This is a genomic window from Streptomyces sp. NPDC045846, from assembly GCF_056431605.1.
Genome location: NZ_JBWKKJ010000002.1, coordinates 854920 through 911977 on the forward strand (window position 1 = coordinate 854920; position 57058 = coordinate 911977).

At 71.9% G+C, this 57058-nt stretch carries 51 protein-coding genes and 1 riboswitch (2 of these 52 running past the window's edge); of the genes, 20 read left to right on the forward strand and 31 right to left on the reverse strand.

Features of this window, described 5'->3' with window-relative positions; translation table 11 throughout:
• The 5 genes from AC07F3_RS08740 to AC07F3_RS08760 form a co-directional block, all read left to right on the forward strand.
• Positions 1-644 carry the 3' portion of an extracellular solute-binding protein gene (locus AC07F3_RS08740; RefSeq protein ID WP_479111784.1) on the forward strand. The gene continues 631 nt to the left of window position 1, outside the view, so only the last 644 of its 1275 coding nucleotides appear in the window; the start codon falls outside the window, past its left edge; the stop codon is at positions 642-644.
• Between the two features lie 79 nt (positions 645-723).
• Positions 724-1716 (forward strand): carbohydrate ABC transporter permease, encoded by a 993-nt coding sequence (locus tag AC07F3_RS08745; protein WP_479111786.1) that lies wholly within the window; start codon positions 724-726, stop codon positions 1714-1716.
• A gap of 7 nt (positions 1717-1723) precedes the next feature.
• A complete protein-coding gene (locus tag AC07F3_RS08750) occupies positions 1724-2575 on the forward strand; it encodes a sugar ABC transporter permease (RefSeq protein ID WP_479111788.1) in 852 nt (283 codons plus the stop codon).
• Between the two features lie 71 nt (positions 2576-2646).
• Positions 2647-4296: a glycoside hydrolase family 13 protein gene (locus tag AC07F3_RS08755; protein WP_479111790.1), complete on the forward strand. Its 1650-nt coding sequence runs from the start codon at positions 2647-2649 to the stop codon at positions 4294-4296.
• Positions 4293-5339: a LacI family DNA-binding transcriptional regulator gene (locus AC07F3_RS08760; RefSeq protein ID WP_479111792.1), complete on the forward strand. Its 1047-nt coding sequence runs from the start codon at positions 4293-4295 to the stop codon at positions 5337-5339. Before AC07F3_RS08755 ends, AC07F3_RS08760 begins: the two co-directional genes overlap by 4 nt.
• Before the next feature lie 44 nt (positions 5340-5383).
• On the opposite strand, the gene cynS is transcribed toward AC07F3_RS08760, so the two are convergent.
• Positions 5384-5854: a cyanase gene (gene cynS / locus AC07F3_RS08765; protein ID WP_479111794.1), complete on the reverse strand. Its 471-nt coding sequence runs from the start codon at positions 5852-5854 to the stop codon at positions 5384-5386.
• A 46-nt stretch (positions 5855-5900) separates the two neighbouring features.
• Positions 5901-6494 (reverse strand): carbonic anhydrase, encoded by a 594-nt coding sequence (locus AC07F3_RS08770; RefSeq protein WP_479111954.1) that lies wholly within the window; start codon positions 6492-6494, stop codon positions 5901-5903.
• A 123-nt stretch (positions 6495-6617) separates the two neighbouring features.
• On the opposite strand from AC07F3_RS08770, the gene cynR reads away from it, so the two are divergent.
• From cynR to AC07F3_RS08790, 4 genes are all read left to right on the forward strand, one after another.
• Positions 6618-7514 carry a transcriptional regulator CynR gene (gene cynR / locus AC07F3_RS08775; RefSeq protein WP_479111796.1) on the forward strand — a complete coding sequence of 299 codons (897 nt, stop codon included), beginning with the start codon at positions 6618-6620 and terminating at the stop codon, positions 7512-7514.
• 233 nt (positions 7515-7747) lie between these two features.
• Positions 7748-13081 carry a pullulanase-type alpha-1,6-glucosidase gene (pulA, locus tag AC07F3_RS08780; RefSeq protein ID WP_479111798.1) on the forward strand — a complete coding sequence of 1778 codons (5334 nt, stop codon included), beginning with the start codon at positions 7748-7750 and terminating at the stop codon, positions 13079-13081.
• 90 nt (positions 13082-13171) lie between these two features.
• Positions 13172-15205, forward strand: a complete 2034-nt coding sequence (locus tag AC07F3_RS08785) for an ATP-binding protein (RefSeq protein WP_479111800.1) — start codon at positions 13172-13174, stop codon at positions 15203-15205.
• Between the two features lie 118 nt (positions 15206-15323).
• On the forward strand, positions 15324-16925 hold the full coding sequence (locus tag AC07F3_RS08790) for a SpoIIE family protein phosphatase (protein WP_479111802.1): 1602 nt from the start codon (positions 15324-15326) through the stop codon (positions 16923-16925).
• On the opposite strand, the gene AC07F3_RS08795 is transcribed toward AC07F3_RS08790, so the two are convergent.
• From AC07F3_RS08795 to AC07F3_RS08825, 7 genes are all read right to left on the reverse strand, one after another.
• Positions 16891-17412: a GNAT family N-acetyltransferase gene (locus AC07F3_RS08795; protein ID WP_479111803.1), complete on the reverse strand. Its 522-nt coding sequence runs from the start codon at positions 17410-17412 to the stop codon at positions 16891-16893. The two genes, AC07F3_RS08790 and AC07F3_RS08795, sit on opposite strands and share 35 nt — an antisense overlap.
• A 21-nt stretch (positions 17413-17433) precedes the next feature.
• Complete coding sequence (locus AC07F3_RS08800; protein ID WP_114035598.1) at positions 17434-18147, reverse strand: TetR/AcrR family transcriptional regulator; 714 nt, start codon at positions 18145-18147, stop codon at positions 17434-17436.
• Positions 18148-18209: 62 nt separating this feature from the next.
• Positions 18210-19274 carry a PDR/VanB family oxidoreductase gene (locus tag AC07F3_RS08805; protein ID WP_479111806.1) on the reverse strand — a complete coding sequence of 355 codons (1065 nt, stop codon included), beginning with the start codon at positions 19272-19274 and terminating at the stop codon, positions 18210-18212.
• Between the two features lies 1 nt (position 19275).
• The gene (locus tag AC07F3_RS08810; protein WP_479111808.1) at positions 19276-20163 is read right to left on the reverse strand and encodes a metal-dependent hydrolase; all 888 of its coding nucleotides are present in this window, start codon (positions 20161-20163) and stop codon (positions 19276-19278) included.
• A 66-nt stretch (positions 20164-20229) separates the two neighbouring features.
• Positions 20230-22164 carry a hypothetical protein gene (locus tag AC07F3_RS08815; RefSeq protein ID WP_479111810.1) on the reverse strand — a complete coding sequence of 645 codons (1935 nt, stop codon included), beginning with the start codon at positions 22162-22164 and terminating at the stop codon, positions 20230-20232.
• Between the two features lie 75 nt (positions 22165-22239).
• Entirely contained in the window at positions 22240-23034 is a 795-nt protein-coding gene (locus AC07F3_RS08820; RefSeq protein ID WP_479111812.1) for a tyrosine-protein phosphatase, read from the reverse strand.
• 29 nt (positions 23035-23063) lie between these two features.
• Positions 23064-23645 (reverse strand): rhomboid-like protein, encoded by a 582-nt coding sequence (locus tag AC07F3_RS08825; RefSeq protein ID WP_479111814.1) that lies wholly within the window; start codon positions 23643-23645, stop codon positions 23064-23066.
• A gap of 98 nt (positions 23646-23743) precedes the next feature.
• On the opposite strand from AC07F3_RS08825, the gene AC07F3_RS08830 reads away from it, so the two are divergent.
• Complete coding sequence (locus tag AC07F3_RS08830; protein WP_114035604.1) at positions 23744-24127, forward strand: hypothetical protein; 384 nt, start codon at positions 23744-23746, stop codon at positions 24125-24127.
• Between the two features lie 51 nt (positions 24128-24178).
• On the opposite strand, the gene AC07F3_RS08835 is transcribed toward AC07F3_RS08830, so the two are convergent.
• The 6 genes from AC07F3_RS08835 to glnII form a co-directional block, all read right to left on the reverse strand.
• Positions 24179-25618, reverse strand: a complete 1440-nt coding sequence (locus AC07F3_RS08835; RefSeq protein WP_479111816.1) for a DUF1996 domain-containing protein — start codon at positions 25616-25618, stop codon at positions 24179-24181.
• A gap of 98 nt (positions 25619-25716) precedes the next feature.
• Positions 25717-26862: a methyltransferase gene (locus tag AC07F3_RS08840; RefSeq protein ID WP_479111818.1), complete on the reverse strand. Its 1146-nt coding sequence runs from the start codon at positions 26860-26862 to the stop codon at positions 25717-25719.
• Positions 26863-26935: 73 nt separating this feature from the next.
• Positions 26936-27583 (reverse strand): response regulator transcription factor, encoded by a 648-nt coding sequence (locus AC07F3_RS08845; protein WP_479111820.1) that lies wholly within the window; start codon positions 27581-27583, stop codon positions 26936-26938.
• A complete protein-coding gene (locus AC07F3_RS08850) occupies positions 27568-28833 on the reverse strand; it encodes a sensor histidine kinase (protein ID WP_479111822.1) in 1266 nt (421 codons plus the stop codon). The genes AC07F3_RS08845 and AC07F3_RS08850 overlap by 16 nt, the downstream gene beginning before the upstream one ends.
• Positions 28834-29139: 306 nt before the next feature.
• Positions 29140-29724, reverse strand: a complete 585-nt coding sequence (locus AC07F3_RS08855) for a winged helix-turn-helix domain-containing protein (RefSeq protein ID WP_479111824.1) — start codon at positions 29722-29724, stop codon at positions 29140-29142.
• A 372-nt stretch (positions 29725-30096) separates the two neighbouring features.
• A complete protein-coding gene (gene glnII, locus AC07F3_RS08860; protein ID WP_479111826.1) occupies positions 30097-31128 on the reverse strand; it encodes a glutamine synthetase in 1032 nt (343 codons plus the stop codon).
• 303 nt (positions 31129-31431) lie between these two features.
• On the opposite strand from glnII, the gene AC07F3_RS08865 reads away from it, so the two are divergent.
• Positions 31432-32337 (forward strand): Gfo/Idh/MocA family protein, encoded by a 906-nt coding sequence (locus tag AC07F3_RS08865; RefSeq protein WP_479111828.1) that lies wholly within the window; start codon positions 31432-31434, stop codon positions 32335-32337.
• Here AC07F3_RS08865 and AC07F3_RS08870 read toward each other — a convergent pair.
• The gene (locus AC07F3_RS08870; RefSeq protein ID WP_479111830.1) at positions 32334-32693 is read right to left on the reverse strand and encodes an arsenate reductase family protein; all 360 of its coding nucleotides are present in this window, start codon (positions 32691-32693) and stop codon (positions 32334-32336) included. The two genes, AC07F3_RS08865 and AC07F3_RS08870, sit on opposite strands and share 4 nt — an antisense overlap.
• Before the next feature lie 117 nt (positions 32694-32810).
• On the opposite strand from AC07F3_RS08870, the gene AC07F3_RS08875 reads away from it, so the two are divergent.
• A complete protein-coding gene (locus AC07F3_RS08875) occupies positions 32811-33092 on the forward strand; it encodes a hypothetical protein (protein WP_450892511.1) in 282 nt (93 codons plus the stop codon).
• A gap of 69 nt (positions 33093-33161) precedes the next feature.
• Here AC07F3_RS08875 and AC07F3_RS08880 read toward each other — a convergent pair whose 3' ends face one another.
• Entirely contained in the window at positions 33162-33524 is a 363-nt protein-coding gene (locus tag AC07F3_RS08880) for a metalloregulator ArsR/SmtB family transcription factor (protein WP_479111832.1), read from the reverse strand.
• 90 nt (positions 33525-33614) lie between these two features.
• A riboswitch (cobalamin riboswitch) is annotated at positions 33615-33811 on the forward strand.
• A 29-nt stretch (positions 33812-33840) separates the two neighbouring features.
• Here AC07F3_RS08880 and nicT point away from each other — a divergent pair.
• Positions 33841-34947 (forward strand): Nickel transporter NicT, encoded by a 1107-nt coding sequence (nicT, locus tag AC07F3_RS08885; protein WP_469833745.1) that lies wholly within the window; start codon positions 33841-33843, stop codon positions 34945-34947.
• 12 nt (positions 34948-34959) lie between these two features.
• Here the strand turns inward: nicT and AC07F3_RS08890 are convergent, their stop codons facing one another.
• Positions 34960-36846 carry an ABC transporter ATP-binding protein gene (locus AC07F3_RS08890; protein ID WP_479111835.1) on the reverse strand — a complete coding sequence of 629 codons (1887 nt, stop codon included), beginning with the start codon at positions 36844-36846 and terminating at the stop codon, positions 34960-34962.
• 415 nt (positions 36847-37261) lie between these two features.
• On the opposite strand from AC07F3_RS08890, the gene AC07F3_RS08895 reads away from it, so the two are divergent.
• On the forward strand, positions 37262-39040 hold the full coding sequence (locus AC07F3_RS08895; RefSeq protein WP_479111837.1) for a hypothetical protein: 1779 nt from the start codon (positions 37262-37264) through the stop codon (positions 39038-39040).
• Between the two features lie 289 nt (positions 39041-39329).
• Here AC07F3_RS08895 and AC07F3_RS08900 read toward each other — a convergent pair whose 3' ends face one another.
• From AC07F3_RS08900 to glnA, 4 genes are all read right to left on the reverse strand, one after another.
• The gene (locus AC07F3_RS08900; RefSeq protein WP_479111839.1) at positions 39330-39491 is read right to left on the reverse strand and encodes a hypothetical protein; all 162 of its coding nucleotides are present in this window, start codon (positions 39489-39491) and stop codon (positions 39330-39332) included.
• On the reverse strand, positions 39491-40348 hold the full coding sequence (locus AC07F3_RS08905) for a hypothetical protein (RefSeq protein WP_479111841.1): 858 nt from the start codon (positions 40346-40348) through the stop codon (positions 39491-39493). Before AC07F3_RS08905 ends, AC07F3_RS08900 begins: the two co-directional genes overlap by 1 nt.
• Before the next feature lie 846 nt (positions 40349-41194).
• Positions 41195-41407 carry an IS3 family transposase gene (locus tag AC07F3_RS08910; protein ID WP_479111843.1) on the reverse strand — a complete coding sequence of 71 codons (213 nt, stop codon included), beginning with the start codon at positions 41405-41407 and terminating at the stop codon, positions 41195-41197.
• Positions 41408-41728: 321 nt separating this feature from the next.
• Positions 41729-43138 carry a type I glutamate--ammonia ligase gene (glnA, locus tag AC07F3_RS08915; RefSeq protein ID WP_114035617.1) on the reverse strand — a complete coding sequence of 470 codons (1410 nt, stop codon included), beginning with the start codon at positions 43136-43138 and terminating at the stop codon, positions 41729-41731.
• 209 nt (positions 43139-43347) lie between these two features.
• On the opposite strand from glnA, the gene AC07F3_RS08920 reads away from it, so the two are divergent.
• A complete protein-coding gene (locus AC07F3_RS08920) occupies positions 43348-43815 on the forward strand; it encodes an RDD family protein (protein WP_479111844.1) in 468 nt (155 codons plus the stop codon).
• A gap of 113 nt (positions 43816-43928) precedes the next feature.
• Here AC07F3_RS08920 and AC07F3_RS08925 read toward each other — a convergent pair whose 3' ends face one another.
• The 4 genes from AC07F3_RS08925 to lipB all read right to left on the reverse strand — a co-directional run bounded on the left by AC07F3_RS08925 (position 43929) and on the right by lipB (position 47051).
• Entirely contained in the window at positions 43929-44636 is a 708-nt protein-coding gene (locus AC07F3_RS08925; protein WP_114035619.1) for a DUF4191 domain-containing protein, read from the reverse strand.
• A 19-nt stretch (positions 44637-44655) separates the two neighbouring features.
• Positions 44656-44868, reverse strand: coding sequence for an SCO2195 family GlnR-regulated protein (locus AC07F3_RS08930; RefSeq protein ID WP_114035620.1), 213 nt, complete (start codon positions 44866-44868; stop codon positions 44656-44658).
• Between the two features lie 276 nt (positions 44869-45144).
• Positions 45145-46101, reverse strand: a complete 957-nt coding sequence (gene lipA, locus AC07F3_RS08935) for a lipoyl synthase (RefSeq protein ID WP_382582614.1) — start codon at positions 46099-46101, stop codon at positions 45145-45147.
• A 140-nt stretch (positions 46102-46241) separates the two neighbouring features.
• Positions 46242-47051, reverse strand: coding sequence for a lipoyl(octanoyl) transferase LipB (gene lipB / locus AC07F3_RS08940; RefSeq protein ID WP_479111847.1), 810 nt, complete (start codon positions 47049-47051; stop codon positions 46242-46244).
• 226 nt (positions 47052-47277) lie between these two features.
• Between lipB and AC07F3_RS08945 the strand changes: the two genes are divergently transcribed.
• On the forward strand, positions 47278-48726 hold the full coding sequence (locus AC07F3_RS08945) for a regulator (protein ID WP_479111849.1): 1449 nt from the start codon (positions 47278-47280) through the stop codon (positions 48724-48726).
• A 51-nt stretch (positions 48727-48777) separates the two neighbouring features.
• Here the strand turns inward: AC07F3_RS08945 and AC07F3_RS08950 are convergent, their stop codons facing one another.
• Both AC07F3_RS08950 and AC07F3_RS08955 read right to left on the reverse strand, forming a co-directional pair.
• Positions 48778-50094, reverse strand: coding sequence for an NAD(P)/FAD-dependent oxidoreductase (locus AC07F3_RS08950; protein WP_479111851.1), 1317 nt, complete (start codon positions 50092-50094; stop codon positions 48778-48780).
• A 626-nt stretch (positions 50095-50720) separates the two neighbouring features.
• Complete coding sequence (locus AC07F3_RS08955) at positions 50721-51617, reverse strand: TIGR01777 family oxidoreductase (RefSeq protein WP_479111853.1); 897 nt, start codon at positions 51615-51617, stop codon at positions 50721-50723.
• 36 nt (positions 51618-51653) lie between these two features.
• On the opposite strand from AC07F3_RS08955, the gene AC07F3_RS08960 reads away from it, so the two are divergent.
• Positions 51654-52181, forward strand: a complete 528-nt coding sequence (locus AC07F3_RS08960; protein WP_479111855.1) for an N-acetyltransferase family protein — start codon at positions 51654-51656, stop codon at positions 52179-52181.
• Positions 52182-52219: 38 nt separating this feature from the next.
• On the forward strand, positions 52220-53479 hold the full coding sequence (locus AC07F3_RS08965) for an amidohydrolase (RefSeq protein ID WP_479111857.1): 1260 nt from the start codon (positions 52220-52222) through the stop codon (positions 53477-53479).
• 9 nt (positions 53480-53488) lie between these two features.
• Here the strand turns inward: AC07F3_RS08965 and AC07F3_RS08970 are convergent, their stop codons facing one another.
• On the reverse strand, positions 53489-54175 hold the full coding sequence (locus AC07F3_RS08970) for a TetR/AcrR family transcriptional regulator (protein WP_479111859.1): 687 nt from the start codon (positions 54173-54175) through the stop codon (positions 53489-53491).
• Between the two features lie 85 nt (positions 54176-54260).
• On the opposite strand from AC07F3_RS08970, the gene AC07F3_RS08975 reads away from it, so the two are divergent.
• Positions 54261-55064 (forward strand): SDR family NAD(P)-dependent oxidoreductase, encoded by an 804-nt coding sequence (locus tag AC07F3_RS08975; RefSeq protein WP_479111861.1) that lies wholly within the window; start codon positions 54261-54263, stop codon positions 55062-55064.
• 18 nt (positions 55065-55082) lie between these two features.
• On the opposite strand, the gene AC07F3_RS08980 is transcribed toward AC07F3_RS08975, so the two are convergent.
• On the reverse strand, positions 55083-55604 hold the full coding sequence (locus tag AC07F3_RS08980) for a DUF4240 domain-containing protein (protein WP_479111956.1): 522 nt from the start codon (positions 55602-55604) through the stop codon (positions 55083-55085).
• Between the two features lie 107 nt (positions 55605-55711).
• Positions 55712-56581: a GntR family transcriptional regulator gene (locus AC07F3_RS08985; protein WP_479111863.1), complete on the reverse strand. Its 870-nt coding sequence runs from the start codon at positions 56579-56581 to the stop codon at positions 55712-55714.
• Between the two features lie 259 nt (positions 56582-56840).
• Here AC07F3_RS08985 and AC07F3_RS08990 point away from each other — a divergent pair, with 259 nt between their 5' ends.
• On the forward strand, positions 56841-57058 hold the 5' portion of the coding sequence (locus AC07F3_RS08990; RefSeq protein WP_479111865.1) for a hypothetical protein. Its footprint extends 13 nt past the window's final position; 218 of the gene's 231 nt are visible here — the first part of the coding sequence; the start codon lies at positions 56841-56843; its stop codon lies off the right edge, out of view.

Sequence of the window (57058 nt, forward strand, 5' to 3'; positions counted from 1 at the left end):
TGGACGCGGCCGCCAAGAAGGTCACCATCGCGAGCGCCCCCGCGGTCAAGGGACTCGAAACCTGGAAGGGCCTGTTCGACGGCCCGGGCCTGCACAAGGCGGACGTCACCGCCGACGCGTACGCCCACATCCAGGACGCCTTCGTGAACGGCAAGGTCGCCGCGATCATCCAGGGCCCGTGGGAGATCACCAACTTCTACAAGGGCTCCGCGTTCACGGACAAGGCCAACCTCGGCATCGCCACCGTCCCGGCCGGGTCCACCGGCAAGGCGGGCGCCCCGACCGGCGGCCACAACCTGTCCGTGTACGCGGGCTCCGACAAGGCGCACGCCGCGGCCGCGATGAAGTTCGTGGGCTTCATGACCTCGGCCAAGAGCCAGGAGACCATCGCGCTGAAGAACTCCACGCTGCCCACCCGCGAGGACGCCTTCACCGCGCAGGTCAAGGCCGACCCGGGCGTCGCCGGCTACCAGGGCGTCCTCGCCGCCGCCCAGCCGCGCCCCGAGCTGCCCGAGTACAGCTCGCTGTGGACCCCGATGGACACCACCCTGCCGAAGGTCGCCGACGGCAAGGAGTCCGTGGCCGACGCCACCCAGAGCCTCCAGCAGGACATGGCCAAGCTGGTCCCCGACTTCACCAAGTGAGCCCCGCCGCCGGGCCGTTCCCCTCGGGGGCGGCCCGGCGGCACGCACGTCCGCCGAACTCCCCGGAAAAGGTGTCGAGATGACCGTTGCCGTCGATGGCGCGGCCCCCACGAACGCGTCCACGGCGCGCAGGGGGCCGCTGGAGCGCCTCAGGCAGTCCTGGCAGAAGCACTGGTACGCGTACGCGATGGTCGCGCCGATCGTCGTGGTGCTCGGCGTCCTGGTGCTCTATCCGCTCGTCCAGGGCGTCTACTACACGCTCACCGACGCCAACAGCCTCAACTCGGCGCGCACCATCGGCGCCAACCACATCGACGCGACCTACGAGTTCGTCGGGCTGCACAACTACGCGGACGTCCTGTGGGGGCCGACCGCCTGGGACCGGTTCTGGTCGCACTTCATCTGGACCGTCGTGTGGACCATCGCCTGCGTGACCCTGCACTACGTCATCGGGCTCGCGCTCGCCCTGCTGCTCAACCAGAAGCTGCGCGGCCGCACCTTCTACCGGATGATGCTGATCCTGCCCTGGGCCGTCCCCACCTTCGTCACCGTCTTCTCCTGGCGGCTGATGCTCAGCGACTCCGGCATCGTCAACACCGCGCTCGGCACGCTCCACCTGCCGCAGCCCCAGTGGCTGGAGGAGCCGCACTTCCAGCAGCTCGCCGCGATCCTCGTCAACACCTGGGTCGGCGTGCCCTTCATGATGGTGTCGCTGCTCGGCGGGCTCCAGTCGATCTCCGCCGACCTGTACGAGGCCGCCGAGATGGACGGCGCGAGCGCCTGGCAGCGCTTCCGCCACGTCACCCTGCCGGGGCTGCGCCCGGTCAGCGCCACGGTCGTGCTGCTCGGCATCATCTGGACGTTCAACCAGTTCGTGATCATCTTCCTGCTGTTCGGCAACGGCGGCGCCCCCGACGCCCAGATCCTCGTCACCTGGGCCTACCGGCTCGGCTTCGGACAGCAGCCCCGCGACTTCGCGCAGTCCGCCACCTACGGCGTGCTGCTGCTCTCCATCCTGATCGTCTTCTCCTCCTTCTACCGTCGCTGGCTGGCCCGCAATGAACAGGTCTGATGCCCCCATGGCTACCAAGGTCGTCTCCCGGGACCACGGCCGGCGCCGCACCGCCGTCCTGTCGCACCTGGCGCTGAGCGTCGCCAGCCTCGTCGCCCTGTTTCCCATCGCGTGGCTGGTCTTCATCTCGCTCGGCCCGGACAAGGACGACTACCTGCACCCCGGCCGCATCTGGTCGAAGATCACCTTCTCCAACTACGCGTTCGTCACCGAGCACACCAAGTTCTTCACCTGGCTCGGCAACACCGCCCTGATCGCCCTGCTGACCTGCGTGATCGGCGTGATGTTCGCGGCCACCACCGGCTACGCGGTCTCCCGGATGCGCTTCCCCGGCTACCGCAAGCTGATGTGGGTGCTGCTCGTCACCCAGATGTTCCCGATCGCCGTGCTGATCGTGCCGATGTACCAGATCCTCGGCGACCTCGGCCTCATCGACACCTACGGCGGCCTGATCCTGGTGTACTGCTCCACCGCGGTGCCGTACTGCGCCTGGATGCTCAAGGGGTACTTCGACTCCATCCCCATCGAGATCGACGAGGCGGGCCGGGTCGACGGACTCACCCCGTTCGGCACCTTCTTCCGCCTCATCCTGCCGCTCGCCCGGCCGGGCCTGGCGGTCGCCGCCTTCTACACCTGCCTCACCGCGTGGGGCGAGGTGGCGTTCGCCTCCACCTTCATGCTCGACGACAGCAAGTACACGCTCGCCGTGGGCCTCTCCAGCTTCGTGAGCCAGCACGACGCCCAGTGGAACTACATGGCCGCCACCGCCGTACTCATCGCCATCCCCGTCTCCGCCGTGTTCTACCTGGTGCAGAAGCACCTGGTCACCGGCATGACCGCGGGCGCCACCAAGGGCTGAGCCGGGCCACCGCCCGGCTCCGGCACAGCAAAGGCTCGGGGGTTGACCGCCCCCAGACCCCTAAGGACGACATGACCCAGCACTTCACCGCCCCCGACTGCCTGACCGGGAAGACCGGCACACAGTGGTGGCGGGACGCCGTGATCTACCAGGTCTATCCGCGCAGCTTCGCCGACGGGAACGGCGACGGCATGGGCGACCTCGCAGGCGTGCGGAGCCGGCTGCCGTACCTGCGCGACCTCGGCGTGGACGCCGTCTGGCTCTCGCCGTTCTACGCCTCCCCGCAGGCCGACGCCGGCTACGACGTCTCCGACTACCGGGCCATCGACCCGATGTTCGGCACCCTGCACGACGCGGACGCGCTGATCCGCGACGCGCACGAGCTGGGCCTGAGGATCATCACCGACCTCGTCCCCAACCACTCCTCCGACCAGCACGAGTGGTTCAAGCGCGCCCTGAAGGAGGGCCCGGGCTCGCCGCTGCGGGCCCGCTACCACTTCCGCCCCGGCAAGGGCGAGCACGGGGAACTGCCGCCCAACGACTGGGAGTCCATCTTCGGCGGACCCGCCTGGACGCGGACCGAGGACGGCGCGTGGTACCTGCACCTGTTCGCCCCCGAGCAGCCCGACCTGAACTGGGACCACCCCGCGGTCGCCGACGAGTTCCGTTCCATCCTGCGCTTCTGGCTCGACATGGGCGTGGACGGCTTCCGCATCGACGTCGCCCACGGCCTCGTCAAGGCGCCGGGCCTGCCCGACATCGGCGGCCACGACCAGCTCAAGCTGCTCGGGAACGACGCCATGCCGTTCTTCGACCAGGACGGTGTGCACGAGATCTACCGCTCCTGGCGCACCATCCTCGACGAGTACGACGGCGAGCGCATCGCCGTCGCCGAGGCGTGGACCCCCACGGTCCAGCGGACCGCCAACTACGTACGCCCGGACGAACTCCACCAGGCCTTCAACTTCCAGTACCTGGGCGCCCCTTGGGACGCGGCGGCGCTGCGCGAGGTCATCGACGTCTCGCTCGCCGCGATGCGGCCGGTCGGCGCCCCGGCCACCTGGGTCCTGTCCAACCACGACGTCACCCGGCACGCCACCCGCTTCGCCAACCCGCAGGGCCTGGGCACCCAGCTGCGCACCCCGGGCGACCGCGAGCTCGGCCTGCGCCGGGCCAGGGCGGCCACCCTCCTGATGCTGGCGCTGCCCGGCTCGGCGTACGTCTACCAGGGGGAGGAGCTGGGCCTGCCCGACGTCACCGACCTGCCCGACGAGGTGCGCCAGGACCCGTCGTTCTTCCGCGCCGCGGGCCAGGACGGCTTCCGCGACGGCTGCCGGGTGCCGATCCCGTGGACCGTCGAGGGCAGCTCGTACGGGTTCGGCAGCGGCGGCAGCTGGCTCCCGCAGCCGGACTCCTGGGCCGGGCTCAGCGTCGAGGCGCAGACCGGCGACGCGGACTCCACCCTGGAGCTCTACCGCCGGGCCATCGCGGCTCGCCGCGCCCATCCGGGGCTCGGCGCCGGGGAGGACGTGGAGTGGCTCGACGGGCCCGAGGGCGTGCTCGCCTTCGCCCGGGACGGCTTCGTGTGCACGGTGAACCTGTCGGGCCGGGCGGTGCGCCTCGCCACGCCCGGCCGCGTCATCCTGGCGAGCGCCCAACTCGCCGTGGACGGCGAGGAGTTCGAGCTCCCCGGTGACACGACGGTGTGGTGGACGGTGTGAGCCAGGCCGCGCAGCCGGCGCGCCTCGCGGACATAGCGGCCCAGGCCGCCGTCAGCGAGGCCACCGTCAGCCGTGTGCTCAACGGCAGGCCGGGGGTCGCCGACCCCACCCGCCAGCGCGTGCTCGCGGCCCTCGACGTGCTCGGCTGGGAACGCCCGGCCCGGCTGCGCCGGCGCAGCGAGGGGCTGATCGGCCTGGTCACCCCGGAGCTGACGAACCCGATCTTCCCCGCCTTCGCGCAGGCGGTGGAGCAGGTCCTCGCGGGCCACGGCTACACCCCGGTGCTCTGCACCCAACTGCCGGGCGGGGCGACGGAGGACGAGCTCGTCGAGCAGTTGGAGGAGCGCGGTGTCAACGGCATCGTGTTCCTGTCCGGACTGCACGCCGACACCTCCACCGACCCGGCCCGCTATCGGGGGCTCGCCGAACGGGGCGTCCCGTACGTGCTGGTCAACGGGTACAACGAGCAGGTACGCGGCCCCTTCGTCTCGCTCGACGACCACGCGGCGATCCGGATGGCGGTGGGGCACCTGGCCGACCTCGGGCACACCCGGATCGGACTCGCGGTCGGACCGCTGCGCTATTCGCCGTCGCGCCGCAAGGCCGAGGGGTTCACGGCGGCGCTGGGGGAGCGGCTCGGCCTGCGCGAACCGGAGGCGGCGGCCTACGTCGAACCGACCCTCTACAGCGTGGAGGGAGGTCAGGTCGCCGCGGGCGCGCTGCTCGACCAGGGCTGCACGGGGATCGTCTGCGGCAGCGACATGATGGCGCTCGGCGTGGTGCGCGCCGCGCGTGAGCGCGGTCTGCACGTGCCGGGCGACGTCTCGGTGGTGGGCTTCGACGACTCCCAGCTCATCGCGTTCACCGACCCGCCCCTGACCACGGTGCGCCAGCCGGTGCAGGCGATGGCGGCGGCCGCCGTCGCGGCCCTCCTGGAGGAGATCGGGGGGACTCCCGTGCAGCGCACGGAGTTCGTCTTCCAGCCGGAGCTGGTGGTGCGCGGGTCCACGGCGCGGGCCGGGCACCGCCCGTCCGGGGGGTGAGGAGCGGGTTTCCGGGGGCAGGGCCCCCGGGAACCCGCCCGTGGTCAGAACGGCTTGGTGGGGAGGTACTTGCCGTCCAGGGTGATCACGGCGCGCTCGCCGCCCTCGGGGTCGGCGACCTTCCGCACGTCCAGCCTGAAGTTGATCGCGCTGATGATGCCGTCCCCGAACTCCTCGTGGACCAGGGCCTTCAGGGTGGTGCCGTACACCTGGAGCATCTCGTAGAAGCGGTAGATCGTCGGGTCGGTGGGGACGGCGCCCGGGATCGAGCCGCGGCTCGGGACGGTGGTCAGGAGCAGCGCCGCGTCGTCGTCGAGACCGAGCAGGGCGGCGACGGCTCGCGCGGAGTCGGCGGGCAGCGGGTGCTGGCCGAGCACGGCCGCGGTGACGAAGGCGACCGACAGGCCCGCCGCGTCGGCGATCTGCTGCCACGACAGGTCCTTGCGGACCTTCGCCTCGACGGCGGTGGCGGCGAGGGCCTGGCGGGCGGTGGGGTCGAACTGGGCGTGGATCACGGTAACTCCTGTGGGGTGTGGTCGGGTTGGGGCCTGGACCGAGGGGTCAGGCGCGGGCGCGGGGGCGCGTCGTGTCGAGTTCCTCGACCGTGCCCGTCGGGATGTCGTAGACCCAGCCGTGCAGCGTGAGCCGGTCCTCGGCCAGGGCGCGGGCCACCGAGGGGTGCGTCGCGAGGTTCGCGAGCTGGGCCAGGACGTTGCCGCGCACCAGGGCGTCCAGCTCCGCGGTGTCCGCGGTGTCCGCGTGGGCCGGGGCCGCGTCCGCGTGCCGCAGCCAGTCGGCGACGGCGGGTGTGCCGGTGAGGTCGTGGCCTTCGGCGAGCGCGGTCATCGCGCCGCAGGCGGAGTGGCCGCAGACCACGAGGTCGCGCACGCCGAGCACCGCCACGGCGTACTCGATGCTCGCCGCGACGCCGTCCGGGCCCGGGGTGTGGGCAGGCACCAGATTCCCTGCCGTACGAATGACGAACAGCTCGCCCGGCTCGCTCTGGGTGATGAGCTCGGGCACCACCCGGGCGTCGGAGCAGCCGATGAACAGCGTGCTCGGACGGTGGGTGGCGGCGAGGTGGGCGAAGAGCTCCGCCTTGGCGGGGAAGACGCCGCGCTGGAAACGCGCGACGCCCTCGGCGAGGTCTTGCATGGTCACTCCCTTCGATGGTGGTCGGCCCCGAGGGGCTGACGAGAACAACCCTGCATGACCTGCGCCTATAGAGTCCAAGACGCACTTTCGATCCCTGCTATTGGTCACATCTATAGTTGGGCCATGGCCCCGGAACTCCGTCATCTGCGCTATCTGCTCGCCGTCGCCGAGCAGGGGAGCTTCACCCGCGCCGCCGAAGAGCTGCGGATCTCCCAGCCCACCCTGTCCCAGCAGATCAAGCAGCTGGAGCGGACGGTCGGCGTCCAGCTCCTGGACCGCACCGGACGGGCGGTGCGGCTCACCGACGCGGGCGAGACCTACGCCCACTACGCGCGGCGCGCCCTGCGGGACCTGGCCGCCGCCGAACGGGCCGTCCTGGACGTCGCCGACCTCTCGCGCGGCACCCTGCGCCTCGCGGTGACCCCCACCTTCACCGCGTACCTCGTCGGCCCCCTCGTCGCCGAACTGCACACCCGCCACCCCGGAATCACCCTGGACGTGAGGGAGTTGGCGCAGGACCGCATCGAGGCGGCGCTGCTCGCCGACGAGCTCGACCTCGGCATTGCCTTCGCCGCGCCGCACCTGCCCGGCATCGCCGCGACGGCCCTGTTCACCGAGACCCTCGGCCTCGTGGTCGCGGCCCCGACCGCGGAGGCCGCCACCCTCACCGTGCGCGAGCTGGGCGAGCGCCAACTCGCCCTGCTGCGCGGCGACTTCGCGACGCGCGGGCACATCGACGCCTACCTCGGTCGGCACCGCGTCACCCCGCGCATCGCCGTCGAGGCCAACTCGCTCCAGGCGCTCACCGAGATCGTCCAGCGCACACCGCTGGCCACCGTGCTGCCCGACGCCGTCGCGCACGAGCACCCGCGGCTCGCGCCGGTCGCACTCGATCCACCGCTGCCCGCCCGCACGGTCGTCCTGCTCCGGCGCGAGAGCGCCTACCGCAGCGCCGCCGCCCGGGAGTTCACCCGGCTCGCCCTGGACCTGGTGCGCGCCCGCGGATACGCCCCCGCCTGAGCCCCGGTCGCGCCGCGCTCACCGGCGCCGCAATTCCTTGCAGACGGGCCGTCCGACGTCCCGGATTCTGCTCAACCCATTGACCTGATCCGTGCCTCCTCCTACGGTCACCTGCTCAGAGGTGCTTTCAGTCTTGCTGCAAGAACATTCAAGCCTGGTCACCGCGAACCGGGCCGTCCGGCGTCCCTCCCGTCCCGCCGGGCGTCGGGCGGCCCCCGTCCCGCACCGTCCGCATGCCGAGACCCCGTACGCCCGAGGAGCACCCGGTGATCCCCCTGCGAAGAACGGCCGTCGCACTCGCGGCCGCCCTGTGCGCCGCGCTCGTCCCCGCGCTGCCCGCCACGGCCGCGCCGAAGCCGCCCGCACCGCCCAGTGACGCCCGGCTCGCCGCCGAGCCCGCCCGGCACGACGCGACGCGCGAGCAGTTCTACTTCGTGCTCCCGGACCGGTTCGCCAACGGGGACGCCTCCAACGACCGGGGCGGGCTGACCGGTTCGCGCCTGGAGACCGGCTACGACCCCACGGACAAGGGCTTCTACCAGGGCGGCGACGTCAAGGGCCTCACCCAGCGGCTCGACTACGTCAAGGGGCTCGGGACCACGGCCATCTGGCTCGCCCCGATCTTCAAGAACAAGCCCGTGCAGGGCACCGGCAAGGACGCATCGGCCGGGTACCACGGGTACTGGATCACCGACTTCACCCAGGTCGACCCGCACTTCGGCACCAACGCCGATCTCACCCGGCTCATCGCGGCCGCCCACGCCAAGGGCATGAAGGTCTTCTTCGACGTCATCACCAACCACACCGCCGACACCGTGGACTACGCGGAGAAGCAGTACGGCTACCGGCCCAAGGGCGCCTACCCCTACCTCGACACCAGCGGCCGCCCCTTCGACGACCGGGCGGGCATGAGGAAGGTCGACGCGAACTCCTTCCCCTACACGCCCGTCGTCACGGAGAAGAAGGTCCCGGCCTGGCTGAACGACCCGACGATGTACCACAACCGGGGCGATTCGACCTTCGCCGGTGAGAGCGCCGAGTACGGCGACTTCTCCGGGCTCGACGACCTGTGGACCGAACGGCCCGAGGTCGTCACCGGCATGGAGCAGATCTACGAGAAGTGGGTCCGCGACTTCGCCGTCGACGGCTTCCGCATCGACACCGTCAAGAACGTCGACCTCGGCTTCTGGACCCAGTGGGCGACCGCGCTCGACGCGTACGCGAAGAAGCGGGGGCGGCCGGACTTCTTCCTGTTCGGCGAGACCTACTCCGCCGACCCGGCCGTCACCTCTCCGTACGTCACCCGGGGCCGCCTGGACGCGACCCTCGACTTCCCCTTCCAGGACGCGGCCCGCCAGTACGCCTCCCAGGGCGCGCCCGCCGCCAAGCTCGCCGCGCTCTTCGCCGACGACTACCGCTACACCACCGACAAGGCCAACGCCTACGAGCAGGTCACCTTCCTCGGCAACCACGACATGGGCCGCATCGGCACCTTCCTCAAGCAGGACCACCCGAGTGCGAGCGAGGCCGAACTGCTCCAGCGCGACCGGCTCGCCAACGAGCTGATGTTCTTCAGCCGGGGCAACCCGGTGGTCTACTACGGCGACGAGCAGGGCTTCACCGGCGCGGGCGGCGACAAGGACGCCCGCCAGACGATGTTCGCCTCGAAGGTCCCCGACTACCTGGCCGACGACGAGCTGGGCACCGACCGCACCCACGCCTTCGACGCCTACGACCCCACCCATCCGCTCTACCGCGCCATAGCCGACCTCTCCCGCCTCACCCGCGCCAACCCGGCGCTGCGCGACGGCGTCCAGACCGAGCGCTACGCCAAGGACTCCGTGTACGCCTTCTCGCGCACGGACGCCAAGGCGCGCACCGAGTACGTGGTGGCCGTGAACAACGCCACCGAGCCGAAGACGGTCTCCGTGCCCACCGGCACGCCGGACGCCCGCTTCGCGGTCCTGTACGGAGGCTCGGGCTCCGTGCACTCCGGCGCGGACGCCACCGTCGAGGTGACGGTGCCCGCCCTGTCCTCGCTGGTCCTGAAGGCCGCGGCCCCGCTGCCCGCACCCGCCGTGAAGCCGTCGATCACCCTGAAGGCCCCCGCCCCCGGCGCCACCGGGACCGTCGAACTCTCCGCGGACGTCAGCGGGGGACAGCTCGACCGGGTCGTGTTCGCCGCCCAGAGCGGCGACGGGAAGTGGCAGACGCTCGGCTCCGCCGATCACGCCCCCTACAAGGTCACCCAGCACCTGGACCTGGCCGCCGGAACTCCCGTGCGCTACAAGGCCGTTGTGGTCGACAGCACCGGACGCACCGCGAGCGCGCTCGCCTCCACCACGGCGGGGCGGACGCCCGCGCCCGCCCAACCGACCGCCGTCGAACGGGACTACGCGGTCGTGCACTACCAGCGCCCCGGCGGCGACTACGACGGCTGGCGGCTGACGGCCGAGGGCCAGAGCGCGGCCTTCACCGGACGTGACGCCTACGGCGCCTTCGCCTGGGTCAAGGTGCCCCAGGGCGCCGGGTCGATCGCGTACACCGTGGCCAAGGGCGGCAGTGCCGACGGGCCGCAGCGCACCGTCGACCTCGGCCGGACCGGCGAGGTGTGGATCGCGCAGGGCAAGGACGCACAGGCCGACCAGGCCCCGGCGGGCGCGTACCCGCCGCAGGACAAGTCCACGGTGGTCCTGCACTACTCCCGGCCCGACGGCGACTACGACGGCTGGGGCCTGCACACGTGGACCGGCGCCGCCTCGCCCACCGACTGGTCCAAGCCCCTCATGCCGACCGGCCGCGACGCGTACGGACTGACCTTCGAGGTGCCGCTCGCCCGGGGCGCGACCTCGCTCAGCTACATCCTGCACAAGGGCGACCAGAAGGACCTGCCCGCCGACCAGTCCCTGGACCTCGCCACCTACGGCCACGAGGTGTGGCTGCTCGCTGGGCAGCCCAAGTACCTCCTGCCGCAGGCCGGTTCGGGCGTCTCGCTCGACCTCTCCAAGTCCGAGGCCCAGTGGATCGACCGGGACACGGTCGTCTGGAAGGTCAGGGCGACCGGCGCGACCAGCCAGCAGCTGGTGTACGCGCCCGGGGGCGGCATATCCGTCAAGGACGGCGCGCTCTCGGACGAGGGGCAGTGGCTGCGCCTCACGCCGTCGGCGCTGAGCGACGCGCAGAAGGCCAAGTACCCCCACCTGAAGGACTATCCGGCGTTCACCGTGGACGCCCGCGACCGCTCACGCGTCCGCACGTCCCTCACCGGGCAGGTCATCGCCACCCAGCGCGCCGCGAACGGGGCGCTGCTCGCCGCGACTGGCGTGCAGACCCAGGGAATCCTCGACGACCTGTACAGCGCGGCGGCAGTCAAGGCCTCGCTCGGCCCGGTCTTCGACCACGGCCGCCCCACCCTCTCCCTGTGGGCGCCGACCGCCCAGCGGGTCTCCCTCGACCTCGACGGCCGCACGGTCGCGATGCGGCGCGACGGCGCCTCCGGCGTCTGGTCGGTGACCGGCCCCGCGTCCTGGTCGGGCAAGCCGTACCGGTACGCGGTGAAGGTGTGGGCGCCGAGCGTCCAGCGCGTGGTCACCAATCTGGTCACCGACCCGTACTCGACGGCGCTCACCACCGACTCGGCCCGCAGCCTGGTGGTGGACCTCGCCGATCCGAAGCTGGCCCCCAAGGGCTGGGCGACCCTGAGGAAACCGGACGCCGTGCCGCTGCGCGACGCGCGGATCCAGGAGCTGCACATCCGCGACTTCTCCATCGCGGACCCCACCTCGCACCACCCCGGCCAGTACCTGGCCTTCACCGACACCGGCTCGGACGGCATGAAGCACCTCGCCCAGCTGGCGAAGTCCGGCACCTCCTACGTCCATCTGCTGCCCGCCTTCGACATCGCCGGAATTCCTGAGAAGAAGTCCGAACAGGCCGTGCCCGCATGTGACTTGAAGGTGTACGCGCCGGACTCCGAGGAGCAGCAGGCGTGCGTCGCCAAGGCGGCCGCGAAGGACGCGTACAACTGGGGCTACGACCCGCTGCACTACACTGTGCCCGAGGGCTCCTACGCCGGCGACCCCGACGGCACCCGCCGCACGGTCGAGTTCCGGCAGATGGTGCAGGGGCTCAACGCCACCGGGCTGCGCATGGTCATGGACGTCGTCTACAACCACACCGCGGCCGCCGGGCAGGCCGACGACTCGGTCCTCGACAAGATCGTGCCGGGTTACTACCAGCGGCTCCTCGCCGACGGCAGCGTCGCCAACTCCACCTGCTGCGCCAACACGGCGCCCGAGAACGCCATGATGGGCAAGCTCGTCGTCGACTCGGTGGTCACCTGGGCCAAGCAGTACAAGGTGGACGGCTTCCGCTTCGACCTGATGGGCCACCACCCGAAGGCCAACATCCTCGCGGTGCGCCAGGCGCTGGACGCCCTGACCCCCGCCAAGGACGGCGTGGACGGCAAGAAGATCATCATGTACGGCGAGGGCTGGAACTTCGGCGAGGTCGCCGACGACGCCCGCTTCGTGCAGGCCACCCAGAAGAACATGGCGGGCACCGGCATCGCCACGTTCTCCGACCGGGCCCGCGACGCGGTGCGCGGCGGCAGCCCCTTCGACGCCGACCCCGGTGTGCAGGGCTTCGCCTCCGGCCTCTACACCGACCCCAACTCCTCGCGGGCTAACGGCACTCCGGCCGAGCAGAAGGCGCGCCTGCTGCACTACCAGGACCTCCTTAAGGTGGGCCTGACCGGCAACCTCGCCGCGTACACCTTCACCGACAGCGCGGGCCGCACGGTCAAGGGCTCCGAGGTCGACTACAACGGAGCCCCGGCCGGGTACGCGGCCGCCCCCGGCGACGCGGTCGCCTACGCGGACGCCCACGACAACGAGTCGCTCTACGACGCGCTCGCCTACAAGCTGCCCGCGGGCACCTCGGCCGCCGACCGCTCGCGCATGCAGGTCCTGGCGCTGGCTACCGCCGCCCTCTCGCAGGGCCCGGCCCTGTCCCAGGCCGGAAGCGACCTGCTGCGCTCGAAGTCGCTCGACCGCAACTCGTTCGACAGCGGCGACTGGTTCAACGCGCTGCACTGGGACTGCCGGGCGGGCAACGGGTTCGGCCGCGGGCTGCCGATGGCCGCCGACAACCAGGCCAAGTGGCCCTTCGCCAAGCCCCTGCTGACGAACGCCTCGCTCACTCCGGGCTGCGCCGAGATCAACGGGACCTCGGCCGCCTACCAGGACCTGCTCGCGATCCGGAGCAGTGAGAGCGCGTTCGGGCTCGCCACCGCCGAACAGGTCCAGTCGGCGCTCTCGTTCCCGCTGTCCGGCCCCGCCGAGACGCCGGGTGTGATCACCATGCGGCTCGGTCCGCTGGTCGTCGTCCTCAACGCCACCCCGCAGGCGCGGACCCAGCGCGTCCCCGCCCTCGCGGGCACCGCGTACGCCCTGCACCCCCGGCAGGCGGCCGGGGCCGACCCGGTGGTCAAATCGGCCACCTACGATCAGGGTTCGGGGAGCTTCACAGTCCCGGCCCGTACCGTTGCGGTCTTCAAACGGCACTGAACCGATCATTCCAGGTCGCGCGACGAGCGATTCCGGTTGTTCCCCGCCTCGGGTTCCGTCATGGGCCGCACTGTGGTCCAGACTGTGCCCGTGGTGGGGAATCTTCCTGCGGAGAGCACGAGTTTCATCGGCCGGTCGGTCGAACTGACCAGCCTGGACGGCCTCCTCGAACGGCATCGGCTCGTCACCGTCACGGGACCGGGCGGGGTCGGAAAATCCCGGCTCGCCCTGCGGGCCGCCCGGCGGATCGAGCACCGCTTCCCCGACGGGGTCTGGTGGGTGGAGCTGTCGCCGCTGCGGGACCGGACCTTACTCGCCGCCACGGTCGCCGACACGTTCGGCGTCACCGACCAGAGCCTGCGCACCGCCTGCGAGGCCCTGTGCTCCTGGCTCGCCGACAAACGGCCGCTCCTGGTGCTCGACACCTGCGAGCACCTCATCAGCGCCTGCGGCCACCTCATCGGGGAGCTGCTCCAGACCTCGCCCGGGCTCACCGTGCTCGCCACCAGCCGCCAGCGCCTGGGCAGGCCGCAGGAACGTGTCTTCCCCCTGGAGCCGCTGCCCGTGTCCGGCGAGGCGCTGACCCTCTTCAAGGAGCGGGCCACCGAAGCCGTGCCCCACCTGAGCTTCGACGACCCGGCCCGCGCCGCCGCGGCCGCCGACGTCTGCCGGCGCCTCGACGGCATCCCGCTCGCCGTCGAACTCGCGGGCGCCCGGCTGCGGTTGTGGTCGGTGGAACAGCTCGCCGCCCGGCTCGGCTCCCGCTTCGACGTGCTCGCCGACACCAGGGTCGCCGCGCTGCCCCGCCACCAGACCATGCGCACCGCGATCGGCTGGAGCCACGAGCTGTGCGAACCCCTGGAGCGGCTCCTGTGGGCCCGGCTCTCCGTGTTCGCGGGCGACTTCGACCTCACCGCCGCCCAGGACATCGGGGCGGGCGGCCCCCTGCCCGCGTGCGGGGTCGAGCAGGTTCTGGCCGGGCTCATCGACAAGTCCGTCGTCCGCACCCGGCTCGCGGACTCCGGCCGCTTCGGCCACCGCATGCTGGACACCATCCGCGAGTACGGCCTGCGCTGGCTCGACGAACTCGGCGAGACCCACGAGGTCGCCGACCGCCACGCCCAGCGCTACCGGGCCATCGCCCACGAGGCCGACGCCGCCTGGCTCGGCCCGGCCCAACTCGACTGGTACGTACGCCTGGAGGCCGAGCACGCCGACCTGCGCACCGCCCTCGAACACCTCCTGGCCACCGACCCCGAGGCCGCCCTCGACATGGCGGGCGCGCTCTGGTTCGTCTGGTTCTGCTGCGGGCGGCTGCGCGAGGGGCGCGCCTACCTCCAGCGCGCCCTGGACGGCTGCCCCGGCCCCGGGCCCCACCGGGCCGCCGCGGTGTGGGCGCTCGGCATGTGCGCGCTCCTCCAGGGCGACCTCGTCATCGCGGAGCGCCTGGGCGAGGAGTGCTCCCGGGCCGCCACCGCCCCCGAACAGCGGCTGCGTGCGGCCTATCTGTACGGCGCCAGTGTCCTGATGCCCGGCGACCCCCGGCGGGCCCTCGCGATCCTCGACCCCGCGCTCGCCCAGGACACCGGCTTCTCGGCGGGCCGCATCCTGTGCGCGCTCGCCCGGATCTACGCCCTCAACAACCTGGCCCGCTACACCGAGGCGGCCGCGGAGGCCGTCCGGCTGCGCGACGAGTGCGCGGCGCGCGGTGAACGCTGGATGCGGGCGTACGCCGACTACATGCTGGCCGTCAGCGCGCTCGGCCTCGACCGGCCCGCCGAGGCCGCCGCCCACGCCCGCGCCATGCTCGCCGGAAAGCGGCTCCTGCACGACAGCTTCGGCATCGCGATCGGCCTCGACCTGCTGGCCTGCGCGGTGACCTCGCAAGGTGCCGGCGAGGACGGCGCGATGTTCCTCGGCGTCGGCCAGGAGTGCTGGCGCACGGTCGGCAAGGCGCAGATGGGCGCGCCCGAGCTGACCGCCGTGCGCGAGCGGTGCGAGCGCCGGGCGCGCGCGGCGCTCGGCGACGACGCGTACGACTCGGCGTTCGACCGGGGCGTGGCCACCGGGGTCGACGAGGGCCTCGCCGTGGCCCTCAAGGGTGGTTTGCCGACCGGGAGTTGACGAAAGTGGCATGTGGCGGCACCGGCCGGGTGCCCGGCGCTACGGTGGGTCGCGGGTCCGTGTCACGGAGCGACACCCCGCCCGGTGGGCCCCGAGACGATCGGCGGTGAGTCGGAGGATGCCCGTATCCGGGGACACGACGGTTCTCGTGGTCGACGACGCCGACGCCAACCGCTGCGCGATGGGCGCCGTGCTGAGCCGGGCCGGACACCGGGTCGTCCCGCTGTCCAGCGCCTCGGCCGCGCTGATCGAACTCGACGCGAGGCTGCGCGCGGGAGCGCTGCCCGACGCCGCGGTCGTCGACGTGGGACTGCCCGACATGGACGGCTTCGAACTGTGCCGCCGCCTCAAGTCCCACCCGGGCATCGCGCCGATGCCCGTCGTGCACTTCTCGGCGGCCTCGCTCACCCCGCGCGACCGCACCCGGGGCCTGGACGCGGGCGCCGAGGCCTATCTCACCGTGCCTCTCGAACCCGAGGAGATCCAGGCGGTCGTCCGCGCGGCTCTGCGCGGCGCGCGGCTGCGCCACGAGTCGGCCGCGCGGGCCGGCCGGCTCAGCCGCCTGGCCGAGGCGACCGCCGCCCTGCACCGGGCGCGCTGCCCGCAGGAACTCGCGGACGCGGCCGCCGCCGAGGCCACCCTCCTCACCTCGGGCCCCGTCACCGCGTTCGTCTTCGCCGCCGACGCCTTCCTGCACGTGGGCGGGGCGCCCCGTTCGGTCGGCGCCGTCGACACCGCCGCGCTCGCCGCGCTGCTCCGCCGCGCCATGGCGGCCGGCGGCGGTGTGCGTTCCGTCCTCGCCCCGGCCCCGCTGTGGCCGCCGGAGCCCTTCGGCCGGGACGGGGCCCGGCTCGTGCTCGCCCGGGGCGGGCCCGACCAGCCGCCCGTCTGCCTCGCGGTCCCGGCCCGCCTGCCCTACGGCCCGGAGACCGAGGCGCTGCTCTCCCGGCTCGCCCAGTCCCTGGCCGTCGCCGCCGAATCCCTGCGCACCTACGCCGAGGAGCGCCACATCGCCCTCACCCTGCAACGCAGCTTCCTGCCGCAGCGCCTGCCCCGGCTGCCCGGCGCCGACATCGCCGTCCGCTACGTCCCGGCCTCCAGCCGCGCCGAGATCGGCGGCGACTTCTACGCCGCGCTCCCCACGCCCGCCGGTCTCCTGGTCGGGGTCGGTGACGTCGTCGGCCACTCCCTGGACGCGGCCACGGTCATGGTCGAACTCCGGCACGCCCTGCGCGCGTACGCCACCGACGTCCACGAACCCGCCGCGCTGATCCGGCGCCTGGACCGGGTGCTCCAGCGCTACCACCCCGAGGCCACCGCGACGCTCTGCCTCGCCCTGATCGACCCGGCCACGGGCCTGGCCCGGATCGCGAGCGCCGGGCACCTGCCGCCGCTGCTCCTGCCACAGCGCGGCGGGGCCTCGTTCGTCGAGGTCCGGGGCCCGCTGCTCGGCCTCGGCCTGCGCCACCCGCCCTCGACCCGTCTCCAACTCGCCCCGCGCGACGGCCTGTTGATGGTGACCGACGGCCTCATCGAGCGGCGCGGCGCCGACCTGGCGGACTCCCTGGAACAGCTCAGGAGCGCCGCGGCCGCCGCCCCGACCGGCACCGGGGCGCTGTGCGACCGGCTGCTCGACCGCTTCGGCGACGCCCCGGAGGACGACGTGGCACTCCTCGCGCTGCGCCTCAGCGCGGACCGAGGGTCTTCTCCCACAGCGTGACCGCGTACGGGCTGCCGCCTTCGCCGTCCGTCTTGCCGGGCTGCTCGCCGACCCGCGTGTAACCGGCGGCCCGGTAGTAGCGCAGCAGCCCCGTGTTGTCGGAGCGGCAGTCCAGGCGGCACAGCGCCCGCCCGCTCGCGGCGACCCGCTCCTCGGCGTGGGCGAGCAGGGCCTTGCCCGTGCCGGACGGCGCGGCCGCGCGGTCCACCATCAGCCGGTGCACATATCCGGCCACCGGCGGCTGCGTGCCCCAGGCGGCCTCGTCCTGCCACCACAGTTCGTACGCCCCGACCACCGCGGACCCGGTGCGGGCGAGCCACACCTCGCCCTCCTCGATGCGCAGCCGGAAGTGGTCGGCGTCCTTGCCGCCGGGCTGCCACTGGTCGATGCCGTGGTCCAGCATCCAGCGCGCGGCGCCGTCGTACAGCGAGGTCAGCGCGGGCACGTCGGACGGGGTGGCGAGGTCGAGGGCGAGAGCAGACGTCATGCGCCGATCATGCCGCAGGGTTCAGCCGAGGCGGGGCGCGGGGACCAGGGGGAGAAGAGCGCCGAGCCGGTCCACCAGCTCGCCGAACGGCCCGTCGGCGGGCTCGTCCGCCAGCATGGGCAGCACGATGGCGGCCATCTCCGGGTCGTAGGCGGCGCTCACCGCGGCCAGCGCCGCGAAGTCGTGCACCAGCTGCAACTCCAGCTCGCCGCGCGGAATCCGGCGCCCGTCCAGCCAGATCAGCGCCGTCGACTCGGCGAGCGAGACCCATGACCGTACGACCAACTCAAGCCGTGCGGGCGGCTGTTGGACGCCCAGGTGGGCCAGGATCTGGAGGTAGGCGGCGTTGCGCACCTCGTCGATCATGGCGTTCGCGGTGCTCGACCCCACGGCGGGGCCGCCCCGCATCAGCGCGGAGAAGCCGGGCCCGTGCTCGTCGACGAAGTCGAAGAACCGGCCCATCACGCGCAGCAGCCGGGCTCCGAGCGGGCCCTCGTGCGGCTCCACGAAGCGGCCGGCGAGCTCGTCCGCGGCCCGGCGCAGCGCGGCCTCGTACAGGCTCTGCTTGCCGGGGAAGTAGTGATAGACCAGCGGCCGCGATATCCCCGCGGCCGCCGCTATTTCGTCGATGGACACGTCGTCGGGCGAGCGGTGGCTGAACAGCTCAAGGGCGACCCCGATCAGCTGCTGCCTGCGCTCGTCGACGCCCATCCTGCGCCGTACCCCGGTCGTCATGCGAACAGAGTACCCAGGGGGTGGCCCGCCGGGGCAGGCCGGGCCGCCCCGGCCGCCGCCCCCTACAGGTCGAGGACGAGCCGCTCACCGAGGCATCTGGACACGCAGACCAGCATCGAGTCGTCCCGCTCCGCGTCCGTGAGCAGCTCGTCGCGATGGTCGATCTCGCCCTCCAGGACCCGCTGTTGGCAGGTTCCGCAGAAGCCCTGCTCGCAGGAGTACGAGACGCCCGGCAGCTCCGCGCGCAACACACCGAGCAGCGAGGTGTCCGCCGGAACGGCGAGCGTGCGTCCCGAGCGGCGCAGTTCGACCTCGAAGGCTGAGCCCGCCGTGGCCGCGCCGGGCGCGAACCGCTCCAGGCGCGGGGCCCGGCCGGGGCCGAGCGCGGCGGCGACCGCGTCCATCAGCGGATCGGGGCCGCAGCAGTAAACGGCCGCTTCGGAGGGGGAGTTGGCGAGGAATCCGGCGACATCGGGCCGCCCGAGCTCGTCCTCGGGGACGACCGTGACCTGGCCGCCGAGCCGTTCGATCTCGTCCAGGAAGGGCATGGTGGCCCGCGAGCGCCCGCAGTACAGCAGCCGCCAGTCCCGACCGCGTGCCTCAACCGCCCTGAGCATGGGCAGGATCGGCGTGATGCCGATGCCGCCCGCGACGAACGCGTACGGGCCGCCGCTCACCAGCGGGAAGCGGTTGCGCGGGCCGCGCACCGACAGCTCGACGGCCTCCTGGAGCTGCTCGTGCACCTCGCGCGAACCGCCCCGGCCGTCCTCGACGAGGCGGGTGGCGACGGTGTAGGAGGTCCGGTCGGCCGGGTCGCCGCAGAGCGAGTACTGCCGCACCAGACCGGAGGGCAGCACCAGATCGAGGTGCGCGCCGGGCTCCCAGGCGGGCAGCTCCGAGCCGTCCAGGGCCTCCAGGCGCAGCCGTACGACGCCTTCGGCGGGCTCGGTCCGCTCGGTGACGGTGAGTCTCAGGGCGAGGGTGGAGCGCCGGGCGCCCTGCCCCGACACCGGGTTCTCCAGGGCGGGCAGCGGCCACAGCGGCGAGGCCTCGATGCGGCGGCGCAGGGCCCGGCGGGCCAGCAGGGCGGCCCCGGCGGCCAGGGCGAGGGTGGTGGCACGGCGCATGTCACAGGCCTCCGTTGGCGCCGGGCGAGGAGGCGAGGTAGGCGACGGCCTGGGCCGTGCTGCCCTCCTGCGAGGGGTGGTAGGTGCGGCTCAGATAGCGCGGTATGGACCTGAGCATCGCGGGGGTGGAGGGCAGCATGCCCTTCCTGCCCGCCCGGTAGAACTCCCCGAAGCTCGCCCTTGCGTCCGTGAGCGTCGGATCGTTCGCCATGAAGAAGCGGGCCCCGCGCTGCCACAGGAAGGCGAGCGCGGTGAACGCGGTCGCCCAGGTGCGCACCCGGCGCCGGTAGCCGCCGTCGACGTGCATGAACAGCTCGAAGGCCACCGACCGGTGCTCGACCTCCTCGGCGCCGTGCCAGCGCAGCAGGTCCAGCATCGTCGGGTCGGCGCCGCGCTCGTCCAGCGTCTCGGCGTTGAGGATCCAGTCGCCGAGGAACGCCGTGTAGTGCTCGATCGCCGCGATGGTGGCGACCCGCTCCATCAGCCACCAGCGGCGCGCCCGGCCCGGCGGCAGCGTCCGGTCGCCGAGCAGCTTCTCGAAGAGCCAGTCCACCTGCGCGGTGTACGGCGTCGGGTCGAGGCCGAGCTTCTTGAGGTGGGGGAGCACGTCGTCGTGCGCGGCCGAGTGCATCGCCTCCTGCCCGATGAAGCCGATGACGTCCTCGCGCAGCCGGTCGTCCGTGATGTACGGCAGCACCTGCTTGTACACGTGCACGAACCAGCGTTCACCGGCCGGCAGCAGCAGGTGCAGCACGTTGATGGTGTGGCCGGTGAACGGGTCGCCGGGTATCCAGTGCAGCGGGGTCTTCTCCCACGCGAACGAGACGTTCCGGGCCTTGAGCTCGATGCGCTCCTCCGCGACCGGAGCGGGCTGCGGCGTATTAGACATGGCGTCAATGTACTGACGGGTACGCCGCGGCGACAGGGGTGTGCGTCCACTTGTTGGCCCGCGGGGTCAGTGCAGGGTGCTGATCGGACTCCCGTCCGCGAGCTTCCCGTTGAGCTCGGCGCGCGCTCCCTCCTTGGCCCGCACGGCCAGCAGGTTGCCCCGCTCGCTGCCGGTCATCCCGCCGGACAGGGCCACCGACGCCACCTGCTCGCTGCCCGCCGCGAGCACGAACCAGGTGCCGCCGCGCGACTTCCACAGCACCCCCGCGAGCACGCGCGCCTCGCGGATCCCGCAGGCCGCCGAGTTCTCCGCCCGGGCCGCGATGGCACCCGGCGCGAGCTTGGCGGAGGGGGCCTGGAACTGGGCGAACACCCGGCTGCCCGCGCCCCGCCAGGTCTCGGCGCGGGTGCAGATCCAGTCGGCGGTGCCATTGCCCTCGGGCAGCGCCTGCTCGGCGAACTGCCAGTCGTTCACCGAGCGCACCCCGTGCGAACGGACGGTGGGCAGCAGGCACGCGGTACGCGCCCAGCCCTCGCGCGCCGAACGGTCGCCGACGTCGCGGGCGTCCGACGGCGGCCCCCAGGTGAGCCGGGCCGGGGCGAGCTCACCGAGGTCGGTGACGAGCCGCACCCCGCTGTCGTCGTGGAACTCCAGCGCCTCCCAGGACGTGCACTGGCGGGCCTGCGAGGGCGAGACGACCGGGGCGGTCACCCCGTCCCGGTCCCGGTGCAGCGGCCGCGCCCCGGCGTCCGGGGTCAGCAGATCGCGTACGGAGGCCTCGCGCACCCAGGGCGCGGTCAGATAGCGCACGTTGCCGTCGGTCCGGCCCACCACGAGCGCGCCCGCGGACGCGGCGTCGGCGGCGTCCACGCGCGCGAAGTCCAGCGCGGCCCCGGCCGTGCCGTCGCGCGGCTCGGCGTAGCGGGCCACCCGCAGCCCGTCGTAGAGCAGCACGACCCTGGCCCGGTCCACAGCGCCCGCGAACAGGAGTTGGGGCGAGCCCATCGGCGGGCCCGATGGGGTGCCCGGCGTTGCCGACACCTGCACGGACGCGCCCGGCCGCGCCCACACGGCGAGCGCCCGCCGCAACAGCCCCGTGTCGCCGAGCAGATCGCCCCGGGCCGGCCACACCGAGAAGTCCGTACGCGTCGCGGTCGACCACGCCGTGGGCTCGACCCGCAGCAGCCGGCCCGGATCGAGCGCGGCCCGGGCCACCGGGTTCTGCGCGTAGGACGGCGCGGCCGCGCCGTCCGGGCCCCAGCCGTCGCCCGGCAGGCCGATGAGCGCCCCGCACACCACCAGGGCCGCCACGGCGGCCAGCGCGGCCCGGCCGTGCTGGCGCCGCCGCATCAGATCGGTGGGCCGCGCCTGGAGCGAGCAGGGGTCGAACTCGGCGGATTCCAGGAGCCCGGCCCGCGCCGTGACGGTGTCGGCCTCGGCGAGCGCCCGGCGCGCCTCGCCGACCCCGGCGGCGTTCAGCTCCGCGCACACCTCGTCGTCGCCGAGCCGTTCGAGACCCCGCAGCACGTAGGCCGCCCGCGCCGGGCCCGAGAGGGCGGAAAGGCGCTGGTCCAGAGCGAGTTCATCGGCGCCGCCCGAGCGCGGGAACAGCCGCAGCCCCCGGACCTGCGGCAGCAGCGGCGGGAACTGGGCCCGCTTGGGCCACGCCCTGCGGCGCAGCGGAAGCCCCGCTTCGAGGGCCTGGCGCACCACCCGCTGCCGCACGTACACATACCCCGGGTCCCCGCCGGCCTCGGCCCGCCGGGCGCCGGGGATGAGCCCGTCGTCGGCGGCCGCGCCCCGGCCGCGTGGCAGCGAGCGCTGCACGATCGCGTGGGCGGTCAGCACCCGGCGGTTGCGCCCGAGGGAGGGCGGCAGCACGAGGTAGGCGAGCCGCACCAGTCGCGGATAGTGCTCGACGAGCGCGGCCTCGGCCTGCTCGACGCCGACGGAGGGGGCGGGTGGGTTGAGGATGTCCTGCTCTGGGGCCACGTTCAGCAAAACGAGCGAATGTGGAGATGGTCACCCCGTACCCAACCGGACGACGCCTCGGGGGAGTTGACGGCGGGGCCGTCGTCAGGCGATGAGCCGTTCGCGCAGCCGGGCCACCGCGTCGTCCGGCACCCCGAGTCCCTCGCGGACGTACTTCTCCATCGAGCCGTACCGCGTGGCGACCTCGTCGAGGGCGGCCGCCAGGTACTCGGGGACGACGCCGATGATGGCGAGTGCGATCTCGGGGTCGCCGCCCTGTGCGGTGAAGCCCTCGATGAGCGGGGCGAAGGCCTGGCGCACCGCCGGGTTGACCGAGAGGTACTCGCGCTCCACGGTCGCCTCGTCGGCGCCGAGCAGCGCCAGGATCACCGTCGCGCCCCAGCCGGTGCGGTCCTTGCCCGCCGTGCAGTGGAAGAGCAGCGGGCCCGCGTCCTCGGCGGCCAGTTCGGTCAGGAGCGTGCGGTAGGCGTCGCGGGCCGAACCGGAGGAGACGAGCGAGCGGTAGGTGTCCGCGAACAGGGCCTGCGCCTTGCCGCCGCCGAGGTGCTCCTCGGCCACGATCGGGTCGGCCAGGATGTGCTTGAGCTGGGCGGCGGCGGGCGCTCCGGCGGCCGACATCTTGTCCGCGAGCGCGTCGGCGATCAGCAGCCGGGCGCCGCTCGGCACCCGGTCGGGGTAGTCGGCGCGCTCGGCGCCGGTGCGGAAGTCGATGATCGTGCGCAGTCCGAGGGCGGCCACCGCCGGATCACCGGCCGGGTCCATGCGGTCGAGCTGGCCCGCGCGGAAGACCAGGCCCGGACGGACGGTGCGGCCGCCGGACAGCGGGGTGGAGCCGAGGTCGCGCAGGTTGGCGACGGAGGTGGCGGGGATCGCGATCATGTGCGGGAGGCTCCTGAGCGGGGTGAAATCTACCGGTTTCGAACCGAACGGTAGTCCACGGCCATCGCCACCCCGAGACCGAGTCCCAGTGCCGCGCAGTGTCCCGCGTCCGTGAAGGTGCGACCGGGCCGCAGCAGGGGCCGCGCGGCCAGTGCGAGCAGGGCGATCCGCGCGCCGCCGCGCAGCCGCCCGCCCGGCAGGGCCGAGGTCAGCGCGCCGAGGACCGCGTGGAAGCCGTAGCTGGTGCCCACGTCCAGGGCGGCGCGGGTGGCGGGCGAGGGGCGGCCCGCGCGCAGCCCGCCGTACACCAGCAGCGTGGCGCCGACGTGGCCGAGCAGGAACACCCCGGCCGCCCACCAGGCTCCCCGCGCGTACTCCGCGTAGCCGAGCACCGCGAGCAGGAGCAGCGCGTAGGGCAGCTCCATCGGGGCTTCGACGAGCGCCGCGCTGGTGGCCAGCGTGCCGTACCGCCCCGCGGACAGGTTGTCGGCGTTGGTGGAGCACGAGCGCAGCAGGTCCTGCCGGGCCCGCTCGCCGAGCAGCCGACGGCTCGCGTACGCGATGAGCTGGACGCCGCCGACGTATGCGGGCGCGAGGGTGGGGACACGCATGCGTCCATGATCGGGCATCGGGGGCCCGGCCGCCTCCTCGTCCCGAAAAAATCGCCAAGTAGCCTTGTTTGCAAGGGAGTTGAGAGGAAGATGGGGTGATGAGAAACGATGCGCGAGGGGTTCTCGGGGTGGTTGTGGCCGTCGCCGTGATGACGGGTTGCGGTGCGTCCTCGCACGCGCCCACGACCGCGAGCGGAACCCTGGAGCAGCTGGCCGCGCGGGCCGCGTGCAAGCCGGTCGTCTCGACGGACTCGGCCGAGCTGCGGCAGGCCAACTGCGCGACCAAGGACGGCCGTTACGTGCTCGCCACCTTCGCCACCGACCGCGGCCAGCGGGAGTGGATCAACGAGGCGCGGGACTACGGCGGCGTCTACCTGGTCGGGCGCAAGTGGGTGGCGGTCGGCGACCAGCCCGTGGTCACGGCACTGCACGGCCGCCTCGGTGGCAGTGTCGAGACCGGGACCATGCATTCCGGACACTGACCGAATCGGCCGCGCAGCGGCAGGTGCCTCCTCGCGTTCACGCGCGGGGGGTCAGGCGCAGGAGCGCCCGGTGTTGATGCAGTTCACCGCCTTTCCCATCAGCTGATCGCTGAAGACGTCGATGAAGTCACCGTGATCGGTGACGGGCTTGTGGAGCTGCTCGGGGAACGAGTCCACGGCGAAGGCGCCGGCTTTGGCGGGCAGGTCGTAGACGATGCGCTGCACGAGCTGGGGGATCGCCGTGAACCCGGCGGGGCAGGCACCGCCGCGGTCCGCGAAGGCGACATGGGTGCGGTGGTTGGCGCTGTCGGTGTTCTTTCCGTCCCAGCAGCTCTGGAACTTGAAGGTGCGGACCACCTTGCTGCCCTGGGGGCACAGCGGGTACTTGTCCTTGAGCTGGCGGTTCTCGAATCCGGTGCAGCTCCAGGACGCGTTGGCGTTGGCATTGCCGTTGGTGAACGCCTTGGCGTCACCCGTGATGATCCGCAGGAAGCGGGGCATGGCGGTGACCTTGGCGACCGGGCTGCCGACCAGCTGGATCGTCGCCTGCGCCGGGGTCTGGATCTTTCCGAGGTTCTTGTCCTTGCCGCCGCCGTCGGCCCGTGCGTCCGTGTCGTTGCCCTGGTTGAGCACCCGCACCACCGGCCAGTAATAGGTCGACTTGTCGCCCTGGTTGCGGCAGCTCGTCCGGCCCCTGGCGAGATCGTCGTCGCCGGCGAAGGCGTCCGTCGCCTGGTTTCCGACGTAGTCGTGCATGTGGTGGGCGCCGTTGCTCACGCCGGGCGCGACGATGACGTTGTCGGGATTGCGCTTGCCGTTCTGGTTGCGGCCGCAGTCGCTGGTGAAGGTGCCGGTGGAGGCGCCCGGCCCGGGCCGGGGGGCCGCGACGTTCGGCCGTACCGACCGGATGTCGACGAAGTCGCCGCGCGTGAGCCCGGAGGCGGAAGCGGCGGCGGCGTTCGTGGCGTTCTGGGCGTCGCCCTGTGCGCCCGTGCGGTCGCCGGGCGCGGGGGCGTCGGCGGCCCGCATCGTGCAGGCGGCGAGCCCCTTGCCGTTGAGGTCCGGCTGCCCGGTGGCGTCCGCGATCCGCCCGATGGAATCGGTGCGCTGCCGCTTCAGCGGGGACAGGACCATGGAGTCGGCCAGCTGGGGATTTTGCTGGATCCGGTCCTTGTTGTCCGCGAACGTCGTGTACGCGTTGGTGATCTGCGTGTCGAGGTCGGCGAGCCGGCGGTCCACCTGGGCCCTGGCCGCGGGGGGCACGGTGGACAGGGCGTTGCCGACGTCCGGGCAGTCGATGGTCGACACCATCCGCATCCGCGCCATGTCCTGGCCCGACGAGCCGGGGCCGCCCGATGAGCCCTCACTCGCGGAGGCGTAGAAATTGACCGCGACGAGCCCGCCGCCGCCCAGGATGAGCGCGGCCGCGGCCAGCGTCATCCGGCGGGGGAGGGCCTGCCGTTTTCGGGATGAGCGTGCTGAGCGTCCCATGGAACTCCTTCGCTTGAAGCGCGCAGTTCCATACGGATGGGGAGGGTGGGGCGTTCAACGGCTCAGGAGATTCAAGGGAGTTGGAATTCCCGATCGTGTCAGCGGGCCTGCTTCACCGCGCGCAGGACCACGAACTTCGGGTCGGACGCCACGACTTCGCAGCTGCCGAACATCCGGCGGAGCTTCTCGTGGTAGCCGAGGTGGCGGTTGCCGACCACCCACAGCTCGCCGCCCTCGCGCAGCGCGGTGCGGGCGTCCGCGAACATCCGCGAGGAGGTGCGGTCCGTCGTCGCCTGGTGGGTGTGGAACGGCGGGTTGTTCAGGACCAGGTCCGCGGTGCCGGGCGGGAAATCCGCCAAGCCGTCGCCGAGCCGGAACTCGGCCTCGCGCGCGGGCCCGGCGCACATCCGGAAGGTGGCCTCGGCCGAGGCCATCGCCGGGTGCGACTCGTCGGCGAAGGTGACGCGCGCCTCGGGGTTGGCGAGCGCCGCGGCCGTGCCCACGATGCCGTTGCCGCAGCCCAGGTCCACGACGTGGTCGGGGCCCGTGCGCTCGGGCAGGTGCTGGAGCAGGAAGCGGGTGCCGATGTCGAGGCGGTCGGCGCAGAACACCCCGGCGTGGTTGGTCACGGCGAGCCCGGAGGCGGGCCCGATGCCCAGTTCGAGGGAGTAGGTCAGCGGCCACGGGTTGTGCGGCCTGACCAGCTCCGGGTCCGGCGTGGTGAAGATGAGCCGGGCCTTCTTCTCGGCCAGAGAGGTCTTCGTCGGGCCGAGGATCCGCTCGAACAGGTTCAGCGTCGAGGTGTGGATCTCCTTGACCATGCCGGTGCCGACGACGACCGTGCCCGCGTGCACCGAGGGCGCGACGCGGTGCAGCTCGTCCTCCAGGAGGCCGAGGCTCTTGGGCACCCGCACGAGCAGTACGTCGATCCGCTCGGGCACCTCGTCCCGGGTGGAGAGCAGGCGTACGGAGTCCGGTGCGAAGCCCGCCCGCGCCAGGTTGGCCCGGGTCGCCTCCTGGGCCAGGAACGAGTCGCTGATCTGCACCGGGCCGTGCCCGGCCAGCGCCGTGGTGAGCGCGCCCCAGCGGTCGCCGACGACGACCACGCTCCCGGAGAGGTCCAGGTCCGCGATGTCGGCCAGGTGTCGCAGCAGGTAGTCGTCGGCGGCGTCCCAGGCCCGCAGCGGATCGCGGGGGTCTTCGGGGAATCGGGTCAGGTCGTGCTCGCCCCAGGGCGTGATCATGCGGTTCATTGTTCCGCCAGGCTAACCCGAAACGGCGGGGGAACCCGGCCGCCGCGGCTCGGGGCCGTGCGCCTCAGCCCCGGTCGAGATACGCGAGCACCGCGAGGACCCGCCGGTTGTCGTCGTCGGAGACCGGCAGGCCCAGCTTCACGAAGATGTTGGAGGTGTGCTTGGCGATGGCCCGCTCGGTGACGACCAGGCGCTCGGCTATCGCGGCGTTCGAGCGGCCCTGCGCCATCAGCTCCATCACCTCCAGCTCGCGCGGGGTGAGCCCGCCGAGCGGCTTGTCCCGCGCCCGGCGCGACAGGAGCTGCTGGATCACCTGCGGGTCCATCGCGGTGCCGCCCGCCGCCACCCGGCGCACCGCGTCGATGAACTGCGCCGCGTCGAACACCCGGTCCTTGAGGAGGTAGCCGACCCCGCCGTTGCCGTCCGCGAGCAGCTCGCGCGCGTACAGCTGCTCCACGTGCTGGGACAGGACCAGGACCGGCAGGCCGGGCCGGGCACGGCGGGCGGCGAGCGCGCACTGGAGGCCCTCGTCGGTGTGCGACGGGGGAAGCCGGACGTCGACGATCGCTACGTCCGGCTCCAGGTCGGCCAGCGCCCGGCTCAGCTCGGGGCCCGTCTCGACCGCGGCGAGGATCTCGAAGCCGAACGCCTCCAGCATCCTGACCAGACCGTCGCGGAGCAGGAACAGGTCCTCGGCTAGGACAACTCGCAAGGGATCTCCAGGGTCACCAGGGTGGGACCGCCCGCGGGGCTGCTGACGGCCAGGACGCCGTCGAATGTACCGAGTCGGCGCTCGACCCCGCTGAGGCCGCCGCCCGCCCCGGCCCGCGCCCCGCCCTTGCCGTTGTCGCCGACGGACACCCGCAACGCGCCCGTCCCGTACGACAGGTCGACCCAGATGCTGTCCGCCTCCGCGTGCTTGACCGCGTTGGTGAGCAGCTCGCTGACCGCGAAGTACGCCGCCGACTCGACCGGCGCCTCGGCGCGGGCCCGCTCCGGCAGGTCCACCGACACCTCGGCCGGGACCGGGAGCCGCAGCGCCAACGCCCGTACCGCGTCGGCGAGTCCACGCTCGGCGAGCACCGGCGGATGGATGCCGCGCACCAGGTCGCGCAGCTCGGTCAGCGCCTCGGCCGAGGAGGCGCGGGCCATCGCGAGGAGCCGCTTGGCCTGCGCCGGGTCCGTCTCGACGAGCGCCTCGATGGTGCCCAGGTTCATCCCCATCGCGACCAGGCGGGCCTGGGCCCCGTCGTGCAAGTCGCGCTCGATGCGGCGCAGTTCGGCCGCCGAGGTGTCCACGGCGTCGTGCCGGGTCTCGGTCAGGCGGTCGACGCGCCGCTCCAGCTCGGCCTCGCGGGAAGGGGAGAGCAGCGCCCGGGCGAGCTGGAAGTGGCCGCGCAGCAGGGCCGGGTTGACGAAGAGGCCGAGGACGAACAGCGCGGTGCCGAGGGCGGCGGCCGCGTACGCGCTCCCCTGGCTGACGACGTGGACGAACAGGAACCAGATCCCGCCCGCGTCGGCGATCGGCCGCCACACACCGAGCGCGAGGACCCAGCCGTACGCCAGGTACAGGATCAGGACCGGCGGCAGCAGCGAGGTGGCGAACCCCGCCGTCATGTCGGCGAGCATCCAGCGCAGGTCGTGCCAGGTCGCCGGGTCGCGCAGCAGGGTGGTGCACCGAGCGACCCAGCCGGCCGGACCCGGACGGCGCGGCACCGGCCGGTACGCCGAGGCGATGCGCACCCCGCTCCAGCGGGCGGCCAGCTCGCGCCGGAAGTCGGCGTGGACGCGCACCCGCCCGACGATCAGCGGGGTCGTGAGCACGCCGACGCCGATCGGTATGAGGGCGATGGACACGACGGTCAGCGTGAACAGCAGGATCGACCCGACGAGCGAGATGAGCATGAGGGCGAACCCCCGTACCCCCGCGAGCAGCGCGTCTCGTGCCTTGGCCGCGTTCATGTACGTTCCCGTCTCCCTGAGTTCCGCTGCGGTGCGCGCTCCTTCCGGGGCGCGGGGCCGTGGGCACGTGCGGTCGCGTCCAGCCCCACGGCCCGCGGTCGGAGCACCGCACTCCCCGCGGGGTGCCAGGCGCCGGTGGGGCCGGTCACCAGTGTCGCCGGGCGCCCGCCCCGCGTCACGGGGTTCATCCCCCGGCCCGGGGTGGGGCTGGCAACACCCCTGGCCTCGGGCGTCACCGGCCCGCAGGGCCGCCGCACGCGGAAGGGCGGGACGCCCCCCGGCGCCCCGCCCTGCCCAACTGGCCCATCAGGGGGCGTACTTGTAGCCCACCCGGCGCACCGTCTGGATCGCCCCGCGGTGCTTCGCGCCCAGCTTGCGGCGCAGCCGGGCCACATGGACGTCCACGGTGCGGCCGTCCCCGACGTGCCCGTAGCCCCACACCGTGGTGACCAGCTGGTCGCGGGTGTGCACCCGGTGCGGATGCGCCACCAGGTGGGCGAGCAGCTCGAATTCGAGGTAGGTCAGATCGAGCAGCTCCCCGTCGACCTCCGCGGTGCGGCGCACGGTGTCGATCCGTACGAGCGCGTCACCGCCGAACGCGGCGGGCTCGACCGGCACCGCCGCCAGGGGCTCGGGCGCCGCGGCGAGCAGCGCGGGCTGCTGGTCGGCCGGGACGAGCACCAGGTAGCCGACCATCGGCGGGCGGCCCGGCAGGGCGGGCAGGGTGTGCTGGGGCGCGGGCAGCCACGTGGCGCCCGGCGGAAGGAAGTCGACGACCTGACCGGCGGCCGGGACGGCCACCTCGTCGCGGTCCACGGCCCGCAGTCGGTGCCGGCCGAGCGGCACGGCGGCGGGGGCGTCGGAGTTCGGGAGGGTACGGGTGTTCGCCATGAGGGGTCAGCTCTTTCGCGCGGGAGTCGTCGATGGGGACGTACGTCGTTGCGCGGCGGCCGAAGGCCTGGAGTGGATCGAGGCGTTAGAGGGCCGGCGCGTTCGTCGCGCGGCAACACACCCGGTCGAAGTCGTGGTCCTGGCGGGACGGCCAGAACGGCTCGAGGTCGCTGCGACCTGTCGCGGGGTTCTGGATGCTGGACATGGCCCCATTCAACCAGACGATTCGCCCCGCGCAGCAGCCCCCTCCCACGGACTGATACGGATCCTTGGCACAGCGTGACCGGAATCCATCGCTCCAACTCGGCGCGCTCCCATGCCGAAGGGCGCCCACCGCGGCAGCGGGGGACGCCCTTGGGACCGGCGGGCGGCTCAGACCTGGCCGGCCTTCTCCAGTCCGGTGCAGCAGGTGTCGACGATGAGCCGGGTCACCACGTACGGGTCGACGTTGGCGTTGGGGCGGCGGTCCTCGATGTAGCCCTTCTTGTCCACCTCGACCTGCCACGGGATGCGCACCGAGGCGCCGCGGTCGGAGACGCCGTACTTGTACTGGTCCCACGGGGCGGTCTCGTGCAGGCCGGTGAGGCGGTCGTCGATGCCCGCACCGTAGTTCTTGACGTGGTCCATCGGCTTGGAGCCCTCGCCCAGCGCCTCGCACGCGGTGATGATCGCCTCGTAACCCTCGCGCATCGCCTTGGTGGAGAAGTTGGTGTGGGCGCCCGCGCCGTTCCAGTCGCCCTTGACCGGCTTGGGGTCGAGGGTGGCCGACACGTTGAACTCCTCGGCGGTGCGGTAGAGCAGCCAGCGCGCCACCCACAGCTGGTCGGACACCTCGAGCGGCCCCACCGGGCCGACCTGGAACTCCCACTGCCCCGGCATGACCTCGGCGTTGATGCCGGAGATGCTCAGGCCCGCGGCGAGGCAGTGGTCGAGGTGCTTCTCGACGATCTCGCGGCCGAAGATCTCGTCCGCGCCGACACCGCAGTAGTAGCCGCCCTGTGCGGCGGGGAAGCCGCCGACGGGGAAGCCGAGCGGGCGGGCGCCGTCGAAGAAGGTGTACTCCTGCTCGATGCCGAAGATCGGCTCCTGCGCGGCGAACCGCTCGGCCAACGGACGCAGCAGCGCACGGGTGTTGGACGCGTGCGGGGTGCCGTCGATGTCGAAGACCTCGCACAGGACCAGGACGTTGTCGCCGCCGCGGATCGGATCCGGGCAGGAGAACACCGGCTTCAGGACGCGGTCGGAGGCGTGACCCTCGGCCTGGTTGGTGCTGGACCCGTCGAAGCCCCAGACGGGCAGCTCGGCGACGGCGACGGGCGAACCGGCCATGATCTTCGTCTTGGAACGGAGCTTGGCGGTCGGCTCGGTGCCGTCGATCCAGATGTACTCGGCCTTGTACGTCACGGAAGCCATCCTTCGCGGGAGCTGCGGGGTGCCTGCGCGCTGCCACGCTGCGGCGCTGTCTCGATGGCGGCAGCCTCACACCCCGGCATTTCCCGTCCGTTGCCCGTGTGTGAACCCGGTGTTACCGAGGGCGCCGCGCGGGTGCCCGCAGGCCTCGGCTTGTGCGGTTCCTCCGAGAAGCGCCCCGACGGCCCGGGCGGTTCGTCCGAAGCGGAGCTCGCGGGGCGGCGCCCGCACGTCCCGTATACCGGGCGCGCCCCCGCCGGTGGGGTGCCGTCGGCGGCTCCGGGCAGACTGGTCCTCATGAACCAGACCGCCAGCACCACCCGTATCGGCCTCCTCGGCACCGGCCCCTGGGCCGTCGCCACCCACGCGCCGGCGCTCGCCGCGCACCCCGGCGTCGACTTCGCGGGCGTGTGGGGGCGCCGCCCGGAGGCCGCGGCCGCGCTCGCGGGGGAGCACGGGGTGGCGGTGTACGAGGACGCGGACGCGCTGTTCGGGGACTGCGACGCCGTCGCGTTCGCGCTGCCGCCGGACGTCCAGGCCCCGCTGGCGGTACGGGCCGCGGAGGCCGGCTGTCATCTGCTCCTGGACAAGCCGGTCGCGACGAGCGTGGCGGGCGCCCGCGAACTGGCCGCCGCGGCCGAGCGGGCCCAGGTCGCCTCGGTCGTCTTCCTCACGCTGCGGTTCGCGCCGGAGACCGCCGCGTGGGTGGCCCAACAGGCCGCCGTGGACGGCTGGTTCACCGGGCACGCCCGGTGGTACGGGTCGCTGTTCACCCCGAGCGCCGCGCGCAGCCCGTACGCCGCCTCGCCCTGGCGGGGGGAGAAGGGCGCGCTCTGGGACGTCGGCCCGCACGCGCTCGCCGTGCTCGCCGGGGTGCTCGGCGAGGTGACCTCGCTGACGGCCGCCGCGGGCCCCGGCGACACCGCCCACCTGGTCCTGCGGCACGCCTCGGGCGCCTCCAGCACCGCCGACCTGAGCTTCACCGCGCCGCCGGCCGCCGCGGGCGTCGAGGTCTCCCTGCTGGGCGCGGCGGGCGCCGCGGTGATGCCCGAATGGGGCGGCGCGCTCGACGCGTTCGCCGGGGCGCTCGACGCCCTGCTTGAGGCGGCCCGCACGGGGGTGGCGCACCCCTGCGACGTACGGTTCGGGGCGCGGATAACCGAGTTGCTGGCCGACGCCGAGGCGCGGCTCGGCCGGGACTAGCGCGACAGGGCCTTGCGTACGGCCTCGTCGGTGCGGCCCACCACGGCCGTGCCGTCGTCCGCCGTGATGATCGGGCGCTGGATGAGCTTCGGATGCTCGGCGAGCGCCGTCACCCAGCGCTCGCGCGCGTCCGCGTTACGCGGCCAGTCCTTGACGCCCAGCTCCTTGGCGGCGTCCTCCTGGGTGCGGGTGATGTCCCACGGTTCGAGGCCGAGCCGGTCGAGCACGGCCCGGATCTCGTCGGGGGAGGGCACGTCCTCCAGGTAGCGCCGCACCGTGTACTCGGCGCCCTCCGCGTCGAGCAGACTCATCGCGCCGCGGCACTTCGAACAGGCCGGGTTGATCCAGATCTCCATGCCGCCAGGCTACCCGCGCCGAGCCCCCAAAGCCCCGCTGGCCAGGGCCGATTGTCAGTGCCCCCCAGTAAAATGGAGGCAGTAAGTGAGGGTTCCCGACTGCCCAGGAGGATGCCCATGACCGCTGCCGTACTCACCTCGCACGCCCCGAAACAGCTGTCCCTCCAGCCCCTTCGCAAGGTCCCGCTGCCCGCCGGGCGTCCGCGCGTGTGGTACGAGTCCCACAACCGGCGCCTGAAGGCCATGCGCCTGGCCATCGCCCTGCTCGATACGGGGGTCTACCGGCCCGAGCAGGCGCCCGACCGCACGATACGCACCGTGGCCGCGCTCATCGGAGTGCACCCGCCGTCGGAGACGACGTGCCGCATGGTGCGTGCGCTGATCTACGACGGGCGCTGACCGCGCCCGGCCCGACTCGTGCCGGCGGGAAGCCGTCGGCACGAGTCGGGCACGCCGGTACCGGTACCGCTAACCGCGTACGTCCGCCGCGTACGCGTCGAGGAGGCGAGCGGTCGCCTCGTCGACCACGCGGTAGCGCACCACCCGCCCCTCCTTCTCACCCATGACCGCCCCGGCCGCCCGCAGCAGCCGCAGGGCCTGCGAGACGGCCGGGTCGCGCATGCCCGTCGCCACCGCCAGGTCGGAGACGGCGAGCGGCCCGGCCCGGTGCAGGGCGAGCAGCAGCGCGAGCCGGTTGGCGTCGGCGAGCAGGGAGAACCGGTCGGCCCAGGCCCGCACCCGGTCCGGGTCACCGATGGCCGCGATGGCGTCGCAGACCCGGTGTCCGTCGATGGTGCGGTGGCCGACGCGCTCGGCGGGGACGAGATGCATGCCCGCATCCTCGCAGCAGGGCGCCGCGATGCCCCGTGTGATCTTCGATACCTGCACAGCTGTGCAGGTAGGCAGGCGAGTCGTCGGCGTCTAGGGTGACCGGGCCGTGGTGTTCGGGAAGACCGGTGTGAAACCGGAGCGGCCCTCGCCACTGTGATCGGGTTCCCCGGCTGCCGGGGAGCTGCCGTCCCCTCGCGACGCCACTGGCCAGGATCCACCTGGCTGGGAAGGCCGGGCGGCCGCACCCACCCGTCAGCCAGGAGACCGGCCGCGGCATCTCACGAAGTGATCCACGAGGTGCTGGAGCGTGACCCGCATGACCCTGCCCGTTCGCACGTCCGCCGAGCCCGGCGCCGCCGCGCCGTCCTTCCACTGGCGGCGCGAGGACACCGTCCGAACCGCCGTCCTCCTCACGGTGATAGCCGCCCTCCACGTCGTCGCCTTCGGCGTGCTGTTCCTGCTCGTGGCCCCCGAGCACTACGCCGTGGGCACCAAGACCTACGGCATCGGCCTCGGCATCACCGCCTACACCCTCGGCATGCGGCACGCCTTCGACGCCGACCACATCGCCGCCATCGACAACACCACCCGCAAGCTGATGGCCGACGGCAAGCGGCCGGTCTCCGTGGGCTTCTGGTTCGCCCTCGGCCACTCCAGCGTCGTGGTCGTCATGGCGGGCCTGGTGGCCGGAGGCGCGCAGCTCGCGGGCACCCTGATGAACGAGGACTCGCGCGCCCACCAGGTGCTCGGCGTCGTCGGAACCACCGCGTCCGGCTCCTTCCTCTACCTGATCGCCGCCCTCAACCTGGTCGCCCTGTTCGGCATCCTGAAGGTGTTCCGGGCGATGCGCGCGGGCGCGTACGACGAGAAGGAACTCGAAGCGCACCTGGACTCGCGGGGCTTCATGAACCGCATCCTGGGCCGCTTCACCAAGTCCATCTCCCGGCCCGGCCAGATGTTCCCGCTCGGCTTCCTCTTCGGCCTCGGCTTCGACACCGCCACCGAGGTCACCCTGATGGTGATGGCCGGCACGGGCGCCGCCGCCGGACTGCCCTGGTACGCGATCCTGTGCCTGCCCCTGCTGTTCGCGGCGGGGATGAGCCTGTTCGACACCCTGGACGGCACCTTCATGAACTTCGCCTACCAGTGGGCGTTCTCCAACCCCGTCCGCAAGGTCTACTACAACCTCACCATCACCGGCCTGTCGATCGCGGTGGCCTTCTTCATCGGCACCATCGAACTCGTCGGCGTGCTGCACGAGAAGTTCGACCTCACCGACCCGGTCAGCGGCTGGATCGCGGACCTCAACCTGGACAACGTCGGCTTCGTCATCGTCGGCCTGTTCGTCGTGGTGTGGGCGATCGCGCTGGCGTACTGGCGGCTCGGCAAGGTCGAGCAGAAGTGGGCCCGGACCGGGGCCTGAGGCTCCCGGGGCTCACGCACCCGCGCGCGGCCCCGGCACCCCCCGGTCGTTCTGCAACAGCCACAACTCCCTGAACAGGCCCTCGGCGGCGACCAGTTCGGCGAAGGTGCCCTCCTGGAGGACCCGGCCCCGGTCGAGGACCACGATGCGGTCGGCGACCGCGACGTTGGCGAGGCGGTGCGTCACCAGGACCACCGCCCGGTCCCGCGCGACGGTGCGCAGCCCGGTGAAGATGCGGTGCTCGGCGCGGGCGTCGAGCGCGCTCGTGGGCTCGTCCATCACGAGCAGCCCGGCCGGGCGGTGGAAGGCCCGCGCGATGGCGATCCGCTGCCACTGCCCGCCGGACAGCTCCACGCCGCCGAACCACTCCCGGGCGAGCAGCGTGTCAAGACCGCTGCGCAGCCCGTCGACGACCTCCGCGGCGCCGGAGTGGGCGGCGGCCCGGCGCACCGCCTCGTCGCCGCCGTGCGGCTGCCCGAGCGTGATGTTGTCGCGCGCGGACATCGGCCAGTGCGCGAAGCCCTGCGGCACGACGGCGGTCTGCTGCCACAGCGCCAGCGGATCGCACCGCTCCACCGCGACCCCGTCCCAGGTCACCGCCCCCTCGCTGGGCAGATAGAGCCCGGTGAGCAGCTTGCTGAGCGTGGTCTTGCCGGACCCGTTCTCGCCGACGAGCGCCAGCACCTCGCCCCTGCGCACCTGGACCGTCACCTTCTCCAGGGCGGGCCGTTCGCTGCCGGGATAGCGGTACGTCAGCGACTCGGCCCGTACGACCTCGGGGGCGGCCGGCGCCAGCGTGCCGCGCGCCATCCGGTGGCCGCCGGCCTCCTCGATGAACTCCGCCCAGTCGTCCAGGTAGAGCCCGGTCCGAAAGAGCCGCGTCCCGTAGCCGACGACGCCCCGCAGCGAGGAGGCGACCGTACGCAGCGCGAACACCGCGGTGCCCGCCGAGGCCACCGACATCCGCCCCGAGCCGAGCAGATAGGCGAGCGCCGCCCACACCACCCCGGCCGCGACCCCGCCCGCCAGCGCCCCGACGACCGAGTAGCGCGCGCCCTGGTGCACGGCCCTGTCGGTCGCGGCGTCCACCCGCCGCCCGATCGCCCGGTAGCGCTCCAGCAGGAACTCGGCCATCGTGCACGAGCGCAGCTGGTCGGCGGTGTCCTTGTCGATCACGAACCAGCGCAGCAGACTCAGGGTGCGCCGCTCGGCGCTCATCGCCCGGGACGCCTCGTAGTGCACCCGCGCCGCCTTCACCCCGGCCACGCCCTGCGGCAGCGCGGCCAGCAGGAGCAGCGGGAGCAGCGCCGGATGCAGCACGGTCACGACCCCGGCCGCCGCCACCAGCGAGGCCACGCAGGCCATCAGGTCCTGCGAGTCGGTGAGGAGCTGCTGGGCGACCTCGGCGCCCCGGTCGGCCGCCTCCCGCTTGTCGTTGAACCCCGGCTGGTCGTACGCCGACAGCTCCGCCCGCACGGCCGCGGCCAGCATCTGCATCTCCGCCTCGCGGGAGATCCGCGGCGAGAGCCGGCCGGAGATGTTCACGACCACGATGCCGAGCAGCGCCCGCAGCCCGGCCGCCGCGGCGAGCACCGCGATCGACGGCAGCGCCTCGCGCAGCCGGTGCGCGATGTCCCCGCTCGCGATCAGCGCGGTGATCGTACGCGTCGTGGCGAGCAGCCCGAACGCCTCGAAGAACCCCGAAAGCCCCTGACAGCAGAGCAGCACGAGCACCGCCCGCCGGTCGACCCGCCAGGCCAGCGCCAACGCCTTGCGCACGAGCTGCGGCAGCCGCCGGGCCATGCTCCGCGTGGTCACGTGATGCCGCTGCAACACCTCCAACGAGCCCGACCGGTACCGCAGTTGCTCATCCGCCCGCCCGTCCACGACCTCCGTCATACCGACCCCCTCCACGGTGGGAATCCGCCCACTTTCCCGCATGAATCGCCCAAGGGGGGTGGTATGCGCGGTGATCCACTCAATAGGGGGGCCACAGCGGAAAAGCGGCGAGCCCCGCCGCCCGGGTGGGGCGGCGGGGCTCGGGTGTCGCGGAGTTGGGGCTTGTTTTCGCTGTAACGACCGAGCTGCTGGCCAAAAGGGCATCACAGCCCATGCTCTGCACGCGCCCAGGACAGGGGGGACGTGATCCGAGCGATCGGTCTCAGGACGCACATGTGCGGTGGCTGTTCCGGCGAAGCGGTGCCCGCCGTATCTTCGGCGCTGTGAGAGGGCTTGCCCGCGCTGGCGAGCAAGGTCTCACAACGGGTTCCTCAGGGCCCGAAAGGTGTCAGAGGCCTCTCGTAAGCTCTGCCCCATGGGGAGTAATGGAGTCACCGAAGCCGATGTCGACAAGGCGATGACCGTCGTCGGGAGCAGCGGAAAGTCACTTCGGCGGGATGATCCCGCCGCCCAAGCGCTTGCCGCAGCAGTATCCGTGCAGCGTCGCTCGCAGGAAGAGGGGGCCGTCGCGGACGACGAACTGCTTGAGGCACATGACAACCTGCACGCAAGGATGCCGTACCGGCACGGAGGCTACCTGGAGATACTCGCCGAAGCGCTACTGGCCCGCGGGATAGTGCCCGCGCCCGGCGACTACGACGGCGACTGGTGGTTGTGGTGGCCCAAGAAGGGCCATGGTCCGTGTCGTGACTGCCGACAGCCGCGCTCACTGACGCGCTACTCCGCCAAGTGGGGCAAGCCATACAGATACTTGTGCGCGCGCTGCCGCAAGCAGGAATTGACAGACGATATGGCGTACCTCAACAGCGTCACCGGCGTCACCCCAGAGGAAGGTGAGTCCGCCGAATCGCTCTTCACAAGGCGTACGGCAGCTCTCATTGGCCAGCTGGGCAGCCAGGTGGAAGCAGCACCTGTGAAGCAAGCGGGTCGCCCGAGTGCCGAACAGTGGGGCGAGTACGTAGACCGACTCATAGAAGTGCTCGGCTCGCTCGACTGGGCTGGCTGGGATGTCCCGGATGAATACGATTCGGACTGGGACGCCGAAACCGGCCCGATGCTCTTCGCCACGCTGTGGCGTACCGGCGCCGCGCTAGACGTTGAGTACTACCCGCGTGAAAGTCGCCTCCGGCTTCTTCCCTACGAGGACGTATGCGGCGACTTCCCGGAGTCTTTTGCCGTACTCGATGAAGAGGTCGAAATCGCGATCTCCGGCGAGGGCGACGAGGCCGTCACGGCAGTCCAACATCGAGCCGGCGCGTTGGGATTGCTCGACGCAACTCGCGTCCGTGTGGTGGAGGGGGCTGATCCGGAGGCCGCGGAGGCGTTCGGAGCTGAGGCACTCAGGTCCCTCTTCAGCCCGGCAGCCTCGTACCGGGAGATGCCCGTTGACGACATCGTCAAGGAAGCCCTACAGCATCCTGATCTCAGCACCTATCTGCGCTGGGTTATCGGTATGGCAGGACGCGACGTGCACCCGGATCCGGTCCCCGATGCTGCGGCTCTGGGGATCGCGGCGTGGTGCTGGCGCAACGAAACGGCTGTGGAGGCTCACCACCTTCCTTCGGACGTGCTGATGGCTCGAGTGAACATTGCGGTAACCCGTGCCGTGTTGCCCCATGTCTGTCCGTACGAAGGTATCGACTGGGACGGGATTGAGGAGTCACTGACTGATCCGGACTGGAAACTTCCCAACGGTCGGACGGTTTCCTCTCTGTTCGGCGGCGGATGGTCGGAAGTGCAGTCGACAGTGCGCGAGCAGGTGCGGAAGTGGCAACGCCTCGACGACGAACTTCTCGGTCCGGACACCACTTTGAGGCTGATGACGATCGGGGGCTCGACAAGCTACACACGTCATTGGTGGGGCCAAGGGCGGTGGCGTGCGATCTGCGAAGAGATCGTTCAAGATGCTGTCGAAGCTGGTTTTGCGCTGCCGCAGCCGTACGACTGCCGTGGCTCTGCTGCTTTGATCGAAGACTTGGAACACCCTGACATGCAGTCCGACGCGGTGTTGGAGTGGCTTATCGACATGCCAGAATCCTCCGTTTCAGGGCCTCACGGGTTGCGCCATCATCCAGCTACCCAGCCGCTCGTGCGCGAATACGATCCGTGGTGGGCAACGCCGGAGAGAGACTGACTCCACCCACACCGGCAGCCCGTTCTCTAAGCAGAATGAGCGTCTACTTCTAGTAGGATCTGGCGGAAGTAGACGCTCAGGGAGCCATTAAGTCGCCGACCTACCGAGTTCGAGATTTACTTGCTAGATGTCGAAGTAGGGACAGGCAGTCCTTCTGGCCAGCCCTGTTCAGTCCCGGTCGATGGGGGCGATGCACTCCCGATGTACGTCGTGGGGAGGGCTGGTATGAGGGTGGAGGCCCTCCAAGCGGGCGGTGGTGCCTGGTTCGGTCAGCGATCCAGGACCCCGGCTACGGCTGGTCATCTCCGGTCTCACGCCATGTACGCCGAAGCTCATGCCATGCGTGGATGATCGTCCGCACTTTCCCCAACGCTTCGTGTAGCTGTGAGAGAGCGATACTGATGGCTCCGAACGCGGCCAGGATGGTCAGCACGACGGCATCCCAGTTCATCAGCGGCTCTCCTTGCCAGAGGGCCGAGCTGCGCCCAAGAAATCTGAGGGCGATGCTACGTCCGGGCTGTGCTCTGGCAGAACCCGATCGAGCCACTTGCCGGGAGAACCCAATTCTTCAAGCTTGATCCGTGTGCCGCCCGCGTAGACGCCTGGTCCATGGCGGAAACGCAATTGTAAGCAGCCGCTGTTCGTACCGCGGTGCACGAGGTTATAGGTGCATTGCAGGGTGTATGTGTTGTCGCCTAACTCCTGCTCCGGTCGGCAAGAGCAGTGCCGGTGCTTGATGCGGAGAGGCAACCCCCACACGGGGTCCATGAGTCGTCGCAGGAAGACATCGTGTTCGAGCCTGATGCCGCGCACTGTGTCCAGCTCGAAGATCCATTCGTCTCCGGTGATCCAGGAGCGGGTTGAGTATGCGGTGCTGGATGACTGGAAGATCGAGATGCGACGCAGCAACGCTGATCCAAGCCAGTCGAGGCTACGCTCGCCCTTCCACGTCTCTGGATAGTCACGGATGTGCGATTCCTCGAAGCTGGTCAGCGTTGACTGCTGCCACAGAGGCGGAGCTTCTGCCTTCTCGTATCGACGCCAACGTTCGTCGAGCTCCTCAGCCCAATCCGTCCCGGGGACGCCGCTCAGTACAAGGTGGCATTTGCTGTCAACGAGCGTGAGGTGCAGATCTGCTCCATCGATGCCAACAACTCGAAGCCCAGCGACGCCATTTACTTGTAGGCCCGGCTCGGCCATGGGCAGCAACTGGTCGAGGGCATGGCCGCTACGACTGTAGGGGGCGCCGCTTCTGAACGTGGTGTGGCTGTCGAGATGTACGATGGCGGACTCGGTTGTGGACTGCACGTGCGAAAGCCCGAGTGGATGAGCCCACCACTGGCCTCCGCCGCAAAGTTTGGCGAACACCTCAGCTTCGAGATGCGCTTGCAACCGTGGTCCGCATTGAATCGGGTGGAGATTGTCCCTGCCGCGCATAGCGCTTTTCGCCACGGCGAAGGGCTCGCCTGTGTAGAGCTGACGTGTCCGCGCGAGCCTCTCGAGCCGCCCACCACTGGGCATATGTGATCCGTCCCCGGAATACCGCCGCCCCTCGGCATCCGACAACTGATCTGCGCGCCCTGATCGAGGGCGTAGGTGGACAGTGAGATGCGCTGCGCAGATGGGGCTATGGCTCCTTGACCCCTGATTGATCCGGCCACGGGGCGAAGCAGGATCGGGGGTGGCCTTCTGAAGGCCATACAGCTGAGTGTGGAGGAGGGTGACGGCCGGGCGCAAGTGCTGATGGGCGACAGGCTCCCGTGGGTGCCTAGCGTGGGGGCAGCACTGTTTTTGAACCGTTCCAGGTTCGGTAGAGCTCAGATGTTGGTTGTGAACTGGCGTTTCGTGCTTGGGCTGTAGTAGAGGGTCCCGTATTCGCCGGACGGGCGATCGCACGACGCAGTCGGCGGTGGCAGTACCCGCCGATCCAGTCCGCGGGCGGCCAGCTCGACCTCGGTGAGGGGTTTCGAGGGCTGGCGGGGGCTTGATCAACTCGCGTTTGCACAGGCCGGTGTTGGACTCCAGCCGGGCATTGTCGTAGGCGTCGCCGACCGGACCGGTCGCTGTGGCGGGAGAAGGTGTCCACGACGAAAGCGACGTGGCCGACGCTGCCGAACGTGGTGATGTGCGTGAAGTGGGTGACCCAGCAGCGGTTCAAGGGCGGGACCGACGAACGGGCGGTCCAGGAGGTCCGGAGCCGGATCCGCGGTCACGTCGGGGACGGAGGCGACCGCCTTCACGCATGAGGCGCGCTACGGCGCAGCGGGCCGCCGCGACGTTCCGGTGGTTCAGGTGCCGCCAGATCTCCCCGGCTCCTTGGACAAGGTAGTTGGCTTCGTACTCCGGGGTGATGAGATCCTTCAGCATGGGGTCGCGAACGGAGCGGGTCGCGGGTATGACCCGCCTTTATGGGGGCGTGGCCCTTCCATGCTCCTCGGGAGCTGACTGCGAGTCGACTCGCTCCCAAGATTCCTACAGGCTACGAAAGAGAACGAGTGAGACCGCCACCCCGACGGGGAGTGGCGGTCTCACTGTTACTGATGCTAGGCCAGGAGGCCGGCCCGGCAGTGCACACGCGTTGCACAGGAAGGCGGAGAGCAAGCGGGAAAAGCGAGCACTGCTGAGCAGTGTTCTCGCAGGTCAATGCCTGCTTCCAGCAACCCTCCCAGGTCGCCCCAGACCTGATGTTTAGAGGTCGAAGTACAGCTCGAACTCGTGCGGGTGCGGGCGGAGCTGGATCGGGGCGATTTCCGCGGTGCGCTTGTAGTCGATCCAGGTCTCGATCAGGTCGGAGGTGAAGACGCCGCCGGCCTGGAGGTACTCGTTGTCCGCCTCCAGGGCTTCGAGGACGGCCGGGAGCGAGGTCGGGACCTGCTGGACGTTGGCGTGCTCCTCGGGAGCCAGCTCGTAGAGGTCCTTGTCGATCGGCTCGGCCGGCTCGATCTTGTTCTTGATGCCGTCGAGGCCCGCGAGGAGCAGCGCGGAGAACGCGAGGTACGGGTTCGAGGACGGGTCCGGGGCGCGGAACTCGACGCGCTTGGCCTTCGGGTTGGAGCCCGTGATCGGGATGCGCATCGCGGCGGAGCGGTTGCGCTGCGAGTACACCATGTTGACCGGCGCCTCGAAGCCCGGGACCAGGCGGTGGTAGGAGTTCACCGTCGGGTTGGTGAAGGCGAGCAGCGACGGGGCGTGCTTGAGGATGCCGCCGATGTAGTAGCGGGCGGTGTCCGAGAGGCCCGCGTAGCCCTGCTCGTCGTAGAACAGCGGCTCGCCGCCGGCCCACAGGGACTGGTGGACGTGCATGCCCGAGCCGTTGTCGCCGAAGATCGGCTTCGGCATGAAGGTCGCGGTCTTGCCGTTGCGCCAGGCGACGTTCTTCACGATGTACTTGAAGAGCATCAGGTCGTCGGCCGCGGCGAGCAGCGTGTTGAACTTGTAGTTGATCTCGGCCTGGCCGGCGGTGCCGACCTCGTGGTGCTGGCGCTCGACCTGGAGGCCGGAGTTCTCCAGCTCCAGGGAGATCTCGGCACGCAGGTCGGCGAAGTGGTCGACCGGCGGGGCCGGGAAGTAGCCGCCCTTGTAACGGACCTTGTAGCCGCGGTTGTTCTCGACCGCACCGGTGTTCCAGGCGCCGGCCTCGGAGTCGATGTGGTAGAAGCCCTGGTTCGCGGAGGTCTCGAAACGTACCGAGTCGAAGACGTAGAACTCGGCCTCGGGGCCGAAGTACGCGGTGTCCGCGATGCCGGTGGAGGCGAGGTAGGCCTCGGCCTTCTTGGCGATGTTGCGCGGGTCGCGGCTGTACTGCTCGCCCGTGATCGGGTCGTGGATGAAGAAGTTGATGTTCAGCGTCTTGTCCCGGCGGAACGGGTCGAGGCGCGCCGTCGACAGGTCCGGGCGCAGCGCCATGTCGGACTCGTGGATCGCCTGGAAGCCGCGGATCGACGAGCCGTCGAAGGCGAGCTCCTCCGCCGGGTCGAACGCCTTCGCGGGGATCGTGAAGTGCTGCATCACGCCCGGCAGGTCGCAGAACCGGACGTCGACGAACTTCACGTCGTTGTCCGCGATGAACTTCTTCGCGTCGTCGGCGTTCTGGAACATCCAACTCCTCCTACTCCCACCCGGGGAGGGGCGGGGTTGCAGCTCGGTCGTGCGGCCAGTGCGGTGGCACACGCTGGACCCGACCATAGGCAGGCGGGATTTCTCAAGCGTGACCCGTTTGTTTCGCCCAAGTTAACCGGCCTGGTGACGACGCCGCCAAGACTGACCCGGGTCGAAGTGATCGAAAACGGGCGCAGTACCGTGGTGCCGTGGACAACAGGCAAGCAATCGGATCGTGGCTCTCGGGGCCCCGCGCGGCCGCCGAGGAGATGGGCGTCGACTTCGGCTACCGGGGCGAGCGGCTCGGTCTGCCCAAGGACGGGCCCGGCTCGGTGGCCCCCCTCGGCCGGCGCTTCGGCGCCATCTTCATCGACTGGGGCCTGTGCGCCCTGATCGCGTACCAGCTGATCGCCCGCGGCAACCCGCACAGCGCGAGCAACTGGGCGCTCCTCCTGTTCCTCGTGCTCGGCGTGCTGACGGTCGGGACCGTGGGGTTCACGCCCGGCAAGCGGCTGCTCGGTCTGCGCGTGGTCGCCGAGGAGGGCGGCCGGCTCGGCATCGTGCGGGTCACCGTCCGCACCGTGCTCCTGTGCCTGGCCATCCCCGCGCTGATCTGGGACCGCGACGGCCGCGGCCTGCACGACCGGCTGGCCCGCGCGGTCCAGGTCCGGATCTGAACCCCCCACCCGCTGGAACGTCGGACCCGCTGACACGTCAGAAGGCGGCCCGGACCACATCGGTCCGGGCCGCCTTCGTGTGCGTACGGGCTCCGTGGCCGTACGAGGTGAGGTCAGCGCATCTTTCCGCCGCGCGGCATCCGCGTGCCCTTGGGCATCGGACCCTTCGGCAGCGGCATGTTGCTCATCAGGTCGCCCATGGCGCGCAGCCGGTCGTTGGCCGCGGTGACCTGCGGGCCGGAGAGCACGCGGGGGTACTTCAGGAGCGTGGTGCGCACCTTCTTCAGCGGCACCTGGCCCTCGCCGTCACCGACGATCACGTCGTGGACCGGTACGTCCACCACGATGCGGGCCATCTTCTTCTTCTCCGCGGCCAGCAGGGACTTCACCCGGTTCGGGTTGCCCTCGGCCACCAGCACGACGCCCGCCCGGCCGACGGCCCGGTGCACGACGTCCTGGCTGCGGTTCATCGCCACGGCCGGGGTGGTGGTCCAGCCGCGCCCGATGTTCTGGAGCACCGCGGCCGCCGCGCCCGGCTGCCCCTCCATCTGACCGAACGCCGCCCGCTCGGCACGCCGCCCGAAGACGATCGCCATCGCGAGCACGGCCACCAGGAGGCCCAGGATGCCCAGGTAGACCGGGTGCCCGAGCAGGAAGCCGATCGCGAGGAAGACGCCGAGGACGACGATTCCCACGCCGGCGATGACAAGTCCGATCTTGGAATCGGCCTTACGGGTCATCTTGTAGGTCAGGGCGATCTGCTTCAGTCGCCCCGCATTCGCATCGTTCGCAGCGCTCTCTGCGGTTGCCTTCCTCGCCATACCAGGAAGTTTACGTGGCCTAGGAGCGGCGGGTGGCCACGGCCTCCAGTACGTGCTGGGCCTCGACGCGGTCCTTGGCCCGGCGCCGGTCCTCCAGGACCGCGGTCCAGGCGTTGCGGCGGGCGGTGCGCTGCCCGGAGCCCATGATCAGCGACTCCATGACGCGCAACGCGCCGGTGACGGACGGAAGCGTGGTGGCTCGCACGGTCTGCGGAGCGGTAGCGGCCTGCATCGTCGAGGTCCCCCCTCGGGACGGGAAGTCAGGAACGGGCGGTGGGTGTGGGGGCATGCGCGGTGCGTAAAGCCAATGTCACTGATTGGTGTTACCAGGGCGTGTCCGAGCGGTCAAACGCCAATGAAACCTTGATGCGGACGGGCAAAACGTTGACGCGGCCCGTACGCGTGCCCCGACCTGCGGGGAAGGTACGGGCCGCGTCGAATCGGCCATTACTGATCAGTAGCCGCTTGTGAGGGGATTCACGCAGTCCCTGGTCGTACGCGACCGGGCTCAGGCGGTGGCGGCGGCGCTCCGCGCTTCCATCGCCTGCTGGTACAGCCGGCCCGCCCGGTAGGAGGAGCGGACCAGCGGACCCGACATCACACCGGAGAAGCCGATCTCGTCGGCCTCCTCCTTCAGCTCCACGAACTCCTGCGGCTTCACCCAGCGCTCGACGGGGTGGTGGCGCACGGAGGGGCGCAGGTACTGGGTGATCGTGATGAGTTCGCAACCGGCGTCGTGCAGGTGCTGCAGCGCCTCGCTGATCTCCTCGCGGGTCTCGCCCATGCCGAGGATGAGGTTCGACTTGGTGATCAGGCCGTAGTCGCGGGCCTTGGTGATCACGTCGAGGGAGCGCTCGTAACGGAAGCCGGGGCGGATCCGCTTGAAGATCCGCGGCACGGTCTCGACGTTGTGCGCGAAGACCTCCGGGCGGGAGGAGAAGACCTCTTCCAGCTGCTCGGGGACCGCGTTGAAGTCGGGGGCCAGCAGCTCGACCTTGGTGCGCCCCTCGGCGCGCCCCTCGGTCTGCGCGTGGATCTGGCGCACGGTCTCCGCGTACAGCCAGGCGCCGCCGTCGGCCAGGTCGTCGCGCGCGACGCCGGTGATGGTGGCGTAGTTCAGGTCCATGGTGACGACCGACTCGCCGACGCGGCGGGGCTCGTCACGGTCCAGCGCCTCGGGCTTGCCCGTGTCGATCTGGCAGAAGTCGCAGCGCCGGGTGCACTGGTCGCCGCCGATGAGGAAGGTCGCCTCGCGGTCCTCCCAGCACTCGAAGATGTTCGGGCAGCCCGCCTCCTGGCAGACCGTGTGCAGTCCCTCGCTCTTCACGAGCTTCTGCAGCTGGTTGTACTCGGGACCCATCTTCGCCCGGGTCTTGATCCACTCGGGCTTGCGCTCGATGGGGGTCTGGCTGTTCCGGACCTCCAGGCGCAGCATCTTGCGTCCGTCGGGTGCGACTGCGGACACGTCCGGCTCCCTGTGACTTCGATTCTTCGGCGAACCTTAGGGTACGCCCGTTGTTTGGACGGCTGGGGTGCGGCCCGTTGCCATGGGGGCAACCTGCCGGGGCCCGGCGGCATTCCCTCGGGGGAGGGCGCCGGGGCGGGTCAGGCCACCGCGGGGGCCTGAGGCCGCTCGATCTCGCGCGGAGCCAGGTCGGCGTTCTCCAGGACGTCCTTGAGGTGGCGCTCCACCACCGGGAGCACCTCCTCGATCGTGACCTCGCGCCCCAGCTCGTACGAGAGCGAGGTCACACCCGCGTCGCGGATCCCGCACGGCACGATCCGGTCGAACCAGGTGTTGTCCGGGTTCACGTTGAACGAGAAGCCGTGCATCGTGACGCCCTTGGCGACGCGGATGCCGATCGCCGCCAGCTTGCGGTCCTCGCGGCGCTGGCCCGCGTTGGAGGGCGCGTACTCGGGGCCGTTGAGGCGGGCGTCGAACTCCTCGTCGGTCAGGCGCGGGTCGAAGTCGAGGGACAGGCCGCCGAGCTTGGGGCGCTGCTCCACCGGGTCGCCGAGGACCCACACGCCGCTGCGGCCCTCGACCCGGGTGGTCGCCAGACCGAAGTCGGCGGCGGTGCGGATCAGGGCCTCTTCGAGGCGGCGTACGTGCGCGACGACGTCGACGGGGCGGGGCAGCTTCTGGATCGGGTAGCCGACGAGCTGGCCGGGGCCGTGCCAGGTGATCTTGCCGCCGCGGTCGACGTCGATGACCGGGGTGCCGTCCAGGGGGCGCTCGCTGTCCTGCGTGCGCCGTCCGGCGGTGTAGACCGGCGGGTGCTCCAGGAGCAGGCAGGTGTCCGGAACCTCGTCGGCGAACCGGGCCGCGTGCACCCGGCGCTGCTCGTCCCAGGCCTCCTGGTACTCGACCGCGTCCGCGCCGAACCCCAGCCGGACAAATCGCAGCTCGTTCACGCCAGCTCCCCTGTCGAACTTCTCGGATGCATGCAGCCCTCCCTCACTGTACGACCGTGTTCGAGGGCCCTCGCACGCCCCCCAGACCCGGGCAGAAACGGCACCTCACCACACGATCGGATGAATGCGGGGCGAAGGTGGCGGCACCGGCCGTATTGACCGCTAAATTCTCGCCGTTCCATGAGGGCTGCAAGGTTGGCCCGGAAGGCAGGAGAACGCAGAGCTGATGACGGAACGACCCTCGCAGCGCACCCCCAACCGCCAGCTCGCCGCACTCATCGCAGAAGCCGGGTTCTCCAATGCCGGGCTGGCCCGCCGCGTTGACCAGCTCGGCCTTGAGCACGGCCTGGACCTGCGCTACGACAAGACCTCGGTGACCCGGTGGCTGCGCGGCCAGCAACCGCGCGGCACCACGCCCGCCCTGATCGCCGAGGTGTTCACCCGGCGCCTCGGCCGCAGACTCTCCGCGCAGGACCTCGGGCTCGACGCCTGTGCGCCGGTGTACGCGGGTCTCGAGTTCGCGGCGACCCCGGAGGAGGCCGTCGACATCGTCAGCGGGCTCTGGCGCAAGGACTCGGGCAGCCACGCCGAGCTCCGCAAGATCGCGTTCACCCCGGCGGGCCTGGTGGTCCCCAGCCGGGACTGGCTGATCGGGCGGGCCGACGACCGGGTGGGGCGCGGTGAGCCGAATCCCGTGGGCAACGTGACCCGCATCCCGGTCCAGGGCCGCCCCTCCGTACCCCGCCAGCGCACCACCGACCGCGGCCCCGGCCAGCGCGTGACCAGCGGGGACATCGCGGCGCTCCGCTCGGTCGGCGAGCTGTTCCGCACGCTCGACCACGCCTACGGCGGCGGCCACGCGCGCCAGGCACTGGTGCGCTATCTGGAGCACGAGGCCGAGCCCATGCTGCGCGGCACCTACGGCGAGAACGTGGGGCGCCGGCTGTTCGCGGCGGCGGCCGACCTGACCAGGCTGGCCGGCTGGACCTCGTACGACATCGCGGCGCACGGGCTCGCCCAGCGCTACTTCGTGCAGGCTCTCCGGCTCTCGCAGGCGGCGGGCGACCGGGCGTACGGCTCGTACGTGCTGGTCACGATGAGCCGCCAGGCGGTCTATCTGGGCCACGGCCGCGAGGCGGTCCAGCTCGCCCGGGTCGCCCAGCAGGGGGTGGGATCGGCGGCGCCGCCCGTCGTGCAGTCGCTGCTCAACGCGGTGGAGGCGCGCGGGCACGGGGTGCTCGGCGAGGTGCGGGCAGCCACCGCCTCGCTGGTCCGGGCCGAACGGGCGCTGGAGAGCGCGCGGCCCGGTGACGACGTGCCGCACTGGGCGCGGTTCTTCGACGAGGCGCAGCTCGCCGACGAGTTCGGCCACTGCCACCGCGACCTCCAGCAGTACCGCGCCTGCGCGCAGCACGCGGAGCGCTCCCTGCAACTGCGCGCCCCCGGCTACGCCCGCTCGCGGCTGTTCTGCCGGGTCGTGCTGGCCACGGCCCGGCTCGGCCTCGGCGAGCTCGACCAGGCCTGCGCGCTGGGCGCGGAGGCGGCCCAGCAGGCCAGTGAGATGAGGTCGGCGCGCGCGGTCGAGTACGTACGCGACTTCGAGCGCCGCCTGGAGCCGTACCGGGACGCGGCCGCGGTGCGCACCTACCGGGACCGGGTGGCCGCTCTGGGGTGAGTCCGTGGCCGGGCGGCATCCGGCCACGGACTCCGCAGGGCGGTCCCGCGGTCAGGCCGCCTTGCGGATCACCTCCGCCGGCGCCTGCCAGGACGGGACGCCCAGGTCGGTGAGGATCGCCTGGGCGGCGCGGCGGCCCGAGTACAGGGCGCCCTGGACGGTGCTGGTGTCGCGGTGGTCGCCGCAGACGTACAGACCGGCGAGCAGCCGGACCGGGCGGCGCAGATCGTGCGGGGCGGGCATCGAGGGCACGGCCTGCGGGGTGTGGTGCACGGCCAGCGGCTCCCAGTCGGCCGTGGACGTGGCGTACAGGCGCGCCAGTTGGCGGCGTACCGCGCGCTCCAGGTCGGCGGGCGGGGTGCCGAGCACGGTCGAGGTGATCAGCGCCCGGCCGTCCGGCGCGCGGCTCGGGTCGACCTCGCTCATCACCGAGCTGTACGCCACCGGCCCGCTGCGGTCCGCGTCCAGGAGCAGCGCGGGGTCGGCGAGCGGAGTGTGCGGCGCCGCGTGGTGCAGCACCGTGAGCGGGTGGAAGTCCGGGACCCTGAGGCCCGGCAGGAGCTCGGCGGCGGCGGGCGCGTCGGTGGCCAGGAGCAGGGAGCGGCAGCCGAGCACGCCGTGGTCGGCGGTGGTGACCGAGGTGGTGGCGACGGAGGTGACCTTCACGTCCGTACGCACCGTGCCGGGCGGCAGCGCCCGGGCCAGCAGCTCCGGCAGCGTGGCCGCGCCGCCCGCCGGGACGCACAGCCGGCCGCGCGCGAAGCCCCTCAGCGCGAGGTCGGCGCAGCGGCTCGACGTGGTCAGGTCCGGGTCGCAGAGCAGGGCGGACAGCAGGGGGCGCACGAAGCCGTCCAGCGTGCGGGCGGGCAGGCCCCGGCCCGACAGGGCCTGGCCGATGGGGAGTTCGGGCCGGGCGACGATCCGCTCGACGGGGGTCGCGGCCAGCCTGGCGAGCGCTTTGCCGAGCCGGGCCTGATCGAGTGCGCCGCCGAGCGGGGTGGCCGTGCCCCGAGGGGCGCTCGCGCGGGCGCGCGCGGCGGCCAGTGCGCCCCGTGCGCTCCCTGTCGCGCCCGCCCGGTAGTGCCGGCCCTCGCTGTGCACGAGGACGCCGGGCGAGAACGGGCGCAGCGGCAGGTCCTCCAGGCCCGGGGTGCGGGTCAGTTCCGGGTACGAGGTCGAAAGGAGTTGTCCGATCCGGTCGAGCCGGAACCCGTCGACCGAGGCGGTCGACATGCGGCCGCCCACGGAAGGGGCCGCCTCCAGGACGCTGACCGTGACTCCCGCGCCGGTCAGCTGATGAGCCGCTGACAGGCCCGCGAGCCCGGCCCCCACGATGAGTACGTCCGCATGGTGTGCGGTGCTGAGCACGTGGCCCTCCCCGAGGTAGGCGCGGTAGGTGGAGGCCTCATGCCCCCAACTGGCCCACGGAATGCCGGAGTTCGTGGAGAGAGTAGGTACGTTTGGCTTCTCGGCTCCGCCGCGCGTGGGGGTGGGCGTCGAGGCACACCGGGCGCACGACCCCCCTCCGGGGGCTGCCCCCTCCACTCGGGGTGCCCCCGCCCCCGCCACCTGGGTCACCCCGGGCCCCGCCCTCTGGGGGCTACGCCCCCGGCCCCCATCCCCGTTTCGTCCGTCCGCGGTACGTGGCCGTTCGCGCAGTTCCCCGCGCCCCTACCCCCGTTTCGTCCGTCGGTTGTAGGTGGCTGGTTGCGCAGTTCCTCGCGCCCCTGGGGGGTTCGCGTAGGTCGTCGTGCCCTAACCCTCTTTCGTCCGTAGACCGTGCTCGCTTCTCGCGCAGTTCCTCGCGCCCCTGTCAGTACTGGTGCGGGCCAGTGCTGGCATCTTCAGCCCGTCCGGCGATTGAGGACGAGCGCCGGTCAGGCGCGAATGGGGGTCTGGGGGCGGAGCCCCCAGGGGGCCGGGCCATTCGATCCCTTGCACGGGCGGGTGGGTGGGAGAACCCGCGGGGTCTGGGGCGGGGCCCCGGGGGCGGGCTAGGTCGCTGCTGCGATCGCTTGGTCCACGCCGGGGAACGCGAACCTGAACCCCGCCGACAGCAACAGCGCCGGCAGCACGCGCGTACTGGCCAGCGCATCCTCCGCCGCCTCGCCGACGGCCACCCGCATCGCCGCCGCCGGGACGGGCAGGAGGGCCGGGCGGTGCAGGGCCCGGGACATCGCCGCCGTCACCTCACGGTTCGTCACCGGCTCCGGAGCGGTCAGGTTCACCGGTCCGGACACCCCCTCCGTGTCCACCAGGAACCGCAGCGCCGCGACCTCGTCGTGCAGGGCGATGAACGACCAGTACTGGCGGCCGCTGCCGAGCCGGCCCCCCAGCCCCGCCCGGAACAGCGGGAACAGCTTGGCCCAGGCGCCGCCCTCGCGGGCCACCACCAGACCCGTACGCGCGAACACCGTGCGGATGCCCGCCTCCGCGGCCGGGGCCGCCGCCTCCTCCCACTCCACGCACACCGACGCGAGGAAGCCGTCGCCCGGCGGCGCCGACTCGTCCACCGGGCGGCCGCCGGTGTCGCCGTAGTAGCCGATCGCCGAGCCGCTCACCAGCACCCTCGGCGGGGTGTCGAGGGAGGCCAGCGCCTCGGCGACGGCCGCCGTGCCGAGCACCCTGCTGTCCCGGATCTCCTTCTTGTACGCCGCCGTCCAGCGGTGGGAGGCCACCCCCGCCCCGGCCAGGTGCACCACCGCCTCACAGCCGGCGAGGCCCGCCGCGTCCACGTACTGGCGCGCCGGATCCCACTCGACCTCGTCGGGCGCCTGGGCCCCGCGCCGTACGAGACGCAGCACCTCGTGCCCGTCCGCCCGCAGCGAGCGCGTCAGCGCCGCACCGATCAGTCCCGTCGAACCCGTCACCGCGATCTTCATGGAGCCCATCCTTGCGCTCCCGGGCCCACATGGCACAGTGGCCGCATGCCCGAGTCGTACACCCAGCCCAGTACTTCTCCTCCTCTTCTCATACGCGCCGCCCAGCGCTCCGACGGCGAGCCGCTGGGCGAGCTCACCCGGGCCGCCTGGTCCCCGCTGCATTCCGTGCAGCCGCGCCCGGCACCCCCGTACGCGCCCTTCTTCGACGACCGGCACGAGCCCGCGCACCATCTCGTGGCGGAGACCGACGGCCGTGTCGTGGGGTTCATCCGGCTGGTTCCGGCCACCCCGCTCGCGTGCAACCGGCACGTCCGCCAGATCCAGGGCCTCGAAGTCGGCGAGAGCGCGCGCGGCCGGGGCGTCGCCCGGGCCCTGCTGCGCGGCGCCTACGAGATGGCCCGCCGCCAGGGCGCCACCCGCATCACGCTGCGCGTCCTCGGCCACAACGCCCCGGCCCGCGCGCTGTACGAGGCCGAGGGCTTCGCCGTCGAGGGCGTACTGCCGGGCGAGTTCCTCCTGGACGGCGCGTACGTGGACGACGTCCTGATGGGGCGCTCCCTGCTCGACAGCTGACGACCGAGACCAGACCTCCGAAAGCAGGGCAGGCACCCGTGTCCCATCCCACCGCCAAGGCCACCGCCGACGCCGCAGCCCTCGCCCTGCGCGGGCTCGACGCGATCAGCGACGATCTCGCCGGGATCTACCGCGATCTGCACGCGCACCCCGAGCTGTCCTTCGCCGAACACCGCACCGCCGCCGAAGTCGCCCGCAGGGCAAGGGAGTTCGGGTGTGAGGTGACCGAGGGCGTCGGGCGCACCGGGGTCGTCGCCGTGCTCGCGAACGGGCCCGGGCCCACCGTGCTGCTGCGGGCCGACTTCGACGCGCTGCCGGTGACCGAGCGGACCGGCCTCGACTACGCCTCCACCGCCGAGGGGGTCATGCACGCCTGCGGGCACGACATGCACGTCACCTGTCTGCTCGGCACGCTCGGGCTGCTCGCGGACGCCCGTTCGCTGTGGAGCGGCACCGTCCTCGGGGTCTTCCAGCCGGCCGAGGAGATCGGCCAGGGCGCGCGGGCCATGCTCGACGACGGGCTCTACGAGCGGTTCGGCACCCCGGACGTGGTGCTCGGCCAGCACGTGGCGCCCTTCCCCGCCGGGATGATCGGGGCGCACGCGGGCCCCGCCTTCGCGGCCACCGACGCCCTCAAGGTCGTCATGTACGGCAAGGGGGCGCACGGTTCGCGGCCCGAGACGTCCGTCGACCCGGTGGTGATGGCCGCCTCCACGGTGCTGCGGCTCCAGACGATCGTCTCGCGCGAGATCCCGGGCGGCGAGACGGCCGTGGTGACCGTCGGCGCCCTGAACGCCGGGACCAAGGACAACATCATCCCGGACGAGGCCGAGCTGAAGATCAACATCCGGACGTACAAGGAGCACGTACGGACCCGGGTCCTTGCCGCCGTCGAGCGGATCGTGCGGGGCGAGGCGGCCGTCGCCGGGGCCACGCGCGAGCCGGAGATCACCGAGATCGACTCCTTCCCGGTGCTCGTCAACGACGCCGACGCGATGGCCCGGACGATGGCGGCCGTCGGCGCGGTCATCGGCGACGACCAGGTGCTCGACCCGGGTCCGGTGACCGGCAGCGAGGACGTCGGCCTGTTCGGCACCGAGGCGCAGGTCCCGGTCTGCTACTGGCTGTTCGGGGGAGCGGACGCCGAGGCGTTCGGTGCCGCGTTCGCGGCCGGCACCCTCGACCAGGACGTCCCCTCCAACCACTCGCCCTTCTTCGCCCCGCAGATCGAGCCCACGCTCACCACCGGGGTCACCGCCCTGACGACCGCGGCCCTCGCCTGGCTCGACCCGCGCTAGCGGACCGGCTCAGCGGCCCAACAGGCGCATGGCGCCGGTGAGTTCGCGCAGGCAGCGCACCGCGAGCTCGGCGGGGGAGCCGGGGCCGGACGCCGGCGCGTCGGTGGCCGCCCACGCTTCGAGCGCCACCCGGATCGCGTCGGTGGCCGCGGCCGCCGCGAGCCGCAGCTCCAGGGCGTCGGCCCCCGGCCCCGCCAGCCGGGCGAGGACGGGCAGCAGGCGCTCCTCGGAGTCCTGGTTCACCCGGTACCAGACCGCGCGCAGGGCCGGGTCGTGCTCGGCCGCGCGCAGCAGTCCCCGGGTCCACCTCAGCTGCTCGGCGCCGTGCGCGTCGGGCGCGGCGAGGGCCTCGCGCACGGCGGCCTCCAGCGTCTTCGCCAGCGGGCCCGGCTCGGCGGCTTCGAGCAGCGCCCGCCAGCGCTCGGCGCCGCCCGAGAGCAGCGGGCCGACCGCGTCCTGCTTGGAGCGGAAGTAGCGGTAGAAGGTGCGCAGGGCGACTCCGGCGTGCCGGGCGATGGCCTCGGCGGTGGTGCCGTCGGGCCCGTGCTCGGCGAAGAGCGCGGCGGCGGCGCGGGCGATGTCGAGCTGGGTCGCGGCCTTGCGGCGCTCGGTCAGGGAGGCCTTGGCCGGGGGAGCGGGCCGGGGATCGGGCTGGGTCACCGCGCAAGCGTACGCCTGCGACCTCCGTACCGGCATGGAATGACGTCGTGGCAAAACGTGCCACTTGGGCGTACGGTGGTGGCAACCACGCATCCCCCGACTGCGAGAAAGCTGGACCGCGATGAGCCCGAACACCGTCACCGACCGCTACGAAGGACGCCGCGCCCTGGTCACCGGCGGTGGCTCCGGCATCGGCCAGGCCACCGTGCTCCGCCTGCTCGCGGAGGGCGGCCACGTCGTCGCCGCCGACGTCAGCGAGGCCGGCCTGAAGGACACCGCCGACAAGGCGGGCGCCACCGTCGGCCGGCTCACCACCCTCGTCGTCGACATAGCCGACGAGGACTCGGTGCGCGCGGGCGTCGCCGCCGCCGTGGCCGCGCTCGGCGGTCTGGACGTGCTGGTCAACGCCGCCGGGATCCTGCGCTCCTCGCACACCCACGAGGCGAGCCTGGCCGACTTCAACAAGGTCGTCGCGGTCAACCTGACCGGCACGTTCCTGATGATCCGCGAGGCCGTCCCGGCGCTCCTGGAGGGCAACGGCGCGGCCGTCGTCAACTTCAGCTCGACCTCGGCGATGTTCGCCCACCCCTACATGGCGGCGTACGCGGCCAGCAAGGGCGGCATCCAGTCGATGACGCACGCGCTCGCCGCCGAGTACGCCAAGCAGGGCATCCGCTTCACCGCCGTGCAGCCCGGGTCGATCTCGTCCGGCATGACCGACGGAACCGGCGCCTCCCGGTCGAGCGTGGGCCCGGGCCTGCCCGCCGACGCCGACATGTCGCTCTTCGCGAAGCTCGCCCCGGCCATCGGCCAGGGCTTCGCGGGCCCCGAGACGGTGGCGTCGGTGGTCGCGATGCTGGCGAGCGACGACGGCCGCTTCATCACCGGGACCGAGGTCCGCGTCGACGGCGGCACGCACTTCTGATCCGCGGCCCGGCCCCGCTCAGCCGGTGCCGAACCGCTCCCACAGCCGGGGGAAGCGCTCGGCGAGGGCCGTCTCGTCCTCGAAGTCCAGCGGGGTTCCGGCCGGCTCGTCGGGCTGGGCGGGGATGCCCAGGTCCGGCGCCACGACGCCGGTGAGCTGCTCGTACGCCTCGTCCGCCGCGTAGCCGAGCTCCTCGCCGTCGCCGTCGACCTCCTCGTCGAACTCGCCGAGGAGGTCGGCGAGCGCGTCGGGGTCGTGCAGCGCGCCCTCGAAGACCTCCCGCCCCTGGCCGATGAGCCAGCAGCGGAAGTAGTCGAAGGCGTCGTCGCTGGCCCCGTCGAGCAGCACGGCGGCCGCGCCCCACAGGTCCCAGCGGTAGGCGCGGTTGTAGCGCGCCTCGAAGTGCCGGGCGAAGTCGAGCACGGAGTCGGGGTCGTACTGAAGCAGTCGCTCCACGAGCAGGTCGGCCTGTTCCTCGGGGTCGCCGTCGGCGGCCTCGCGGGTACGGTCGACGATCTCCCAGAACTCCGTCTCGTCCATCACGGAACCAGCATCGTGGGTAGGGGGTGGCCGCGCACGCGGAGCGGCGCTTTTCGTCCGGTTGCCGCTCCTGGCTCACCCCTGGCACATCTGTCGCCCCACGCTCGCTACTCGTCGAGGGGCAGCGTGGTGGCGACCATCTCCCAGCGCGAGTCGAACCAGGCCTGCACCTGCTGGAACTCCGCGCGCTCCAGGGACCGCGCCCCGTTGCCCTCCAGGGTGGCGGGGAACAGGGTGTCGCTGTGCAGCTCGACCACTTCTATCGCCTCCGCGTCGACGAGGATGCGGGTCCTGCGCAGGAAGTAGTAGCCGGTCAGCATCTGGGTGCCGTTGATGAGGTAGCGCTTCTCGCCCGGCACCGTCGGCAGGCTCCGGATCTCCACGGACACGGTGCCGACCGTGCCCTCCTCGGCCAGCTGGGTGAGCGAGTGGTGCAGGGCCTCCGCGTACATCCGGATGACCCGCCGCAGCCGCCGCAGCGGGCGCGGGTCGCTGGGGTCGTCGAGGGGGCGGGGGTAGGGGTGGTCGGTGTCCAGATCGGGTACCAGGACCCGTACCCGGACCGATTCAGGGGCCGCCCGGTCGCCGAGCCGGATGAGTTCGGCCTGCTGCTGGACGGCGCGCGAGAGCTCCTCGGTGTGCAGCGACCAGACGTCGAGCGAGACGTGGCGCGCCTCGAAGGCGCGGGAGATGTAGTAGACCAATGGCCGTCCGATGGCGGCCTGGCGGGCCACCCGGGCGCCCCGGCCCGACACTCCGTCCTCCAGGAGCTGCTCGGCGCGCAGCAGCTGGAGCGCCTTCTGTACGGTGCCGCGCCCGCAGCGGAACCGGCGCATGAGCTGCTCCTGTTTGGGCAGCGCGTCGCCGGGCGCGGGGACACCGTTCTGGATGTCCTGGCGCAGCGCGTCGGCGACCGTCCGGTAGCGGGGGATCTCCCCGACGTCGTCCCGGTCGGTCCCGGTGGTGTGGGTCGTCACCCGGAGAGGTTACAACTCGCGGTCAGGACAGGACAGATGGCTGCGAGGACGGGTCAACTCGCCCAGTTGACCGGTTGGTTGGGCCGGATGGGCGCTCAATTTCCCATTGGCATAGTCGTGTTGCCCGATATGCAGGCGGCTGACCATAGATGGCAGCCATTCAGCACGGGTAGGAGGAGGGAACACAATCGCCGGCCAATGAGGGTACCGATCGTCAGTACGTGCGGGCCGCGGCGGCGACCACCGGAGGAGGTGTTCCATGGGACTGGAGACACGCGTGCAAATCGTCCTCGAACTGCTGTCGAACGCGGGTGTGGTGTCCCTGTTCGGCCCGTCGGGCCTGCTGGTGCTGGCTCTGGGTGTACTGCTCACGAAGGGCGGCGGTGGCGCGGTCCGCGGGGAACCGGGGCCGGTACCGGCCGGGCCGCGCACCAACCTGGTGTGCGTGGGGGCCGTGATCCTGGTGCTCCTGCTCAT

Bases quoted from the DNA above. Each gene is read 5' to 3' on its own strand.
- AC07F3_RS08955 (WP_479111853.1), bottom strand. From the start codon at position 51,617: ATGGGCTCCATGAAGATCGCGGTGACGGGTTCGACGGGACTGATCGGT.
- AC07F3_RS08770 (WP_479111954.1), bottom strand. From the start codon at position 6,494: ATGCAAGACCTCGCCGAGGGCGTCGCGCGTTTCCAGCGCGGCGTCTTC.
- AC07F3_RS08865 (WP_479111828.1), top strand. From the start codon at position 31,432: ATGAACCAGACCGCCAGCACCACCCGTATCGGCCTCCTCGGCACCGGC.
- pulA (WP_479111798.1), top strand. From the start codon at position 7,748: ATGCCGAGACCCCGTACGCCCGAGGAGCACCCGGTGATCCCCCTGCGA.
- glnA (WP_114035617.1), bottom strand. From the start codon at position 43,138: ATGTTCCAGAACGCCGACGACGCGAAGAAGTTCATCGCGGACAACGAC.
- AC07F3_RS08880 (WP_479111832.1), bottom strand. From the start codon at position 33,524: ATGCATCTCGTCCCCGCCGAGCGCGTCGGCCACCGCACCATCGACGGA.
- AC07F3_RS08750 (WP_479111788.1), top strand. From the start codon at position 1,724: ATGGCTACCAAGGTCGTCTCCCGGGACCACGGCCGGCGCCGCACCGCC.
- AC07F3_RS08900 (WP_479111839.1), bottom strand. From the start codon at position 39,491: ATGAACTGGGATGCCGTCGTGCTGACCATCCTGGCCGCGTTCGGAGCC.
- AC07F3_RS08755 (WP_479111790.1), top strand. From the start codon at position 2,647: ATGACCCAGCACTTCACCGCCCCCGACTGCCTGACCGGGAAGACCGGC.
- AC07F3_RS08910 (WP_479111843.1), bottom strand. From the start codon at position 41,407: ATGCTGAAGGATCTCATCACCCCGGAGTACGAAGCCAACTACCTTGTC.
- AC07F3_RS08945 (WP_479111849.1), top strand. From the start codon at position 47,278: ATGACGGAACGACCCTCGCAGCGCACCCCCAACCGCCAGCTCGCCGCA.
- AC07F3_RS08855 (WP_479111824.1), bottom strand. From the start codon at position 29,724: ATGGCGAACACCCGTACCCTCCCGAACTCCGACGCCCCCGCCGCCGTG.
- AC07F3_RS08835 (WP_479111816.1), bottom strand. From the start codon at position 25,618: ATGGGACGCTCAGCACGCTCATCCCGAAAACGGCAGGCCCTCCCCCGC.
- AC07F3_RS08805 (WP_479111806.1), bottom strand. From the start codon at position 19,274: ATGCGCCGTGCCACCACCCTCGCCCTGGCCGCCGGGGCCGCCCTGCTG.
- AC07F3_RS08850 (WP_479111822.1), bottom strand. From the start codon at position 28,833: ATGAACGCGGCCAAGGCACGAGACGCGCTGCTCGCGGGGGTACGGGGG.
- AC07F3_RS08825 (WP_479111814.1), bottom strand. From the start codon at position 23,645: ATGCGTGTCCCCACCCTCGCGCCCGCATACGTCGGCGGCGTCCAGCTC.
- AC07F3_RS08800 (WP_114035598.1), bottom strand. From the start codon at position 18,147: ATGACGACCGGGGTACGGCGCAGGATGGGCGTCGACGAGCGCAGGCAG.
- cynR (WP_479111796.1), top strand. From the start codon at position 6,618: ATGGCCCCGGAACTCCGTCATCTGCGCTATCTGCTCGCCGTCGCCGAG.
- AC07F3_RS08790 (WP_479111802.1), top strand. From the start codon at position 15,324: ATGCCCGTATCCGGGGACACGACGGTTCTCGTGGTCGACGACGCCGAC.
- AC07F3_RS08925 (WP_114035619.1), bottom strand. From the start codon at position 44,636: ATGGCGAGGAAGGCAACCGCAGAGAGCGCTGCGAACGATGCGAATGCG.
- AC07F3_RS08870 (WP_479111830.1), bottom strand. From the start codon at position 32,693: ATGGAGATCTGGATCAACCCGGCCTGTTCGAAGTGCCGCGGCGCGATG.
- AC07F3_RS08795 (WP_479111803.1), bottom strand. From the start codon at position 17,412: ATGACGTCTGCTCTCGCCCTCGACCTCGCCACCCCGTCCGACGTGCCC.
- AC07F3_RS08975 (WP_479111861.1), top strand. From the start codon at position 54,261: ATGAGCCCGAACACCGTCACCGACCGCTACGAAGGACGCCGCGCCCTG.
- nicT (WP_469833745.1), top strand. From the start codon at position 33,841: ATGACCCTGCCCGTTCGCACGTCCGCCGAGCCCGGCGCCGCCGCGCCG.
- AC07F3_RS08930 (WP_114035620.1), bottom strand. From the start codon at position 44,868: ATGCAGGCCGCTACCGCTCCGCAGACCGTGCGAGCCACCACGCTTCCG.
- AC07F3_RS08820 (WP_479111812.1), bottom strand. From the start codon at position 23,034: ATGATCGCGATCCCCGCCACCTCCGTCGCCAACCTGCGCGACCTCGGC.
- AC07F3_RS08960 (WP_479111855.1), top strand. From the start codon at position 51,654: ATGCCCGAGTCGTACACCCAGCCCAGTACTTCTCCTCCTCTTCTCATA.
- AC07F3_RS08970 (WP_479111859.1), bottom strand. From the start codon at position 54,175: ATGCCGGTACGGAGGTCGCAGGCGTACGCTTGCGCGGTGACCCAGCCC.
- AC07F3_RS08875 (WP_450892511.1), top strand. From the start codon at position 32,811: ATGACCGCTGCCGTACTCACCTCGCACGCCCCGAAACAGCTGTCCCTC.
- AC07F3_RS08810 (WP_479111808.1), bottom strand. From the start codon at position 20,163: ATGTCTAATACGCCGCAGCCCGCTCCGGTCGCGGAGGAGCGCATCGAG.
- AC07F3_RS08840 (WP_479111818.1), bottom strand. From the start codon at position 26,862: ATGATCACGCCCTGGGGCGAGCACGACCTGACCCGATTCCCCGAAGAC.
- AC07F3_RS08980 (WP_479111956.1), bottom strand. From the start codon at position 55,604: ATGGACGAGACGGAGTTCTGGGAGATCGTCGACCGTACCCGCGAGGCC.
- AC07F3_RS08830 (WP_114035604.1), top strand. From the start codon at position 23,744: ATGAGAAACGATGCGCGAGGGGTTCTCGGGGTGGTTGTGGCCGTCGCC.
- AC07F3_RS08745 (WP_479111786.1), top strand. From the start codon at position 724: ATGACCGTTGCCGTCGATGGCGCGGCCCCCACGAACGCGTCCACGGCG.
- AC07F3_RS08895 (WP_479111837.1), top strand. From the start codon at position 37,262: ATGGGGAGTAATGGAGTCACCGAAGCCGATGTCGACAAGGCGATGACC.
- AC07F3_RS08890 (WP_479111835.1), bottom strand. From the start codon at position 36,846: ATGACGGAGGTCGTGGACGGGCGGGCGGATGAGCAACTGCGGTACCGG.